The 57,671-nt window shown below is 64.8% G+C and carries 49 protein-coding genes and 2 pseudogenes (2 of these 51 only partly in view); 17 read left to right on the plus strand and 34 right to left on the minus strand.

Annotated elements, in window-relative coordinates:
• The 4 genes from ACG873_RS16255 to ACG873_RS16270 form a co-directional block, all read left to right on the plus strand.
• A protein-coding gene (locus tag ACG873_RS16255) for an NAD-dependent succinate-semialdehyde dehydrogenase (RefSeq protein WP_394893051.1) crosses the window boundary here: on the plus strand, positions 1-63 show its end. Its footprint begins 1,431 nt before the window's first position; only the last 63 of its 1,494 coding nucleotides appear in the window; its start codon lies beyond the left edge, outside the window; it ends in the stop codon at positions 61-63.
• 429 nt (positions 64-492) lie between these two features.
• A complete protein-coding gene (locus ACG873_RS16260; protein WP_394886544.1) occupies positions 493-1,422 on the plus strand; it encodes an IS110 family transposase in 930 nt (309 codons plus the stop codon).
• Between the two features lie 130 nt (positions 1,423-1,552).
• Positions 1,553-2,932: an aspartate aminotransferase family protein gene (locus ACG873_RS16265; protein ID WP_394893052.1), complete on the plus strand. Its 1,380-nt coding sequence runs from the start codon at positions 1,553-1,555 to the stop codon at positions 2,930-2,932.
• 101 nt (positions 2,933-3,033) lie between these two features.
• Positions 3,034-4,122 carry an alcohol dehydrogenase family protein gene (locus tag ACG873_RS16270; protein WP_394893053.1) on the plus strand — a complete coding sequence of 363 codons (1,089 nt, stop codon included), beginning with the start codon at positions 3,034-3,036 and terminating at the stop codon, positions 4,120-4,122.
• Between the two features lie 7 nt (positions 4,123-4,129).
• Here the strand turns inward: ACG873_RS16270 and ACG873_RS16275 are convergent, their stop codons facing one another.
• The 6 genes from ACG873_RS16275 to ACG873_RS16300 form a co-directional block, all read right to left on the minus strand.
• Complete coding sequence (locus ACG873_RS16275) at positions 4,130-5,107, minus strand: ABC transporter permease (protein ID WP_394893054.1); 978 nt, start codon at positions 5,105-5,107, stop codon at positions 4,130-4,132.
• On the minus strand, positions 5,104-6,084 hold the full coding sequence (locus ACG873_RS16280; RefSeq protein ID WP_394893056.1) for an ABC transporter permease: 981 nt from the start codon (positions 6,082-6,084) through the stop codon (positions 5,104-5,106). Before ACG873_RS16280 ends, ACG873_RS16275 begins: the two co-directional genes overlap by 4 nt.
• Positions 6,081-7,643, minus strand: coding sequence for a sugar ABC transporter ATP-binding protein (locus ACG873_RS16285; RefSeq protein WP_394893057.1), 1,563 nt, complete (start codon positions 7,641-7,643; stop codon positions 6,081-6,083). Before ACG873_RS16285 ends, ACG873_RS16280 begins: the two co-directional genes overlap by 4 nt.
• 177 nt (positions 7,644-7,820) lie before the next feature.
• The gene (locus ACG873_RS16290; RefSeq protein ID WP_394893058.1) at positions 7,821-8,945 is read right to left on the minus strand and encodes a sugar ABC transporter substrate-binding protein; all 1,125 of its coding nucleotides are present in this window, start codon (positions 8,943-8,945) and stop codon (positions 7,821-7,823) included.
• A gap of 186 nt (positions 8,946-9,131) precedes the next feature.
• A complete protein-coding gene (locus ACG873_RS16295; protein ID WP_394893060.1) occupies positions 9,132-10,130 on the minus strand; it encodes an ABC transporter permease in 999 nt (332 codons plus the stop codon).
• A gap of 37 nt (positions 10,131-10,167) precedes the next feature.
• Positions 10,168-10,956 (minus strand): ATP-binding cassette domain-containing protein, encoded by a 789-nt coding sequence (locus tag ACG873_RS16300; protein ID WP_394893549.1) that lies wholly within the window; start codon positions 10,954-10,956, stop codon positions 10,168-10,170.
• Positions 10,957-11,166: 210 nt separating this feature from the next.
• On the opposite strand from ACG873_RS16300, the gene ACG873_RS16305 reads away from it, so the two are divergent.
• The 5 genes from ACG873_RS16305 to ACG873_RS16325 all read left to right on the plus strand — a co-directional run bounded on the left by ACG873_RS16305 (position 11,167) and on the right by ACG873_RS16325 (position 16,233).
• Complete coding sequence (locus ACG873_RS16305; protein ID WP_394893062.1) at positions 11,167-12,147, plus strand: NAD-dependent epimerase/dehydratase family protein; 981 nt, start codon at positions 11,167-11,169, stop codon at positions 12,145-12,147.
• 50 nt (positions 12,148-12,197) lie between these two features.
• A complete protein-coding gene (locus ACG873_RS16310; protein ID WP_394893063.1) occupies positions 12,198-13,193 on the plus strand; it encodes a substrate-binding domain-containing protein in 996 nt (331 codons plus the stop codon).
• Between the two features lie 156 nt (positions 13,194-13,349).
• The gene (locus ACG873_RS16315) at positions 13,350-14,135 is read left to right on the plus strand and encodes a FadR/GntR family transcriptional regulator (protein ID WP_394893551.1); all 786 of its coding nucleotides are present in this window, start codon (positions 13,350-13,352) and stop codon (positions 14,133-14,135) included.
• A gap of 78 nt (positions 14,136-14,213) precedes the next feature.
• Positions 14,214-15,290: a tartrate dehydrogenase gene (locus ACG873_RS16320; protein WP_394893553.1), complete on the plus strand. Its 1,077-nt coding sequence runs from the start codon at positions 14,214-14,216 to the stop codon at positions 15,288-15,290.
• A gap of 46 nt (positions 15,291-15,336) precedes the next feature.
• Positions 15,337-16,233, plus strand: coding sequence for an NAD-dependent epimerase/dehydratase family protein (locus ACG873_RS16325; RefSeq protein ID WP_394893065.1), 897 nt, complete (start codon positions 15,337-15,339; stop codon positions 16,231-16,233).
• Positions 16,234-16,446: 213 nt separating this feature from the next.
• Here ACG873_RS16325 and ACG873_RS16330 read toward each other — a convergent pair whose 3' ends face one another.
• Positions 16,447-17,436, minus strand: coding sequence for a hypothetical protein (locus ACG873_RS16330; RefSeq protein ID WP_394893067.1), 990 nt, complete (start codon positions 17,434-17,436; stop codon positions 16,447-16,449).
• A gap of 227 nt (positions 17,437-17,663) precedes the next feature.
• Between ACG873_RS16330 and ACG873_RS16335 the strand changes: the two genes are divergently transcribed.
• Positions 17,664-20,690 (plus strand): hypothetical protein, encoded by a 3,027-nt coding sequence (locus tag ACG873_RS16335; RefSeq protein ID WP_394893068.1) that lies wholly within the window; start codon positions 17,664-17,666, stop codon positions 20,688-20,690.
• A 36-nt stretch (positions 20,691-20,726) separates the two neighbouring features.
• Here the strand turns inward: ACG873_RS16335 and ACG873_RS16340 are convergent, their stop codons facing one another.
• The 5 genes from ACG873_RS16340 to ACG873_RS16360 form a co-directional block, all read right to left on the minus strand.
• Positions 20,727-23,939: an efflux RND transporter permease subunit gene (locus tag ACG873_RS16340; protein ID WP_394893070.1), complete on the minus strand. Its 3,213-nt coding sequence runs from the start codon at positions 23,937-23,939 to the stop codon at positions 20,727-20,729.
• Positions 23,936-25,516 (minus strand): efflux RND transporter periplasmic adaptor subunit, encoded by a 1,581-nt coding sequence (locus tag ACG873_RS16345; protein ID WP_394893072.1) that lies wholly within the window; start codon positions 25,514-25,516, stop codon positions 23,936-23,938. The genes ACG873_RS16340 and ACG873_RS16345 overlap by 4 nt, the downstream gene beginning before the upstream one ends.
• A 36-nt stretch (positions 25,517-25,552) precedes the next feature.
• Positions 25,553-28,093 carry an NAD-dependent epimerase/dehydratase family protein gene (locus ACG873_RS16350; protein ID WP_394893073.1) on the minus strand — a complete coding sequence of 847 codons (2,541 nt, stop codon included), beginning with the start codon at positions 28,091-28,093 and terminating at the stop codon, positions 25,553-25,555.
• Between the two features lie 245 nt (positions 28,094-28,338).
• A complete protein-coding gene (locus ACG873_RS16355) occupies positions 28,339-28,776 on the minus strand; it encodes a CBS domain-containing protein (RefSeq protein WP_394893075.1) in 438 nt (145 codons plus the stop codon).
• Positions 28,777-28,876: 100 nt separating this feature from the next.
• Positions 28,877-29,554 (minus strand): superoxide dismutase, encoded by a 678-nt coding sequence (locus ACG873_RS16360; RefSeq protein ID WP_394893077.1) that lies wholly within the window; start codon positions 29,552-29,554, stop codon positions 28,877-28,879.
• Positions 29,555-30,001: 447 nt separating this feature from the next.
• On the opposite strand from ACG873_RS16360, the gene ACG873_RS16365 reads away from it, so the two are divergent.
• The gene (locus tag ACG873_RS16365) at positions 30,002-30,262 is read left to right on the plus strand and encodes a PepSY domain-containing protein (RefSeq protein ID WP_394893078.1); all 261 of its coding nucleotides are present in this window, start codon (positions 30,002-30,004) and stop codon (positions 30,260-30,262) included.
• Positions 30,263-30,469: 207 nt separating this feature from the next.
• Here ACG873_RS16365 and ACG873_RS16370 read toward each other — a convergent pair whose 3' ends face one another.
• The 6 genes and pseudogenes from ACG873_RS16370 to ACG873_RS16395 form a co-directional block, all read right to left on the minus strand.
• Entirely contained in the window at positions 30,470-30,994 is a 525-nt protein-coding gene (locus ACG873_RS16370) for a hypothetical protein (RefSeq protein ID WP_394893080.1), read from the minus strand.
• A 128-nt stretch (positions 30,995-31,122) separates the two neighbouring features.
• Positions 31,123-31,596 carry a DUF2269 family protein gene (locus tag ACG873_RS16375; protein WP_394893082.1) on the minus strand — a complete coding sequence of 158 codons (474 nt, stop codon included), beginning with the start codon at positions 31,594-31,596 and terminating at the stop codon, positions 31,123-31,125.
• Entirely contained in the window at positions 31,596-32,885 is a 1,290-nt protein-coding gene (locus ACG873_RS16380) for an SDR family oxidoreductase (RefSeq protein WP_394893083.1), read from the minus strand. The genes ACG873_RS16375 and ACG873_RS16380 overlap by 1 nt, the downstream gene beginning before the upstream one ends.
• A gap of 123 nt (positions 32,886-33,008) precedes the next feature.
• A complete protein-coding gene (locus tag ACG873_RS16385; RefSeq protein ID WP_394893084.1) occupies positions 33,009-33,974 on the minus strand; it encodes a substrate-binding domain-containing protein in 966 nt (321 codons plus the stop codon).
• A pseudogene (locus ACG873_RS16390) lies at positions 33,971-35,286 on the minus strand (ABC transporter permease). Before ACG873_RS16390 ends, ACG873_RS16385 begins: the two are co-directional and overlap by 4 nt.
• On the minus strand, positions 35,283-36,863 hold the full coding sequence (locus tag ACG873_RS16395; RefSeq protein ID WP_394893086.1) for a sugar ABC transporter ATP-binding protein: 1,581 nt from the start codon (positions 36,861-36,863) through the stop codon (positions 35,283-35,285). Before ACG873_RS16395 ends, ACG873_RS16390 begins: the two are co-directional and overlap by 4 nt.
• A gap of 228 nt (positions 36,864-37,091) precedes the next feature.
• Here ACG873_RS16395 and ACG873_RS16400 point away from each other — a divergent pair, with 228 nt between their 5' ends.
• The 6 genes from ACG873_RS16400 to ACG873_RS16425 all read left to right on the plus strand — a co-directional run bounded on the left by ACG873_RS16400 (position 37,092) and on the right by ACG873_RS16425 (position 42,298).
• Positions 37,092-38,111, plus strand: a complete 1,020-nt coding sequence (locus ACG873_RS16400; RefSeq protein WP_394893555.1) for a LacI family DNA-binding transcriptional regulator — start codon at positions 37,092-37,094, stop codon at positions 38,109-38,111.
• 81 nt (positions 38,112-38,192) lie between these two features.
• Positions 38,193-39,224: a hydroxyacid dehydrogenase gene (locus ACG873_RS16405; protein ID WP_394893088.1), complete on the plus strand. Its 1,032-nt coding sequence runs from the start codon at positions 38,193-38,195 to the stop codon at positions 39,222-39,224.
• Between the two features lie 225 nt (positions 39,225-39,449).
• Positions 39,450-40,244: a transporter substrate-binding domain-containing protein gene (locus ACG873_RS16410; RefSeq protein WP_394893557.1), complete on the plus strand. Its 795-nt coding sequence runs from the start codon at positions 39,450-39,452 to the stop codon at positions 40,242-40,244.
• Positions 40,245-40,267: 23 nt separating this feature from the next.
• A complete protein-coding gene (locus tag ACG873_RS16415; RefSeq protein ID WP_394893089.1) occupies positions 40,268-40,936 on the plus strand; it encodes an amino acid ABC transporter permease in 669 nt (222 codons plus the stop codon).
• Entirely contained in the window at positions 40,936-41,595 is a 660-nt protein-coding gene (locus ACG873_RS16420; protein ID WP_394893090.1) for an amino acid ABC transporter permease, read from the plus strand. The genes ACG873_RS16415 and ACG873_RS16420 overlap by 1 nt, the downstream gene beginning before the upstream one ends.
• Entirely contained in the window at positions 41,573-42,298 is a 726-nt protein-coding gene (locus ACG873_RS16425) for an amino acid ABC transporter ATP-binding protein (RefSeq protein WP_394893092.1), read from the plus strand. The genes ACG873_RS16420 and ACG873_RS16425 overlap by 23 nt, the downstream gene beginning before the upstream one ends.
• Before the next feature lie 55 nt (positions 42,299-42,353).
• Here ACG873_RS16425 and ACG873_RS16430 read toward each other — a convergent pair.
• The 16 genes and pseudogenes from ACG873_RS16430 to ACG873_RS16505 all read right to left on the minus strand — a co-directional run.
• Positions 42,354-43,296: pseudogene (locus ACG873_RS16430) on the minus strand (dihydrodipicolinate synthase family protein).
• A gap of 126 nt (positions 43,297-43,422) precedes the next feature.
• A complete protein-coding gene (gene arsK, locus ACG873_RS16435) occupies positions 43,423-44,712 on the minus strand; it encodes an arsenite efflux MFS transporter ArsK (protein ID WP_394893094.1) in 1,290 nt (429 codons plus the stop codon).
• A complete protein-coding gene (locus ACG873_RS16440; RefSeq protein WP_394893558.1) occupies positions 44,705-46,123 on the minus strand; it encodes an NAD(P)-binding domain-containing protein in 1,419 nt (472 codons plus the stop codon). The genes arsK and ACG873_RS16440 overlap by 8 nt, the downstream gene beginning before the upstream one ends.
• 54 nt (positions 46,124-46,177) lie before the next feature.
• Positions 46,178-46,498 (minus strand): ArsR/SmtB family transcription factor, encoded by a 321-nt coding sequence (locus ACG873_RS16445; RefSeq protein ID WP_394893096.1) that lies wholly within the window; start codon positions 46,496-46,498, stop codon positions 46,178-46,180.
• Between the two features lie 121 nt (positions 46,499-46,619).
• Positions 46,620-47,420: a 3-methyl-2-oxobutanoate hydroxymethyltransferase gene (locus ACG873_RS16450; RefSeq protein ID WP_394893098.1), complete on the minus strand. Its 801-nt coding sequence runs from the start codon at positions 47,418-47,420 to the stop codon at positions 46,620-46,622.
• Positions 47,421-47,432: 12 nt separating this feature from the next.
• The gene (locus ACG873_RS16455) at positions 47,433-48,665 is read right to left on the minus strand and encodes an NAD(P)/FAD-dependent oxidoreductase (protein WP_394893100.1); all 1,233 of its coding nucleotides are present in this window, start codon (positions 48,663-48,665) and stop codon (positions 47,433-47,435) included.
• Positions 48,658-48,984: a MocE family 2Fe-2S type ferredoxin gene (locus ACG873_RS16460; RefSeq protein ID WP_394893102.1), complete on the minus strand. Its 327-nt coding sequence runs from the start codon at positions 48,982-48,984 to the stop codon at positions 48,658-48,660. The genes ACG873_RS16455 and ACG873_RS16460 overlap by 8 nt, the downstream gene beginning before the upstream one ends.
• Positions 48,985-49,048: 64 nt before the next feature.
• Positions 49,049-50,143 (minus strand): fatty acid desaturase family protein, encoded by a 1,095-nt coding sequence (locus ACG873_RS16465; protein WP_394893103.1) that lies wholly within the window; start codon positions 50,141-50,143, stop codon positions 49,049-49,051.
• Between the two features lie 94 nt (positions 50,144-50,237).
• Positions 50,238-51,425, minus strand: a complete 1,188-nt coding sequence (locus ACG873_RS16470) for an aldose 1-epimerase family protein (RefSeq protein ID WP_394893104.1) — start codon at positions 51,423-51,425, stop codon at positions 50,238-50,240.
• A complete protein-coding gene (locus ACG873_RS16475; RefSeq protein WP_394893105.1) occupies positions 51,425-52,207 on the minus strand; it encodes an ATP-binding cassette domain-containing protein in 783 nt (260 codons plus the stop codon). Before ACG873_RS16475 ends, ACG873_RS16470 begins: the two co-directional genes overlap by 1 nt.
• Positions 52,204-53,208, minus strand: a complete 1,005-nt coding sequence (locus tag ACG873_RS16480; protein WP_394893106.1) for an ABC transporter permease — start codon at positions 53,206-53,208, stop codon at positions 52,204-52,206. Before ACG873_RS16480 ends, ACG873_RS16475 begins: the two co-directional genes overlap by 4 nt.
• Positions 53,209-53,250: 42 nt before the next feature.
• On the minus strand, positions 53,251-54,189 hold the full coding sequence (locus tag ACG873_RS16485; RefSeq protein ID WP_394893108.1) for a substrate-binding domain-containing protein: 939 nt from the start codon (positions 54,187-54,189) through the stop codon (positions 53,251-53,253).
• A gap of 27 nt (positions 54,190-54,216) precedes the next feature.
• Positions 54,217-55,131 (minus strand): sugar phosphate isomerase/epimerase family protein, encoded by a 915-nt coding sequence (locus tag ACG873_RS16490; RefSeq protein WP_394893110.1) that lies wholly within the window; start codon positions 55,129-55,131, stop codon positions 54,217-54,219.
• Between the two features lie 27 nt (positions 55,132-55,158).
• Positions 55,159-56,250 (minus strand): Gfo/Idh/MocA family protein, encoded by a 1,092-nt coding sequence (locus ACG873_RS16495; protein WP_394893112.1) that lies wholly within the window; start codon positions 56,248-56,250, stop codon positions 55,159-55,161.
• Between the two features lie 37 nt (positions 56,251-56,287).
• Positions 56,288-57,349: an ABC transporter ATP-binding protein gene (locus tag ACG873_RS16500; protein ID WP_394893113.1), complete on the minus strand. Its 1,062-nt coding sequence runs from the start codon at positions 57,347-57,349 to the stop codon at positions 56,288-56,290.
• Positions 57,342-57,671, minus strand: the final stretch of a protein-coding gene (locus ACG873_RS16505) for an ABC transporter ATP-binding protein (protein ID WP_394893115.1). Its footprint extends 771 nt past the window's final position; the window shows 330 of its 1,101 coding nt (coding positions 772-1,101); its start codon lies beyond the right edge, outside the window; its stop codon occupies positions 57,342-57,344. Before ACG873_RS16505 ends, ACG873_RS16500 begins: the two co-directional genes overlap by 8 nt.

The raw sequence follows: 57,671 nt of genomic DNA on the forward strand, positions 1-57,671 counted from the left end.
GGCTCGCGGCATGGCTTGGAGGCATTTACGGACTTGAAGTATTTGTGCCTGGACGTGGCATGATTCAGGTGGTCTCTACGGATTCATTCCTGCCAGGTCCGTACTGTAGCCGCCGTTCTGAGTGGACTTTGATGTCTTCTGCGTTCCGGCATGGATTCCCGACACTCTCCGCTCGTTCCTCGCTCACGAGGTCGGGAATGACGAATGCACTAATGGTTCCGCTAACCGTCGGCGGTGACGATTTGCGGAAACGCTTGTGAAGTCCGTCATTCCCGACCTCGTGAGCGAGGAACGAGCGGAGAGTGTCGGGAATCCTGTGTGTTTGTTTTGGCGTATGGTGAGCGCGGGAAGGAGGCCGTGGGAATCCTGGTCGTCGGGTTTTGCCCGACAGGCCGCGGCATGGCTCGGCTCCCCTCCCGCTTCGAAACCATCAACCTGAACAGTTGCACGAGGCTGCTGCACAGACCTCGCACCACAGGAAGAGGCACGGTGATGATACAGCATAACTACATCGGTTGCGACATCTGCAAGGACATGCTCGACGTGTTCGATCCGTCCAGCCGCAGCTTCCGGCGGCTCGCCAACCGGGCCGGGCCGATCGAGGCTTTCGCGGCCGGACTTGCGCCGGGGCGCGATTTCGTCGTCTTCGAGGCGACCGGCGTCCACGACCGGCTGTTGCGCCACGCCCTGGCCGAGGCCGGCATCGCCAGCACCAGGCGCAACCCCGTCCAGACCCGCCGCTTCGCCGAGGCCGGCGGGCTTCTGGCTAAGACCGACAAGCTCGACGCCCGCATGCTGTCCGACTACGGCCGCCGCTTCACCCCGGCGCCCGACCAGCCGCCGTGCCGCCAGCGCGAGCGCATCGCCGCCTTGGCGCGCCGCCGCGACCAGCTCGTCGAGGCCCGCGCCCGCGAGGCCAGGCATCTCGGCGAAGCCTTCGATCCCGACGTCATCGCCGACATCGAGGCGGCCGTCGCCTGCCTCGCCAAGCGCATCGCGACCATCGAGGCGGTCATCGCAAGCGCCATCGCCGAAGCCGACGCCGCCACCGCCGCCACGTTCGCCATCCTGCGCTCGGCCCCCGGCGTCGGACCCGTCACCGCGCTCACCCTCATCGCCCATTTGCCCGAGCTCGGAGGCCGTTCGCCCAAAACCATCGCCAGCCTGGCCGGGCTGGCGCCGCGCAACAACGATTCGGGAACGCGGCGCGGCCGGCGCCCCATCCGCGGCGGCCGGCCGCGCGTGCGCAAGGCGCTCTATATGGCGGCGCTCGGCGCCATCCGCGCTGCGCCGCGCTTCAAGGCCTTCTACAGCGCCATCGCCGCCCGCTCCGGCTCCAGGAAACTCGCCGTCATCGCCGCAGCCAGAAAGCTCCTCACCATCCTCAACGCCATGCAACGCGACCAGAAAGCATATGCCTGAAACACAGTTGCCATGCCTCAACGCAGAAGACAAGTGCGGGGAGGTGAAGAAGTTGCGCGCGCTCATCCGGACGCCATCCGCACAGCCCCTTAGCGACTGTCCGTCAAATCGATAATCGAAAGGAACCATCATGCTTGACCGCTCGAACGAACTTTCCGCCTGGGATCGCGACCACTTTTTCCATCCCTCGACCCATATGGGAACGCATGCGCGAGGCGAGTCTCCGACGCGGATTATTGCCGGCGGCGAAGGCGTCTATATCACCGACACCAACGGCCGCCGCAGCCTCGACGCCTTTGCCGGGCTCTATTGCGTCAATGTCGGGTACGGCCGCCAGAAGATCGCCGACGCTATCGCCGAGCAGGCGAAGAACCTCGCCTATTACCATGCCTATGTCGGGCACGGCACCGAGGCTTCGATCACGCTTTCCAAGATGATCATCGACCGCGCGCCGCAGGGCATGAGCCGCGTCTATTTCGGCTTGTCCGGCTCGGACGCCAACGAGACCAACATCAAGCTGATCTGGTACTACAACAACGTGCTCGGCCGGCCGGAGAAGAAAAAGATCATCTCGCGCTGGCGCGGCTATCATGGATCGGGCGTGATGACGGGGTCGCTCACCGGCCTCGACCTCTTCCACAACGCCTTCGACCTGCCGCGCGCGCCGATCCTGCACACGGAAGCGCCTTATTTTTTCCGCCGCGCCGACCGCTCCATGAGCGAGGAGCAGTTCTCGCAGCATTGCGCCGACAAGCTCGAAGAGATGATTTTGGCAGAAGGTCCCGAGACGGTCGCCGCCTTCATCGGCGAGCCGATCCTCGGCACCGGCGGCATCGTGCCGCCGCCCGCCGGCTACTGGGAAAAGATCCAGGCGGTGCTGAAGAAGTACGACGTGCTGCTGGTCGCCGACGAGGTCGTCACCGGTTTCGGCCGCCTCGGCACCATGTTCGGCTCCGACCATTACGGCATGAAACCGGACCTGATCACCATCGCCAAGGGCCTGACCTCGGCCTATGCGCCGCTGTCGGGTGTGATCGTCGCCGACAGGATGTGGCAGGTACTGGTGCAGGGTTCCGACAAGCTCGGCTCGCTTGGCCATGGCTGGACCTATTCGGCGCATCCGATCTGCGTGGCGGCAGGCGTCGCCAATCTGGAACTGATCGACGAGATGGACCTGGTGACGAACGCCGGCGAGACCGGCGCATATTTCCGCGCCGAACTGGCCAAGGCCGTCGGCGGCCACAAAAATGTCGGCGAGGTGCGCGGCGACGGGCTGATGGCGGCGGTAGAATTTGTTGCCGACCGCGACGACCGTGTGTTCTTCGATGCCTCGCAGAAGATCGGTCCGCAGGTGGCGGCGGCGCTCGCAGAGCGTGGCGTCATCGGCCGCGCCATGCCGCAGGGCGACATTCTGGGTTTCGCCCCGCCGCTGTGCCTGACGCGTGAGGAAGCGGATGTGGTGGTCGCCAAGACTGCGGACGCGGTGAAGACGGTGTTTGCCAGTATCTAATTCTGAATAGGTCGCGCTGCCCCTCACCCTTACCCTCTCCCCGTAAGGACGGGGAGAGGGTAAGGGTGAGGGGCAGCGCCAAGCTTGCAAGTGGAACATACATGACCTCCAATCCCCTCCCCTCCACCATGGCCGCCGTTCTCCTCACCGGGCATGGCGGGCTTGATAAGCTCGAATACCGCACTGATGTCCCCGTCCCCTCCCCAGCCCCCGGCGAGGTGCTGGTCGAGGTGACCGCCTGCGGTATGAACAACACCGATGTCTGGGTGCGCCAGGGCGCGTACGGCACGGAAGAGGACGCGGCGGCGGTCTCGACGTGGCGGCGGCAGGGCAACACGCTGACATTTCCGCGCATCCAGGGAACCGATACGGTCGGCCGGATCGTCGCGGTCGGCGAAGGCGTGCAGGAAAGCCGCATCGGCGAGCGGGTGATGGTCGATTTCTCGATCTACAATCGCGACGACGATTCGCTCGCCGACATCGATTATATGGGGCACGGCCGCGACGGCGGCTACGCCGAATACCAGACGCTCCCGGCCGAGAACGCGCATCTGGTCCGCGCCGATCTTTCCGATGTCGAGCTCGCCACTTTCTGCTGCGCCTATCTGACCGGCGAGCAGATGCTGGAGCGCGCCGGCCTGAAGGCCGGAGAGCGCGTTCTGGTGACCGGCGCTTCGGGCGGCGTCGGCTCGGGCATCGTGCAACTGGCGCGGGCGCGCGGCGCGATCCCCTATGCAATCGTCGGCCCCGGCAAGGAACAGGTGGTCAAGGACATCGGCGCTGAAGCCGTCATCACGCGCGGCGTTCCCGATCTGCTCGCGGCGGTGAACGAGGCGACGGGCGGAAAGCCCATCGACGTGGTCGCCGACCTGGTGGGCGGCGCGATGTTCAACGATCTGCTGCGCATCCTCAGGCCCGAGGGCCGCTACACGACGGCCGGCGCTATCGCCGGGCCGGTGGTGCAACTGGACCTCAGGACGATGTATCTGAAGCAGCTGCAACTGCACGGGTCGAGCCAGGGCACCCGCGCGGACTTCCGCCGCATCGTCCGCTACATCGAGGAAGGCAAGATCAGGCCCCTGGTCGGCGGCGTCTATAAGCTGTCGGACTTCCACCACGCTCAGACGGATTTCATGGCGAAGGATTTTGTTGGCAAGCTGGTCGTGGTTCCGGATAGCAAGCGGGGATAATCGGCACTCACCGGCTGGCCGGGGCGCGGCCGTAGAGCAGCAGCATGGCTATGATGACGACGCCGTAGATGATCTGGCGGCCGGCTTCGGGCATCTGCATGACCGACAGGATCGATTGCAGGAGCGTGATCAGGATGACGCCCGCCACGGTTCCGAGATAGGAGCCGCGCCCGCCGAGGATCGAGGTGCCGCCGAGCACGACGGCCGCGATCGAGGGCAGCAGGTAGGCGTCGCCCATGGATTGCGCGGCCTTCGACGCATAGCCGGCCAGCAGCACGCCGCCGAAGGCGGAAAGGCCGCCCGAAACGGCGAAGGCGATCATGACGATGCGGCGCGTGTCGACGCCGGAAAGGTAGGCGGCGCGCTCTCGATTGCCGATGGCATAGACCGCGCGGCCGAAGGTGGTGCGGGTGAGCGCGAACACCATGACCGCGCCGACGATCGCCCACACCACGACGGCGTTGGGCACGCCGGGCAAAAGGAAGCCGGTCGCGAGCCAGCGCATGCCGGCCGTGGCGGAATCCTGGGGCGAGAAGCCTCCCGTATAGACCACCATCAGCCCTTGCGCGACGGCGTTGGTGGCGAGCGTGATGATCATGGAGGGGATGCGCAGATAGGCGACGCCGATGCCGTTGACCAGGCCGATCAGGACGCCGCAGGCGACGCCGAAGGGGATTGCGAGGATCATGCCGGCCGTGCCGTGCGCGGCGGCCGCGCACGCCATCATCGCCCCGACCGCGACCACCCAGGGCACGGAAAGGTCGATCTGGCCGAGCAGGATGACCAGCATCATGCCTGTCGCGATGACGCCGAGGAACGAGGCAACCTTGAGCTGCTGCAGCAGGTATTCGGGCGACAGGAAGCTCGTCGAATAGAGGCTGCCGAAGACCAGCAGCAGGAAAATGCAGGCAAAGGCGGTCGCGACCGCAGGGTCGGCCCGGCGCAGGAAGCCGGGCATGCGGCTGGCGATGGTCGTGTCGCTCATCCGAACCACTCCAGCCGGTTCTTGACCCGGAACAGCGCGAATGCGCCGATGCTGACGGCCACCAGCAGCACCACGCCCTGGAACAACGGCTGCCAGAGCGGGTCGAAATCGAAGACGAACAAGAGGTCGCCGATGGTGCGGAAGGCGAAGGCGCCGAAGATCGCGCCGACGGCGCTGCCCTTGCCGCCGAACAGCGACACGCCGCCGAGCACGACGGCGGCGATGGAGAACAGCGTGTAGGCGTTGCCGCTCGCAAACGCCGCCTCGCCCGTATAGGTGAAGAAGGTGAGGAACAGGCCGCCGATCGAGGCGAGCAGCCCGGCGAGCGTGTAGGCGATGAATTTTGCACGCCTTATCGGGACGCCGGACATGTAGGCGGCGACCTCGGACGAGCCTGCGGCGTAGGCGGCGCGGCCGGCGACCGAGCGCCGGAACGGGATCCAGATAATCAGCACCACGGCGACCAGCGTGACCAGGCTCGCCGGCACCACGCCGAACAGGCGGCCGGTCAGCGCATCGGCCAGATCCTCGTTGACGGAGCCGCCGGGAAACGGCCGCAGCATCAGCGCGATGCCGAAATAGATGGCGCCCGTGGCGATGGTGGTGACGATCGGCTGCAGCCGTCCGTAGATCACGATCGCGCCGTTGATGGCTCCGCAGAGCACTCCGACGAGGAGCACCGCCGCGACGCCGAGGGCGGTCTCCATCGGCGTTCCGACGACGAGCCACGAGGCAAGGCAATTGGTGAGGATGAAGATCATCCCGACCGAAAGATCGATGCCGGCCGTGATGACCACAAGCGTCTGAGCCATCGCCACGAAGGCGAGCAGCACGCCCTTGTTGGAGGCGGTCTGCACCACATTGGCGGTCAGTCCGGCGGGATGGTTCGCGGTGTAGAGGATGAACATCGCGACGAAGATGCCGAATGCGAGCAGCGTGCCGCGCTGTTCGGCCGCCCAGTAGCGCCAGTCCTTCATGCGCCCGCTCCCACCGCCTTGGCCTCCGCGCCGCTCCTGATGTTGAGCGCGCTGGCGATCAGCGCCCGCTCGGTGATCTCATCGCCCGCCAGTTCGCGCTTGATCGCGCCGTCATAGAGCACCAGCACGCGGTCGCAGCAGCCGATCAGTTCGTCATAGTCGGTGGAATAGAAGATGATCGCGGCGCCGGCGTCCGCAAGTTGGCGCAGCAATTGATAAAGCTCCTGCTTGGTGCCGACATCGATGCCGCGCGTCGGGTCGTTGAGCAGGATGATGCGGGGCTTGCGCATCAGCCACTTGGCGATCACCACCTTCTGCTGGTTGCCGCCGGAGAGCGCGCCGACGGGAATATCGATCCCCGCCGTTCGGATGGCGAGCAGCCGGACCATCTCGTCGATCAGCCGCTGCTCGGCGGCGCGGTCGATGAAGCCGGCGCTGGAGACCTTGTCGAGCGCGGCGAAGGAGAGGTTCTCGCGCACCGTCATGGGCAGCATCAGGCCCTCGGTCTTGCGGTCCTCGGGTATCAGCGCCATGCCGATGCCTTTGGCGCGCGCCGCCGCTGGACTGGCGATCGACGCGGGCCGGCCGTCGACCAGTATTTCGCCCGAGACGCCGCGCAGCACGCCGAACAAAGCGAGCAGCAGCTCGCGCTGGCCCTGCCCGTCGAGCCCGCCAAGGCCGATCACCTCGCCCGCCCGGACCGACAGCGAGATGTCGCGCAGCCGGCCGTTCCAGCCGAGATTGCGGCATTCGAGAACCGGCGGACGGTTGCTGGCGACGGCCGGCGGTTTGGGCGGAAAGATGTGGCTGTATTCGCGGCCGATCATCAGTTCCACGACCTCGTTGTCGGACTTGCTGCCGGCCTTGTAGGTGGCGACGTTGCGGCCGTTGCGAAACACCGTGCACTCGTCGGCGAGTTCGGCGATCTCATGCATGCGGTGCGAGATGTAGAGAAGCGCGAGTCCCTCCGAGCGCAGGCGCTTCAGCACGGCGAACACCTTAGCCACGTCGGCCGCGGTGAGCGCCGAGGTGGCCTCGTCGAGGATCAGGATGCGCGGCTTGCGCGCCAGCGCCTTGGCGATTTCGACCATCTGTCGGCGCGAGAGCGGCAGATCCTTGACCAGCGCGCGCGGGTGGATATCGGCGGCACCCGCGCGGGCCAGCGCCTCTTCCGCGATCTTGCGCTGCGCCTTGCGGTCGATCATGCCGAATTTCTTCGGCGGGTCGGAGATGATGATGTTGTCGGCGACGCTGAGGTCGGGGATCAGCGACAGTTCCTGGAATATGCAGGCGATGCCGGCCTTGTTGGCCTCGGCCGGCGAGGCGAAGGAGACTTCGCCGCCGTCCATCGTCATGCGGCCTTCGTCGGGCGCCACGACGCCGGCCATGATCTTGATGAGCGTCGACTTGCCGGCGCCGTTCTCGCCCAGGATGGCGTGGATGCGGCCGGCATGGACGCGAAGCTCCGCCTGTTCCAGCGCCCGCACTCCGCCATAGCGTTTCGAAACGCCTTCCATCTGGAAGAGCAATGTTTCTTTCGCTGCCTTCTCAGGAAACATCGGCTCTCTCGCTCAGGTCCGAGCTAATACTGATAGGCCCGTTCCTGCCCCTCACCTGCCTGCCGGCATCCTCTCCCCGTAAGGACGGGGAGAGGAGATCTGGCCGCGACGCTGGCGACCCCCTCTCCCCGTTCTTCACGGGGAGAGGGTAAGGGTGAGGGGCAGCGCGAGCCTTGCCTACTGGTTCGCTTCCGACTGGCCCATGATCTCCTGCGCGGTAAAATTGATGCCGCAGGTCGGGAACGAGTTTCCGACGAAGAAATTATCGGACTGGTCGGGGAAGTAGTCCACGTTCTCCTTGAAGTCGGGATCCTCGACGATCGCCAGCGGCAGCTTGACCGACTGGGGAACGACATTGCCTTCCAAGGCCGCGATGGCCGTCTTGATGGCGACCGCGACCTGCGCCGGTCCGGTGCCGGCCGAGGAGCACTTCAAGCCTTCGGCAGAGAATTTGGCGCAGAACTTGCGGAAGCCGTTCTCGGTCTCGGCGCCGATCGGCACCCAGGGGTGCTTGGCGTCGATCATCGCCTGCACGACGCCGGTGTCGCCGCCCTGCGCGGTGATGCCGTCGAACGTCTTGTGCACGGCGATGGCGTCGGCGGTCGCCTTCTGGGCAGTCGGGTCGTCCCACTTGCCGAGAACCTCGACCACTTCCCACTTCTTGCCAGATGCCGCGAAGGTCTCGTGGATGCCGTTGTGGCGGTCGGTATCGACCGACGTGCCGGCGACGCCGCGCACTTCGAGCACCTTGCCGCCTTCCGGTAGATGCTTGATCAGCCAGTTGGCCCACAGCACGCCGAGGCCTTTCTGGTCGACGTTGACGTTGATCGCGTCTTCGGTGTCGAGAATGTTATCGAAGGCCACGAGGATGACGCCAGCATCTTTGGCGCGCTTGATGACTGGCGCGAAGGCTGTCGGGTTCTGCGCGTTGACGACGATCGCGTCATAGCCTGAATCGATGAAGTTGTTGATCGCCGAGATCTGCGCCGGCACGTCCTCGCCGGTGGAGACGACCTTGAACTCCTTGAGCTTCGCCGCGACCTCCGGCTGCGCGGCATAGGCCTTGGCGGTCTGGATCATCTGGATGCGCCAGGTGTTGGCGATGTAGCCGTTGGCAAGCGCGATCCGGAACGGACCTTCCTTCTTCGGGTATTTCAGGAATTTGGTGTCGGCCGACCACGGCGCGAAACATTCCGGCTCGGCGGATGGGCCGGCCACGATTTCCGGCTCGGCCATGGCCGTCGTATTCAACATGACGAGTGCAGTGGCGGCAACGATGCCGCCGATTACGGTCCTGATCATCGATATTCCTCCCGTTTGCAGATATTGGCTGTGCTTCTGTCCTTCTCCCATGCCCCGCGCCGGCAGCCGAAGCGCGCCGGATCGGAATCCGTATTCAACCGTTGACCGAAACTCCTCCTCAGGTAGCGATCGCCGGCAAGACCTGCTTTATCCTATGACATGCCCTTATCCGGCACTCCGTGCCCGTTATTCCGACTGGCGGAAGTTGCGCACCCGTTCGAACAGCACCGCGAAGATGATGGCGCCGCCGATGAAGGTGCCCTGCCAGAAGGCGTTGATGCCGAGCAGGCCGAGGCTGTTGCGGATGACCTCGATCAGCGCGGCCCCGACAAGCGCGCCGAATGCCGTGCCGACGCCGCCGGCGAGATTTGCGCCGCCGATGACTGCCGCTGCGATGACCTGCAGTTCCAAGCCGGTGCCTATGTTGGTGGTGATGGCGCCGAGCCAGCCGGTCTGGATGATGCCGGCAATGCCCGCCGAAAGCGCCGATATTACGTAGACCGCGACCTTGATCGGCTTGACCGGCACGCCGGTCAGCGTCGCTGCATGCTCATTTCCGCCGATGGCAAAGACGTGGCGGCCAAACTTGGTCCAGCGCAGCACGAAGCCGGTCAGCAGCGCCAGCACGATCATGTAAAGCACAGGGTTGGCGATGCCGAACAGCCACGCGCCGCCGCCAAGCGCCAGAAGCTTGTCGTGATCGGGACCGAATTCGAAAACCACCGTGTTTCCGGAGGCCACCATCGCCAGGCTGCGGGCGATCGACAGCATGCCGAGCGTCACCACGAAAGATGGAAAGCCGAGATAGGCGATCAGTATCCCGTTGAAGGCGCCGATGACCAGCGCCGTGCCGATTGCGGCGGCGATGCCGATTTCGATGCCGTAGCCCGCATGCATGGTGACGCCAAGCACCATCGAGCACAGGGCAAGCACCGAGCCGACGGACAGGTCGATGCCGCCGGTGATGATAACCATCGTCATGCCGAGCGCGATGATCGCAACGAAGGTGACATTGCGGGTGATGTTGTAGAGGTTCCTGGTTGTCGCGAAGGAGTCCGTCGCAAAAGACAGGAATATGCAGGCGAGGATGACGGCGACCAGGACCCAGAATGTCTGGCTGCCCAAAATTGCCGAAAGCCAGCTCTGCTGCTTTTGTTCGATAGTCTGGTCAAGAGTGATTGCCATCGTCGACCTTCGTTCCTCCCAATGCTGACGAGCAGCTCTACGATACCTGTTCGATGGCGCCGGTAATGAGCCCGGTGACTTCTTCCGGCGAACTTTTGGCAATCTGCTTGTCAGCGACTTTGCGGCCGCGCCGCATCACGATCACCCGGTCGGCCACGTCGAACACGTCGGGCATGCGATGGCTGATCAGCACGACCGCTATGTTCTGGTCGCGCAGGCGCCGGATAAGATTCAGCACCTCGGCCACCTGACGCACCGAGATCGCCGCCGTCGGCTCGTCCATCAGCACGATCTTGGCGTTCGACAGCCTGGTGCGGGCGATCGCCACCGCCTGGCGCTGGCCGCCGGACATCTTCTTGACGAGATCGCGCGGCCGTGTTTCCGACTTCAGTTCCTTGAAGATTTCGCCGGCGCGCCGGTACATCGTCGCATAATCGAGGACGCTGAGCGGCCAGATTCCCCTGCGAAGCTCGCGGCCGAGAAAGACGTTCGCCGCCGCGGTCAGGTTGTCGCACAGCGCCAGGTCCTGGTGGACGATCTCGATGCCGTGCCGGCGCGCGTCCACCGGCTTGTGAAGCACCAGGTCCGCGCCATCCATCTTCATCATGCCTTGGCTTGGCGCGAAATTACCGGCGATCATCTTGACCAGCGTCGACTTGCCGGCGCCATTGTCGCCCATCAGGCCGACAACCTCGCCGGGCTCAATGGCAAGCGACACGTCATTGACTGCCTGGATGGCGCCGAAATGTTTTGAAATATTGTTGAGTTCTAGAACCGCCACCCGATTTCCTGCCTTCCGTACCGCCGCCAGCAGTCCGGAACCGATCGATCGGTGAACGCGGACGCCATCGGCAAAATGCCGTTTGCCTTTCCCCTCCCAGGCGAAACGCTGCCGCAAATTATGCCCACCCCGGAGCGGGCGTCAATCGCGATTGTCGGACAAATCGACCGGGAGTTCGGAAAAATCCGTTTTATAGGACAAATACCCGTTGACGGGCGAAGTTCGCCGATATTAGTTGGCCGCGGGAGGAAGCGGATGCTTATCCTTGTCACCGGAGCCACGGGCAAGGTCGGGCGCAGCCTGATCGCTCGGCTTATATCCGATCCGCGGTTTTCCGGGGCTCGCATTCGCGCGCTCTGCCATAACCGCCTGCTCGACGAGACCGATCGCGTGGAAGTCGCGCGCGGCTCGATCGCCGACCGCGAGGTGGCTGCCGCGGCGCTGGATGGCGTGACCCATGTGGTTCATCTCGCCACCTGCAAGGAAACGCCCGACCAGGTCATGGACGTGACGGTCAAGGGCCTGTTCTGGCTGCTGGAGGAATTCCGCCTGAGCCCGGCGGCGCGCCAGTTCATCCTCATCGGCGGCGACGCGGGCGTGGGCCATTTCCATCACCGCCACGACGGGCCGATCACCGAGGACGCGCCCCACATGGCCTATCCGGGGTGCTACGCCCTTTCCAAAGTCCTGGAAGAGGTCTTGCTCGAGCAGTTCGGCATCCAGTACGATACCAATGGCTGCTGCCTGCGCGCGCCGTGGATCATGGAAAAGGACGACTTCAAGTACACCCTGTCGTTTGGCGACGACGTATTCGGCGGGCCGGACTGGAAGACGCTCGTGCCGGAGGCCGACGCCAGGCGCTATGCCGAGGACGGCACGGTGCCCCTGCTGCGCGACGCCGAAGGCCAGCCGCTGAAGCGCAACTTTGTGCATGTCGACGACCTGGTCTCTGCGATTCTGGCGGCGATCGACAACCCGCGCGCCAAGCGGCAGCTCTTCAACATTTGCATGGATCGCCCCGTCGACTATGGCGAGGTCGCCGCATATCTGGCCCGCACGCGCGGCCTGCGGTCCATCGACATTCCAAGCCGGTTCCACTCGAACTGGATGGATAACAGCAAGGCCAAGTATTTCTTGGACTGGCAACCCGACTACGATCTGGAAATGCTTGTCGATTCGGCCTGGCAGTACGAGCGTTCGCAGAACGATCCTCGCACTGTCTGGTATCCGGGTTGATTTTGTGTGGCGGGCACGTCGTGTCCGTCTGTTTTAAAAGGGAGGAATGAATGAGGAAATTGTTATTGCTCACCGCTACCGCCGCTTTGGCGCTCGGGGCGAGCCAGGCGCTCTCGCAAGAGAAGAAGCAGCTGGTCATCGTGGTGAAGGGTCTCGACAACCCCTTCTTCGAGGCGATCAACCAGGGCTGCCAAAAGTGGAATTCGGAAAACGCCAATTCCGAATATGAATGCTTCTATACCGGCCCGGCATCGACTTCGGACGAGGCCGGCGAAGCGCAGATCGTGCAGGATATGCTCGGTAAGCCCAGCACGGTGGCGATGGCAATCTCGCCGTCGAACGCCAAGCTGATCGCCCAGACCATCAAGACAGCCAATGCGACCGTGCCGATCATGACGCTCGACGCCGATCTCGCCAAGGAAGACGCAGCACTTCGCAAGACCTATCTCGGCACCGACAACTACCTGATGGGCAAGCGCATTGGCGACTACATGAAGGAAGCGAAGCCGGATGGCGGCAAGGTGTGCTCGATCCAGGGCAACCCCGGCGCCGACAACATCGCGCGGCGCGCGCAAGGCTGGCGCGATTCCCTGTCGGGCCAGGAGGGGCTGACGGAGCTCAAGGGCGAAGGCGGCTGGACCGAGGTTGCCGGATGCCCGGTCTTCACCAATGACGACGGCACCAAGGGCGTGCAGGCGATGACGGATATCCTCGCCGCCAACCCCGACCTCGCCGGCTTCGGCATCATGGGCGGCTGGCCGCTGTTCGGCGCGCCGCAGCCCTATCGCGACCTGTTCAAGCCGATGGCCGACAAGATCGCTAGCAACGAGTTCGTCATCGGCGCCGCCGACACCATCGGCGACGAAGTGGCGATCGCCAAGGAGGGCCTGGTGACCGCGCTCGTCGGCCAGCGGCCGTTCGAGATGGGCTACAAGGCTCCGTCGGTGATGATCGACCTGATCGAAGGCAAGCCGGTCGAGGATCCGGTGTTCACCGGCCTCGACGAGTGCACGAAGGATACGGTCGACACCTGCATCCAGAAATAACCGCGCTCGAAACGCGCCCGGCAACGGGCGCGTTTCCCGCCGGTTCACCTGCCGGATGCGAACAAGCCGCCTGCGGAAGCATTCGCCGGCGGCCTGGTTTGGCCGTTGCCGCCGCGTTCGATGCGGGCAAGGGCTCAGAAAGCTGAAATGACGAAGATGCGGGAAGCAAAAGCAAAGCGGCTTCGGGCACCGGCCGACCTGGCGGCAGCCGCCCCGCGCTCCCCGACCGCCTGGCGCTCCGACGCCGCTCGCATTCCGGGGACCAGCGTGCACGCCTCGCTGGCCAACGAGATCGGCCTTCGCATCGTGCGCGGCGATTATCCCCCCGGCAGCATCCTGCCGAACGAGGCCAAATGGTCGGAGACTTTCGAGATCAGCCGCTCGGCGGTGCGCGAGGCCATCAAGATGCTGATGGCGAAGAGCCTGCTCGCCTCGCGTCCGAAGGTGGGCAGTTGGGTGGAGCCCAGGGAGCGGTGGAACCTGCTCGATCGCGACGTTCTGGGCTGGTACGCCATGTCTCCCGACCGCGAGGCGTTCTTGCGGACCGTCCAGGAATTCCGCCATATCATCGAGCCGGAGGCGACTGCACTTGCCGCGGAACGCCGGTCGGAGGAGCAGATGGCCGAGATCAGCGCCGCCTGCCGCGAGATCGGCGAGGCGAATTCGCTCTCGGCCCGGACCCAGGCCGACACGCGTTTTCACTTGGCGATCCTGCGCGCGTCCGGCAACGACCTGCTCGTCCCGCTCGGCGTGCTGATCGAATCGGCACTGAGCCACCTGTTCGCCTTCACCACGCGCGAACTGAGCGACCTGCCCCAGGCGCAGAAGCTGCATGAAAACATCGAGAAGAACATCCGCCTGCAACGCCCGGACGCGGCGCGCAACTCGGTTCGCAAGCTCCTGGCCAACACCGACAAAATCATCTCGCCATCGCATCAATAGCCATCGGAACACTGGCGCGAGGCGCATCGGCGAGATGCGCGGGCGCGCCGCAACGGAATTGAAAGGCGAATGCCGATGATGCAGACATTTCGCGTAGCGGCGATCCCGGGCGACGGGATAGGCCAGGAAGTCATACCGGCCGGCATCGAGGTGCTGGAGGCCGTCGCGCGCCGGGACGGCGCGTTCCAGCTGCGCTTCGACGCGTTCGACTGGGGCTCGGACCACTACAAACGGCACGGCGTCATGATGCCCGCCGACGGCCTAAGCCGGATCAGGGAACACGACGCCATCCTGTTCGGCGCCGTCGGCGCTCCGGACGTGCCCGACGACGTGACGCTCTGGGGGCTTCGGCTGGCGATCTGCCAGTCCTTCGACCAGTACGCCAATGTCCGGCCGACGCGCGTGCTGCCCGGCATCGTCAGCCCGCTGCGCGGCGTTAACGGCGGCGAGCTTGACTGGGTGATCGTCCGCGAAAATTCCGAAGGGGAATACTCCGGCCAGGGCGGGCGGACGCATCGCGGCCTGGCGTCGGAAGTCGCGACGGAAGTTTCCGTCTTCACCCGCACCGGCGTCGAGCGGATCATGCGCTTCGCCTTCAAGCTTGCCCGCTCGCGCCCGCGAAAGCGCCTGACCGTCGTGACCAAATCGAACGCCCAGCGCCACGGGATGGTGCTGTGGGACGAGATCGCCGCGGAAGTGGCCGGCGAATTTCCGGATGTCGCCTGCGACAAGATGCTGGTCGACGCCATGACCGTGCGCATGACGCTGCAGCCGCAGTCGCTGGACACGATCGTGGCGACCAACCTCCACGCCGATATCCTTTCCGATCTCGCCGCCGCACTTGCCGGATCGATCGGCATCGCGCCCACGTCCAACCTCAATCCGGAGCGAAACTTCCCGTCCATGTTCGAGCCGATCCACGGCTCGGCCTACGACATCGCCGGCAAAGGCATCGCAAATCCGGTTGCGACGTTCTGGACGGCGAGCCTGATGCTCGGCCATCTCGGCCAGCACGCCGCCGCGGCCCGGCTGATGCGTGCCGTCGAGCGGGTCACGCGCGACGCCTCGCTCCACACCCCGGACCTGGGCGGGAGGGCGACGACGCGCATGGTGACCGACGCCGTGATCGGCGCGATCGACGGCGAAAACGAATAGGCAAAACGGGGCCCCTGCCCCGAGACAACAAAAGCGGAGATTTACGATGTCCAAGCGGATCATGTTCACCGGCGGAAGCGGCAAGGCGGGAAAGCACGTCGTCCAGTATCTCGTCGAGCAGGGCCACCAAGTGCTCAACATCGACACGAAGCCGCTCGACAACCCGAAGGTCCGGACGCTGATCGCCGACATCACCGACAGCGGCCAGGTCTTTAACGCGCTGTCGAGCTATATGGGCCTGCACGAATTCGATCCGTCGCTCCGGCCGCAGCCGGTGGACGCGGTCGTGCATTTCGCCGCCATCCCCCGCATCATGATTACGACCGACAACGAGGTGTTCCGCATCAACGCGCTCGGCACCTATAACGTGATCGAGGCCGCGGTGAAGCTCGGCATCAGGAAGGTGGTGATCGCGTCGAGCGAGACGACCTACGGCCTGGTCTTCGCCAACGAGCCGCGCGAGCCGGCCTACTTTCCGCTCGACGAGGAATACGATGTCGACCCGATGGACAGCTACGCGCTGTCGAAAATCGTCAACGAGCAGACGGCGCGCGCCTTCGCGCTGCGCAGCGGCTTCGACATCTATGCGCTGCGCATCGGCAATGTGATCGAGCCGCACGAATACAGCCTGTTCCCGAAATGGTTCGCCGACCCCGGATTCCGCAAGAGGATCGCCTGGAGCTACATCGATGCGCGCGACCTGGGGCAGATCACCGACCTTGCCGTCAAAAAGGACGGGCTCGGCTACCAGGTGTTCAACGCGGCGAACGACGACACCTCGTCCGACCTGCCGACGAAGGAACTGCTCGAACGCTTCTACCCGGGGGTGCCCGTCAGGCGCGAACTCGGCGAATATGAAACGTTGCTCTCCAATCGAAAGATCAAGGAAGTTCTCGGCTTCCGCAGTGCCCACAGCTGGCGTAAGTATGTAGCGAAAGGCTAGCTTCGCGCGAGCCGGACTAAGGAAGGCGCGGACGGCGCAGGACGGCAACGACCGCATCGTCTACGAGACCAACGCCGGGGCGGCTGATCTGCGACAGCAATGGCAGCACCGCTGACGGCCGCTACCTCTTCGCACGCTGCACGCCGGGCTGGCGCTCATCAACGCTGATTTCTTCATTGTGTGAGAACAAAACCTGTCCCGGGTCGTTTCCCGTCAGGGCGGCGAAGCGGGTGCAGGGGCTGCGGACGCCCCAGCCACCGGTTCGAAACTTCGCGGATTGGCGTTCTTCGGAACTTCCAGCCATGCCCGGTCGAGCGATTCGACCAGCGGCTGATAATCGCTGGCCGGGATCTGGTCGAGACCGTTTCCCGCTGCCAGAAATACGGCAAGATGCCGGTCGACGGCGGCGGGATCGACGATCGCCAGGCCCAGCGCGACGAGGTCCTCGGCGATCGAGTCCTGCGGCGGCAGATATGCCTCGGCCGCGCCGAGCCGGGGGCTGGGGGCGGGAAGCTTGACCATCGCGATACGTGTCACGGAAGGCTGGGCCGCGGGACCGATGATCGTGGCGCCGCACATGAGCCCCGCCAGGATGCTGACAGGCGGCGTGGGTGGGACCAGAAAATAGACGAAATGCGCATCGCCTCCCGGCTCGCGCAGGTCGAGATGGACAGTTCGCTTTTCGACCGAAACCGATCCTTCGAGACGGAGCAGGCCGGTCGGTAGGACCTCCGCGTAGCTTGCCCGCAGCCGGTTGGGAGTTGGTCCCGGCGCGATCGACAGTTCTCCCCGGATGATCCGGGCGCGAAAATAAGGCGACCAGGCGTGGGAATAGCACGCGTAGGTGCCTGCGAGCATGAGCCCGCGCTCTGGCTGAGCGGCAAAGCCGTTCGAAACCTCGATGTGCCGCTTCAGCGTTTCGCGGTCGCGATTGTGCCGAACGCAGATCGCGTCGAGGAAAGCCTCGGCGTCCGATTCGGCGATCCAGCCGCTGGGCTGGTCGAGATCGAGCAGCCTGGCCCAGTCCTCGTAAAGTTGAAGCTGGCGCGGACTGGCGCGGCCCTGCATCCATTTGTGAGCGCGATCGATGTCGAAAGGCGTCGCAGGGTTGATGCGCCGGAAGGCCGCCGCGAGATCCTTGATCGTGATCGTGCCCAGCACGGCGGCCGTAACCCGCAGCTTGCGGTCGATATCTCTCGCCACCGTTGTTCCTCTCGCGGAATTTCCATGGCCCTTTTCCAGGAAAAGACACTGAATTCCAAGTCCTTTCCGCACGCAAGCGGTTTTCAAGGCGACCTTTTTAAAGCAGAGGTTGTGCGCACAACGAACGACCTCCGTTACACGCACCAACATACGGGCAAATCGAGCCGATTCGGCCCGGGGGAGGTTGTTTTGACAGTTGCAGCAGACTCGTGACAGAGGCGGGATACATGGCGATCATTTGCAGCACAGAGACAAGGGTCAACAGCCACACGGTCGATCATCAATTTGGCCCGCAGATCACGGCGCTTGCCGGCGGCGGCTGGGTGGTGGTGTGGGAATCCCGCGACTACGACACTTCTCGCTATGACGTCTTTCAGCAGGCCTATAATGCCGACGGTTCGGTCCGGGGCGGCGAGGTCCGGGTCAACAGCTATGTGCCAGGTGATCAGTACGATCCGCAGATCACGGCGCTTGCCGACGGCGGCTGGGTGGTGACGTGGCAGTCCGACTTCGACGACGGTTCTTTCGAGGAAGTCTTTCAGCAGGCTTACAATGCCGACGGTTCGGCCTGGGGCTTCGAGGTCCTGGTCAACAGCCATACGGACTTAGACCAACACGCACACCAGATCACGGCGCTTTCCGGCGGCGGCTGGGTGGTGACGTGGCAGTCCGCCGGCCAGGACAGTTTGGGGTACGGCGTCTATCAGCAGGCCTACAAGACCAACGGTTCGGCCTGGGGCCGCGAGGTCCGGGTCAACAGCTATGAGAACTCTGACCAGGACTCACCACAGATCGCGGCGCTTGCCGACGGCGGCTGGGTGGTGACGTGGGGGTCCTATGGCCAGGACGGTTCGAGCTACGGCATCTACCAGCAGGCCTACAATGCCGACAGTTCGGCCCGGGGCGGCGAGGTCCGGGTCAACAGCCATGTGAACTCTAACCAGGACTTAGCACAGATCGCGGCGCTTGCCGACGGCGGCTGGGTGGTGACGTGGCAGTCCGACGGCCAGGACAGTTTGGGGTACGGCGTCTATCAGCAGGCGTACAATGCCGACGGTTCGTCCCGGGGCGGCGAGGTCCGCGTCAACAGCCATGTGACAAGTAACCAGGAAGGTCAGCAGATCGCGGCGCTTGCCGACGGCGGCTGGGTGGTGACGTGGCAGTCCGACGGCCAGGACAGTTTGGGGTACGGCGTCTATCAGCAGGCGTACAATGCCGACGGTTCGTCCCGGGGCGGCGAGGTCCGCGTCAACAGCCATGTGACAAGTAACCAGGAAGATCAGCAGATCACGGCGCTTGCCGACGGCGGCTGGGTAGTGACGTGGCACTCCGACGGCCAGGACAGTTTGGGGTACGGCGTCTATCAGCAGGCCTACAATGCCGACGGTTCGGCCCTGGGCCGCGAGACCCAGGTCAACAGCTATGTGATACATGACCAGGTCAATCCGCAGATCACGGCGCTTGCCGACGGCGGCTGGGTGGTGACGTGGCAGTCTGCCGGCCAGGACGGTTCCGGCTGGGGCGTCTATCAGCGCGTCTTCCATGCCGGAAACTCCGGGACGGCGGGCGACGACTACCTGATCGGCTTTGATGTCCCGGAGACACTCTCCGGTCTTGCAGGCAACGACACGTTGGCCGGCAACGGCGGCAACGACGTGCTGAACGGGGGCGCCGGCAGCGACACGCTCATCGGCGGGCTCGGCGCGGATGCGCTCGACGGCGACAATGGTATCGATTATGCCAGCTATGCCGGCGCGACCGCCGGCCTGACGGCGCGGCTCGATAACCCCGGTCTCAACACCGGCGAGGCCGCCGGCGACAGCTATGTCGGCGTCGAAGGTCTGATCGGCAGCGCCTTCAATGACGTTCTCGTCGGCAACGGGCTTGCCAACACACTTCGTGGCGGCGATGGCGACGACACGCTCATCGGCGGGCTCGGCGCGGATGCGCTCGACGGCGGCAATGGTGCCGATTATGCCAGCTATGCCGGCGCGACCGCCGGCCTGACGGCGCGGCTCGACTTCCCAGGTCTCAACACCGGCGACGCGGCAGGCGACACATACAACAGCATCGAAGGGCTTATCGGCAGCGCCTTCAATGACACGCTCGGCGGCAATGGCTTGGCCAACACGCTGAATGGCGGGGCCGGCAACGACACGCTCAACGGCGGCACGGGCAACGATACCTACATTGTCGACAGCATAGGCGACAAGGTATTCGAGGCGAACGGTGCGGGCACCGGCACGGATACCGTGCAGACCAGCGTCAGCTTCTCGGTGGCGTCGCAGTTCGTCGAGAACATGGTGCTGCTGGGCGCCGGCTCGATCAACACCGTCGGAAACAACCTCAACAACACCATCACCGGCAATAGCGGCAACAATGCCCTCGATGGCCGCGGCGGCGCAGACACGATGAGCGGTGGCACCGGCAACGACACCTATTATGTCGACAATGTGCTCGACCGCACAATCGAGGCCAATGGCGCCGGCACGGACACCGTGCAGACCAGCGTCAGCTTCTCGGTGGTGTCGCAGTTCGTCGAAAACATGGTGCTTTTGGGCACCGACTCGATCAACGCCATCGGCAACAACCTCAACAACACCATCACCGGCAATGCCGGCAACAACGCCATCGACGGGCGCGGCGGCATTGATGTCATGCAAGGCGGCTTGGGCAACGACACCTACTATGTCGACAATGTGCTCGACAAAACGATCGAAGCCAATGTCGCCGGCACCGACACCGTCTACACCACCGTGTCCAAGGCTTTTGTCGACCAGTTCGTCGAGGTGATCCGGCTCTCCGGCTCGGGCAACATCAACACGACAGGCAACAGCCTCGCCAACACCATCGTCGGCAACGGCGCCAACAACGGGATGAATGGCCGGGAAGGCGCCGACACCCTGACGGGCGGCTACGGCAATGACAGCTTCGTCTTCAACACGGCGCTCGGTGCAACAAACATCGACACGATCACCGACTTCAAGCCCGTCGACGACACGATCCAGCTGGACGATTTTATCTTCACGCAAGCCAGTGGTAGCGGCGGTGGCGGCCTCGGCACCTTGTTGGCCGGCCAGTTCAGGATCAACAACACAGGCGCCGCACAGGACGCCGACGACCGTATCATCTACGACAGCGAATCTGGCAGGCTTTGGTACGACAGCAACGGCAACGCCGCTGGCGGCAACTACCTGTTCGCCGAGCTCTATGGCGGACACGCGCTCACCAACGCCGATTTCTTCATCGTGTGAGGAGCGTCCGCCCAAAACATCGGGGAGGCCGCGTGATCACTCCAGTTTGGCCGGAGAAGCCTGCTCGGCCGCGGCCACCGTCTTGCCGCCACGCCGTTTCTCCAGCCAGCGGCTGTAGCGGCGCGTCAGGGCCTGGTGCACCCGTTCGCCGAGAACCAGCATGCACGGCGTGAGCATCAGCGTCAGGAAGGCGGAAAAGGCGAGCCCGCCCGCGACGGTGGTCGACAGTTCCGTCCAGTACTGAGTCGACGGCGCGCCGTATTGGATCTCGCGGGCGATGAGGTTGACGTTGAGGCCGAGTATCAGCGGCATCAGGCCCAGCACGTCGTTGATCGAGGTGAGAAAGACCGGCCGGAGGCGCTGCGCGCCGGTGCGCAGCGCGGCATCCTCGGAATCGCGGCCCTTTCGCCGCATTTCGTTGTAGGTGTCGATCAGGACGATGTTGTTGTTGACGACGATCCCTCCGAGCGAAATGACGCCAAGCCCGCCCATGACGATGCCGAAGGGCCGGTCGGTCAGCAAGAGGCCGATCAGGACGCCGATAATGGAAAAGACGATGGCGCTCATCACCACCAGCGCCTGGTAGATATTGTTGAGCTGCGTCACCAGCACGAGGAAGACGAGCAGCACCGCGGACACGAAGGCGATCAGGAGGAAGTTCGATGCCTCGTCGATATCCTCCTGCTGGCCGACGAAGCTCGCCTCGACGCCCGGCGGCAGCCCTTCTTGCTCCAGCGCCTGCCGCATCTCTTCCACCTTTTCCGCCGGCAGCTCATCTTCCGCGACATCGCTCTCGACCGTGACGACGCGGCGCGTATCCACCCGCCGGATGATCCCGGTCTTTTCGGCCGGTTCGATGGTGACGAAATTCGTGATCGGCGTCTGGCCGCGCGCCGTGGCGATGGTCAGGCGCGACAGCCCGTCGAGCGTGCGTTCGTGGGCGGGGAACCGCACCACGATATCGACAGCCTCCTCGCTGTCTTCCGGGCGGTATTCGGCGAGCTTCAGCCCCTGCGTCAGGAGCTGCACGGCCTGGCCGAGGGTTGCAACGTCGACGCCGAACCGGGCGGCACTTTCCCGGTCGACCGCAATGCGCCACTCGACGCCGGGGACGTCGGTGGTATCTTCCACGTCGGTGAAGCCGCCGATCCGGCTCATCAGCGCGCGCGCCTGGCCGGCGGCTTCTTCAAGCGTCGCGACATCCTCGCCGAACAGGCGCAGTTGGATCGGCTTGCCCTGGGTCGGGCCCTGCTCCTGTTCCGTTGCCGTGATGCTGACGCCGGCGATGCCAGCGGTCCGCCGGCGCACTTCCTCGATGATCCTGGCGGCGCGGGGCCGCTGGTCCCATTCGAGCAGGTCGAGCTGCAGAATGCCGACGGTATCGGCCGATATCTGCTCCGCCTGCAATCCTTCCGCCCCTTGCGCGCCCTGGTCGATGGTGCGCGAATAGATGTGCCGGATGCCGCCGACGCCGAGGATGGCGTCGCCCACCTCGCGCACCATGCGGTCCTTCTCGTAGACGGACAGGTTGTCGCGCGCCTTGACAGTGACCTGCACGAAACGCGGCTCGATCTCGGGAAAGAACTCGACGCCTCTGCCGAAAAACAGATAGGCCGCGATCGCCACGGCAAGCAGCGCGAAGGTCGCGACGAGCGTCGTCGCCGGCCAGCGCAGCAACCGCCTCAGGACGCCGACATAGAGGCCCGTGACGCGGTCCAGATCTTCCAGATTGCCGGATTCGGCCGCCGACAGCGCGGTCTCCTCCTTCTGCGGTCGCGGATTTCGGCGCCCGATTAAGCTGCCGAGGACCGGAATGAAGATCAGGCCCATAGCGAGCGACGCGATCATGATCACAATGACCGTTATCGGCAGGAACTTCATGAATTCGCCGACGACGCCTTCCCAGAACAACAGCGGAATGAACACGCAGAGCGTGATCGCCGTCGAGGCGAGGATCGGCCCCGACATGCGCTTGGAGGCTTCCTTGTAGGCCTCGGCCGGCGGCTTTCCGCCGGCCATCCAGCGGTCGGCGAGTTCCGTCGTAACCACCGCCGAATCCACCAGCATGCCGAGCACCAGGATGAGGCTGAACAGCACGATGATGTTGAGCGTGTAGCCCATCCACCAGATGGCGATGATGCCGGCGAGAAACGACGCGGGGATCGACAGTCCCACCAGCAGCGCGTTTCGCCAGCCGAGCATGGCGACCGTCACGATCATGACGAGCAGGACCGCGGCGATGACGTTGTTCTGCAGGTCGCCGAGCGTCTCGCGCACCTCCAGCGACTGATCCTGCAGGAAGGTCACCGAGACGCTGTCCGGGATCAGCGGACCGCTCTGTTCCAGCAGCGCCTTCACGGCCTCGATCGTCTCGATGATGTTGGCGCCGATCCGCTTCTTGACCTCCAGCGCCACCGCCGGCTGTCCGTCGATGCGCGCGAACCCTGGGGGATCCTTGAAGCCGCGCCGTACGGCGGCGACGTCGCCCAGCCTGACGACCGTATCTCCCGAAACCTTGACCGGGATCGCACGCACGTCCTCGACATCCTCGATGACGCCCGGAACCTTGAGCGCGAGCTTGCCCGCGCCGGTATCGATCGACCCTGCGGCGACGAGCTGATTGTTGCGCTGGACGCGTGCCAGCAATTCCTCGAACGGAACGCCGTAGCTTTCGAGCGTGCTGGGATCGACGAGAATCTCGAGAGCCTGCTCCCGCGCGCCGCCTATATCGACCTCCAGCACGGTCGGAAGCGTCTCAATGCGATCCTTGAAATCCTCGGCAAGATCGATGAGCGCGCGCTCGGCGACCGGTCCCGACAGGACGACCGTGAGCACCGGGAACAGCGCGACATTCACCTCCTGCACGACGGGCTCCTCGGCCGCGAGCGGCAGTTCCGCCTGGGCGGTCTCGACCGCCTGCCGCACGTCCAGCTCGGCCTGGTCGGGATCGAATCCCGCCGTGAACTCTAGCGTCACCGACGCAAAACCCTGCGCAGCCACGGCGCGCATCTCGTCGACGCCTTCGATCGACTGCAGCTCGCGTTCGAGCGGACGCACCAGGAGCCGCTCCGCGTCCTCTGGCGAAATGCCCTCATAGACGACCGAAACGTAGATGATCGGGATAGGCACGTCCGGCGCCGATTCCTTGGCTATGCGCAAATATGCGAAGGCGCCGGTGACCAGGATCAGCACGAACAGGATCGTCACCAGGCGGTTGCGGCCGAAGGCGCTTTCGATCAGCCGCTTCATTGCGGAGCCCCCTGCCCCGCGCCCTCACCTGCGGCTCCGCCGGTGGGGGACCCGGAATCCGCCGGCGCGCCGGGACCGCCGGCGCCCGGCGTGGACGCCCCTGCCCCGCCTTGCGGCGCAGCCGGGGCGGGAGCCGGCGGCTGGGCGACCGGTGGAGACGGTATGGTGGGCGGCGTCACGCTGGTGGAAGGCGCGGGAACGGGTTCAATCGGCGGGGCGCCCGTGTCGCCGGTTGCACCCGGCTGCGCACTTCCCCCTGTCTGCGGAACGGCCTGGCCGGCCGCACCGCCCGCCGCCTGCCCCGCGGAAGGAGCGATGCCCGCCGCACCGCCTGCCGCCTGTCCGGCGGAGGGTGCGACGCCGGCGGAGACGGCGTCGGCGCCGATCTTTTCGCAGAGTTCTTCGGCCGGCGGGGGATCGGCGAGCTCTTCGGCGGCATCCAGCGGATCGGAACGCACCGTGGAGGTCGGCGACGGAGCGCCCTGCGGAGCATTGGCGGCGGCGCCGGCGGCGGCCGGCCTGTTGCTTTCCTCGTTCGCCACGCGGACGCTTTCGCCTTGCCGGACGAATCCCTGGCCGGTCGAAATCAGTTGCAGCCTGTCCGGCAGTCCGCCTATCCAGACCCCGTCTGTCTCCGCATGCAAGATCTCGACCCGGTGGAAGGCGGCCTTGCCGTTCTCGTCCACGGATTTGACGCCGAGTTCGCCGGCTTCGTCGAGAGCGAGAATCGCCGGCGAAACGAAATGCGCCTTGACCTCGCCGGTCTTCAACCGCAGTTCGGCACTAACGCGGGAGGGAATGCGCCGGTCTTCGTTCGGCACGCGGACCTCCACCCGGAAGGTTCGGGTCTCGGGATCGGCCGCTGGGGCTATGAAGCAGACCCTGCCCTTGGCCAGCCCTCCGGTGGCCAAACTCACCAGCGCCACGCTGCCGCGATCGACCTTCCCGACGTCGCGCTGGGAGACATTCAGCATGACACGCAGCGGCGAGTTGTCCACGACTCTGATGATCGGCCCTCCCGCCGCGGCGAACTGGCCGGCGTTCACGAAAACGTCGCTGACGATGCCGGGTATCGATGCCTCGACCTCCGTATCCTCGATTTCCTCCCGAACGTTGGCGAGTTCGGCGCGGGCGCTCTCCAACTGGGCTTCGAGTTCGCGCACCCGGCTCTCCGCCGCGAAGCCGTCCTTCGCCAGCTGGCGCATGCCTTCCAGGTCCGCCTCGAGCGTCTTTACCAGCGCCTGCGCGCTTTCGCGCCGGCTCGATCTGGCGTCGAGCCGGATGCGCGCCACGACGGCGCCCGCGCGCACCTGATCGCCTTCCTGAACGATGATCTCGTCGATGGTGCCGGCCGCCTGCGCGACGACATCGGCCGTGCGGAATGGCTGCGCGCCGCCTTGCGCGAAGATGTACTGCGGAACCGTCCGCGCCTCGGACGTGCGCACTTCGACCAGCGTCGGCTGTGCCGTTGCCGCCCTATCCTCCACGTCCTCGTCGCCGCCGATGATGTACCCGCTGGCGAGCCACGCCGCGGTGGCGACGAAAAGGCCGATGGCTATCCAGGAGGAGGTCTTCAATGCGAGGATCCTGTGCTGTTCCTATTTCCGATCCCCTCAGACGATCACCCGGTCCCAGCCGCCATAACGTTCCTTGCTGCGCTTGCCGCGCGGCAGGCTCAGCCCGATCAGCAGCAGGCCGGCCGCCACATCAGCCCAAATCCCGAGGCCCGTCGCGCCGTCGAGCATGAACGGCGATGCCGCGATCCAGGCGCCCAGCGCGATGTTCAGGAAGCGGACCGGGCGGGCGACCTCGCCCATCGCGGTAACCGCGACCATGATCACCAGGCAGCCGGCGATATGATCGCTGTAATAGAGCGGCGGCTCGGTCCCAAAGAGCAACGGCGTCGTCATCAGGAGCGCCCCGAGCGCGGTGCTGGCGACGAGGGTCCAGGGGAAATTGACGCCGCCGGTGACGAATTCGCGCAGGATCTCCCCCACCGGACGGTCGAGATCGGGTCCCGGCGTCTGATCCTCCGACAGGGACGGGCCGCCGCGCCAGAAGGTGCGCCAGAACGGCTCCCCTGCGCGGCTCGCGCCATAGAGATATTGGCAGCCCGCCAGCACCTCGTCGACCGAATAGGGGATCAGCACAACGGTGACCGCGGCCTGCACAATGCACAGCGTGCAAAGGGCTCCGATCAGCGGCGGCTGGATGATGATGAAACTGACGCTGACGACGCCGAGCGGGACGATCAACAGCCCGAACAGCAGCACCATCCAGGGCATGGTGCGCCAGCGGCGGCGGTCGCCTATGGCGCCTGCCAGGATGTCGAGCGCATAGGTGAACGCGCCCAGCCCAGCGTCGGCGATCGGGAATCCCTTCGACACCCAGGATGTCACGACGGCCTCGCTGCCATTGCCGAACGGCGATGCGCCCGGCCCGAAGAATGGGTCCCACAGGCCGTCGATATGGCCGAGCTGGAAAGCGGCGAGGTAGCGCGACACGAACAGGCCGACGAAGGCCAGCGCGATGATTGGAATGCGCTGGGTGAAGCTGGATGGCGAATAGCTCCATCCGAGCGGCCTGTCGTCGTCAGCCGCAAGCGAGCGGCGGCTGATTGCTGGCGTCGGCGGGATCATGACCGCGAAAGCCACAACCAGCATGCCGATCAGCGTGTCGACGGCGTACGCGGCGGCGCTGGTCGTCCAGAACGCCAGCGGCGCAAACAGCACCCACAACCCGACGGCGGCCGTGGCCCACTGGATCCACATCCGCTGCCTGGACATGCCGGCAAACGCGAAGACAATGATCAGCAGGCCCGAGACGATTTCGCTGATCCCCATCCACACGTTGCGGATTTCGGGCGCAGCAATCTCATGCCCGAGCGCCGGCGGAACCGGCGCAACGACGGGGTCGAACAGGCCGTATGCGAACGGCGAGGCGATCAGCCAGAGGCCGAGCGCGGCGTTGGTCAGCGGCGCCCAGAGAGTGAAGCCGCGATGCCGTTCGAGCGACGCCTCGACCTCCTCCTCGCTGCGCTCCAGCGGGCCGCGCAGCCGTTCTCTCGCCTGCTCGATCTCGGGCCCGGAGGCTGCGACCGTCGAGGCGTCGAGCTTGTTCCTCGCGTACCAGTCGGTGGGGTCGGCCTTCAGCCGCGCGATCATTTCGGGCAGGGTTTCGGTCAGACTGCGCCGCGGCGTCCAGCCGAGCAGCGTGCGGGCGCGCGAAATGTCGAGTTCATAATGGTCGTCCGAGTTCTCGACCATCCAGGGACGAATGTCCGTGTCTTCGTCCAGCACTTCGGTCTGGACCCAGGAACCGAGCTTCACGACGCCCTTGGGGAGTGAAAGCGTGCGCCAGCGCTCGCCATGGATGAGGCGGCCGATGCGTTCCTGCATCTCCTGGTATGAAGGCGTTTCCTCCTCGCCGATGAGCAGGGTCGTCTCGTCGGGGAGTTCGGCGCGGCGGTCGACGGTGCGCACGACGGCGTCGACGAGGTCGTCCTTGTGCAGGTAGGGCTGGCCGTGGGTGATGTCGCCGGTGAACAGATAGGCGGTCGGCAGGCGCTCGAAGATGCGGGCGATCTGCTGGGCGATGAAGGCGGCGCGGCAGTCCTGGTCGTAGACCCCGGCGAAGCGGAGAATGACCGCCTTGATAGGCCCGCGCCGCTCCCGGATGAGCCGCTCGGTCTCGGCCTTCGAGCGCGGATAGGCCCAGGGCGGGTCGAGCGGCGAGTCCTCGTTGATCTTCGCGCCTTTCTCGGGGCTGGGCGCATGCACCAGCATGGTGCTGGAGAAGACGAACTGTTCGGTTTCGAGTTTCTTCAGGGCATCGAGAAGCCGGCCTGTGCCCTGGACGGTGACCGCCTCGTATTTGGGGTTGTCCTCCCCGGTCGTGTCGTAATACGCGGCGAGATGGATGACCGACGCGATGTGGTTGCCGGCGCGCTCGCGGATCTCCGCCATCGCCTTGCCGACGCTCTCGTCCGACGTCAGGTCGATCTCAAGCGTTTCCATGCCTTCGATCGGGCTCTTTGGCTGCATGACGTCGAGCCCGATCACGCGATAGCGGCCGATAAGACCCTTGGCTATCGCCTGCCCGAGAAAACCGCTGCTGCCGGTGATGAGGACGGTGGGAAGCGTGGCTTTCGGCATACTGGCCTCTTCAAGCTCGTCATCCCCCGGGCCGACGATCCCCTCACCCGCACCGCGGCCGGGTCAGGCGCGCCGCGGTGCGGAACCGCGCCCTTCCCGAGGCCAATCCGCGAGAAAGCGCCTCAAGGAAGATTCTCGGCCTGTTCGGCTTCGAGACCGGCTACCGCGACATCGCCGAACGGTCATTATTCCTCGCTCGGCCTGCGCTGACGAAGGCGCTGCAGCGCGTCCACGCCGCGCAGACTTCAATGCGCTGTTTGCGAGTGCTCGCCGCCGGGCCGCGAGATGTCGCCCAGCGCTTCGCCGGCCTCCGCCGTCTCTGCATTGGTCGCGAGATCGCCAAGCGAAACGATGCCGACCAGCCGCTTGTCGCGGCTGAGCACCGGCATCCGCCGTACCTTGAGTTCGCCCATATTGTGAAGGACGTCGTCGATCTCTTCGTCTTCGAAGCAATATTTGACGTCCCTGCTCATCACGTCCCGTATCTTGGCGTCGGGGCCCTTGCCCTCGGCCACGCCGCGGATCGCGATGTCGCGGTCTGTGATCATGCCGACCAGCCGGTCGTTCTCGCCTACAGGCAGAACGCCGGCATCGAGCCGCCCCATGGCCAGCGCGGCGTCGCGTATCGTCTGGTCCGGATCGGCTATCTTGACGTTCTTTGTCATGCAGTTGCTGACCTTCATGGCAGCCTCCCTAGAGTTGCGCCCCCGCACTCAATGATGACGAATGAAGGAATGAACGCAGGTCGGAAACGTTCCATCCGCCCCCGACCTGTAGGCCGCTCTAAGCTCGCATCTGCTGGCCGACGAACTGCCAGTTGACGAGACTGTCCAGCACCGCCCGAACATGTTCCGCCCGGCGGTTCTCGTAGTCGAGATAGTAGGCGTGTTCCCAGACGTCGATCCCGAGGAGCGCGGTCTTGCCCTCGGCGACGGGATTGCCGGCATCCTGGAGCCCGAGGATCGTCGGCTTGCCGTTTTCGCTCGCCAGCCAGACCCATCCGGTGCCGAACACCTTCTCCGAGGCCTCGACCATCTTCTCCTTCAGCCCGTCCAGGCCGCCGAATTCCTGCTCGACGGTTTGCGCGAATTCGCCCTCCGGAGCTACCGGGCCGCCTTTGAACTGCTGCCAGTAGAAATTGTGGTTCCAGGCCTGCCCGGCATTGTTGAAAATATCCTGATCGCCCTTCGCCTTGGCTTCGGAGATCACCTTGTCCAGCGAAAGTTCGGCGTAGGGCGTGCCTTTCGCGAGCGTGTTCAGCTTGTCGAAATAGCCCTTGTGGTGCTTGCCGTAGTGAAGGCCAACCGTCCTCGCCGAAATGGTGGGGGCGAGTGCGTCCTCGTCGAACGGCAAAGCGGGCTGTTCGAACATCGCCTGGGCGAAAGCGCGATTGGAGGGCAAGACCGTCGCAGCAATTGCGACTCCGGTCAGACCAAGCATTGTCCTGCGATCCAGCATCATCTTACGGTTCCTTTCGGTCGAGGTTGGGAGAAGAAAATCCAGCCGATGCAACCGGCAGTCCCGCGCTGGTGGCGGCGGCGCGTCCGGAGCGACGGTCCCGCGGATCGCGTCAGATCACCGGCTGCGGCGGCGTCGGTCTCGGCGGTATCGGGCCCGGTGGCACCGGAGGCACCGGGTCGGGCAACGGGTTGGGATCGGGTCCGGGACCGGGAAAAGGCTCGGGAACCGGTTTCGGCGGCGTAGCTGTCGTCATGACGGGCTCCTTTCGGGCGCAACGCGTCTCGGCGACGCCGGTTCCCGCCGGGAGAGTTCGATCACGGGAATGCATCGCGCCGATGCGCCGGGCTGCGCGGCGACCGTCTTGAGCTTCGTCCGCTTCGCGCCCGGAACTTCGGCGGGCCAATCCCGTTCTCGTTGCAAGCGGAGCGCTCATCCTGGAGGATCGTCATGCATCGCACCGTCCTGGCCGTAACAGCCGCGATTCTCTGCTGTAGTCCCGCTCTCGCGCAGGAGACGCCGGTGCCGGCTCCTCCCCAGAACGCGATGAAGCTTTCCGCAATCCTGGCCAAGGTCGAGCAACGTGACGATTTTCGTTACGTCGACGACGTCGAATGGAACGAAGAAGGCTATTATGACGTGACCTACTTCACCACCGACAAGGCGAAGGTCGAAATGAAATTCAATCCGGTGACGGGCGAGCCGCAGTGACCGTTCCTATCGCCACACCGCCTAAGCCAATCCCCGACCCGGAGCCTTCCCCACCGGTCCCGGAACCCGATCCTGCGCCGTTCCCAGGCCCGAAGCCGACGAGGGAGCATTGCGATTCAGATGATGCCGGCCTGCTCGGCTTGACCTGAATCTCGACACAACTGAGGCGGGAGGGACGCTCCCGCCTCAGTTTCCGGGCCGTAAAAACTAAGCCGTCGGTCCTTCGAACCCGGCTCTCTCGTGAGATTTCCACAGCCACAGGCCGAGCACCGCGCCGAAGAAGAACGTATGGGCGATGAACTGCACCACCGGGTTCGCATCCAGGAACCACGGGAACGTCGTCGGCGCGATCACGTAGAAATTCACGAGCCAGAGCGCGAGTCCGAACAGGCTTCCAAGCCCGATGAACGCGCCTGGACCCTGCAGCATCGTGGCAATCGCTCCGAATATGAGCCCGTAGATGACGGCGAGGATCACGTGGACGACCACGCCGGCAACACCTGCCGTCAGAAGCGAATAGCCGGGCTCGAGGGCCTCCGGCCCGAGCGCGATAGCGCCTATCATGCGCAGCGGCATGAAGAACGCTTCAGGTCCCATCATGAATGCGCTCGCAAGCATTTCGAACGCTGCAAAGACGATACCTGCAACGACACCCGCGACGGCGCCCTGCTGGAGACCCCATTTCATGTCGCTCTGTGTCACGGGCGTGTGGATATATCCGCGATAGGCCATGACGCACCTCCTTCTGTTGGAGCGCAAACCTTCAGCTGAGTCATGAACGCGGCAGCGCGTTCGCCGTTCCGGGCGGGCCTCCGTCTCACGGTGATTTGAACGCGATGAAGGCGCATGCGCCGGGCGCCTCACCACTCCAGGCTCGGCCGGGCGATCATCAGCCAGAAGATCGCAAGAACGGCTGCGAACGCCGGAAAGCCGAAAAGAAACCACAGCCGGAACAGGCGATGGTAGCGGGGCGGCAGCGGCTTTCCGGCAGCGGTCGATTGCTCCGCCAGCCTTCTCATCTCCATCTGCATCCAGACGACCGGAAGCCAGAACGCGCCGGTGACCAGATAGAGCAGGATCGACAGGGCTATCCATCCGTCCCAGAGCGAATAGCCGACATGCCAGGCCAGCGCGACGCCGGTTATGGGCTGCAGGACGACGGCAGTGGCGGTGAAGACGAAGTCGGCAACGACGACCATCCTTGCGACGGCGGCCACAGTGCGCACATCGCCCGTGCGGTGGGCGAGCAGCATGAAGAAGGCGATGCCGGCTCCGGTGCCGAGCAGCACCGACGCGCCGATGACGTGCAGGAATTTGAGCGTGAAGTACAGCATCAGCGCTCTTCCAGAATGGCCAGAGCGACAAGGTTCAGCGCCAGGATCGGCCAGATCTTGACCAGAGCGCCCAGCGGATCGCCCCACAGGCCGGGAGATAGAACGGTGGCCGCAGCCAGATAGAACAGGGAAAGCGCCAGTGCGCCGTAGAGGCCGTGCCTGGCCGTCGGACGCCAGGCGATGGCAACGCCGATGAGGACGTCCGCGAACGCGCCGGCCACGACCGCCGGCGCGGCCAGCGCTCCCGCGCCGACGCGCCGCATGAGTTCCACGCCTGCCTCGTATCCCGTCGTGAGCGACACAATGCCGGTAACCAGCCAGAAAGCGGAAAATACGGTGAACACGACCGGCTTCAGGAAGAAGAGCTTCGCAAACCAGCGTTCCTGCACGGACACCGGCTCGGCCCGCAATGCCGCCGCGAGCGGCCGCGGTTCTATGCCGGTCATCGCCGTCCAAGGCCGTGGGTCGCCCACCGCGCCGCGCGCGATCTCCTTGCGGATTGTCGTCCTCATCGCCGGCCGCCAGCCGAGCGAGCCGGCGAAATCCCCCATGCCGTAGAGGATCGTGGCCGCCCATTCGGGAACCGTAACTATTCGCGCGGGCCGCCAGCCCATCCATGCGCGGTAGCGGGCAACCACGTCCTCCATCGCCAGCCGCTCCGGACCGGCCAGTTCGAGCGTGCAGCGCGCCGGGGCGGCGGGATCGAGGAAGAAGGAGACCGTGCGCAGCACGTCGTCGAGTCGCACAACCTGAAGAGACCCGGCGTCTGGCATGACGGGCAGCCACGGCAGTGCCGCCAGACCTCGGAAGAGCGCGCTCGCGCCGAAGACGCCGCGGCCGAGCACCACGGACGGGCGCAGAATGACCCAGTCGAGGTCGCGAGCTATCAGCGCCTCGTCTCCGGCGAGCTTGGTTCGCGAAAAATCCGAAACGGCGCCCCTGTCGACTCCGATCGCCGAAAAATGGATGACGCGGCGAACGCCGGCCTCCTCGCAGGCGGCAAACAGCGTGCCGACCCCTTCGACATGGACCCCCGTCGTGGATTCGCGCGGGCTGTCCTGCAGCACGCCCGCGCAGTTCACCACGGCGTCGACGCCCGCGAGATGCGGCCGCCAGTCCTGCGCCCGCGTCGCGGCCGAAAGATCGACGGCGACTGTGCGGTCCGCCGCCGCGATGGCGGGAGCGTTCTCGCTACGGACGATGGCGACGACCGCATGGCCCTCGGCGTAAAGCCTGGCACAGACCGCCGAGCCGATGAAGCCCGTCGCCCCGGTGACCATTACCCGCATGCCGCATCTCCGGTTTCGTCCTGGAGGCGCATCATGCGTCGGCAGCAGCCGGGTGTCGATCTCGGCCGAAGTCGAAGTCGGCATGCTGCCGGGCGGCGGAAACCGCCGCCCGGCAGTCGGGGACTACATGCCCTTTTCTTTGAGGATCGCCTCGGCGTTCTCGGCGGTCACTTTTTCGGTCGGCAAGGTGATCGCCTTTTCCACCTTCTCGCCATTGAGATGCTTGATGGCCTGGCGCAGGCCTTCCGCGCCCGGCGTGGCGTAGAGGAAGGTTGCGGTCAGTTCGCCATTCTTCACCCAAGTCACGCCTTCGCCAGGCAGTGCGTCGATGCCGATGAACTTGATCTCCTTCTCGCGGCCGGCGTCCTTGGCGGCGAGATAGGCGCCGTAGGCCATCGGATCGTTGTGGCCGTAGACGACGTCGATCTTCTCGTTGCTGCGCAGCGCGGTCGCCATGATGTCGTAGGCCTGGTCCTGCTTCCAGTCGCCCGACTGCTGGTCGAGCAGGTTCTTGATGCCCGGCTCCTTGTCGGTGAATTCATGGAAGCCGTCATGGCGGTCATGCGCCGGCTGCGTGCCCATGCCGCCCCAGATCTCGACGATGTTGCCCTGCGCCTTGCCGGGGCCGCCGAGCAGCTCGACTGCGTATTCGCCGGCCGCGCGGCCGATCAGCTTGTTGTCGCCGCCGACGAACTGCGTGTGCTGATCGGTCTCGACATTGCGGTCGAGCACGAAGACCGGGATCTTGGCGTCGATCGCCTGCTGGACGACGCCGGTGAGGCCAGCCGATTCCTTCGGCGAAACCAGCAGTGCATCGACTTCCTGGCGGATCAGGTTCTCGACATCGGCAACCTGCTTCTCGGTCTTGTCCTCGCCATCGGTGATGATGAGCTCGACCTCGGGGTGCTTCGCAGCCTCGGCGATGATGTCCTTGTTGAACTGCGCGCGCCACGGCTCGATGGTCGTGGCCTGGCTGAACCCGATGGTCCATTTCTTCTCCTGGGCCTCGGCGCTGCCGCCCAGCAGGACGGTGCTCGAGGCGAATGCAAGGGTGAGGACTGTGAGCCCCACGAAATCACGGCGTTTCATTCGACGTTTCCTCCACGGTTATGAACTGTTGCTTCTTGCTGCGGCCGCCGTTCGGCGGACGCGTCCTTTGCGCGGACCGGAAAGCTGGCAGGCGCAGAAAGCTCAGGAGGTCGGCAGCGTTGCGTTCCTGGACCAGCACGGTGCCGACGATGATCAGGCCTTTCAGCACGAGCTGAAGGTTCGAATTGATGTTGTGAAGCTGCAGGATGTTCGACAGCAGCCCGAAGATGAGAACGCCACAGAACGTGCCCGCCATCGAGCCGCGGCCGCCCATCAGGCTGGTGCCGCCGATGACGACAGCCGCGATGGCGTCGAGCTCGAGACCCGCGCCGGCGTCGGGCTTGCCCTGCCGGTACTGCGCCACGTAGAGTACGGCCGCGACGCCGGCGAGCAGGCCCGACACCGCATAGGTCGCGATCTTCACCTTGCCGGAATCGATGCCGGAAAGCCGCGCCGCCTCCTCGTTGCCGCCGATCGCGTAGACATAACGGCCGAACGGCGTAAAGCGCAGCACCGCGGCATAGATCGCGATAGCGGCAATGAAGAAGATGCCCGGCATCGGAATGACGCCGAACACCAGCGAGCGGAGATTGTCGAATTCCGCAACGGCGTTGGAGCCGGTGTAGACCGGCAGCACAGCATTGTTCTGCCCAGCCGTCAGCCGCGCGATGCCGAGCGCCGTCACCATCATCGCAAGCGTCACGATGAAGGGCTGCAGCCGCCCGCCGACGATGAGGAAGCCATTGATGGCGCCGAAGCACAGCCCAACGCACGGCGCGACGATCAGCACGCCGAGCACGCCGAACTTCGTCGAGACTTGCGGCATGAGATACCAGAGCAGCAGCGCCGCAAGTGCGGCTCCGGCTGCAAGCGGGATGAGCAGGCCGCGCGTCCTGTCGAGCGCCTGCTCGCGGCCGGCAGCGCCCCCGGACTGCGCCTTCTGGACGTTGGCGAAGACAAACCGCACGACCGCAAAGCCGATGACGAGCGCCACTATGCCGGCCATGGGCAGGCCCATCGCCGCGGCGGGAGTGCCGCCCTCCACCGTCAGCAGCATCGCACACACAACCGAGGCGATCGCCATCAGCGAGCCGACGGAGAGATCGATGCCGCCGGTGATGATCACGGCTGTCATGCCGGTTGCGATCAGCCCGGTGATCGAAACCTGGCGCAGCACGTCGAGGAGATTGCCGTAGGACAGGAAAATGTTATTGCCCTTGGAACTGACCGGCGAACTCAGCACCCCGAGCAGGAAGATCGCGATCAGCCCCCAGTAGAGCTTGGTGCGCGAGATGAGGTGCAGGACGCTCATGCGGCCGCCTTTCCGCCGTACGGCGCGGCAAGCTGCATGATCCGCTCCTCGGTTGCGTCGGCGCGCTCGACGTTGCCCCGCTGGCGGCCTTCCGACATCACGAGGATCCGGTCGGACAAAAGCAGCAGCTCCGGTAGTTCGGAGCTGACGACGATGATCGCCAGGCCCTCGTCGCGGGCAAGCCGGAAGATCAGGTCGTAGATCTCGCGTTTGGCGCCGACATCGATGCCGCGGGTCGGCTCGTCGAGCAGCAGCACGCGCGGCCGCGTGCCGAGCCATTTGCCGATCACCACTTTCTGCTGGTTGCCGCCCGAAAGCGTTCCGGCGGCCTGCTCCACGCTGCCGCAACGAATGCCGAGGGATTTGACGGCGTCGCGCGCCAGAGCTGTCTCTCGGGCGAAGGACCGGACGCCGAACCGCGCAAGCCGCCCGACCAGCGGCAGCGCGACATTGTCGGTGATCGAGGCTTGCAGGTGCAGCCCCTGCGTCTTGCGATCCTCGGTGACGAGCGCCAGGCCGAGCCGCCGCGCGTCCCGCGGCGAACGGATGCTGACAGCCTCGCCGCGCAGGATTATCTGGCCGTCCGCCTGCCCGACCGACGAGCCGAAAAGCGCTTCGAGTATCTCGGTTCGGCCCGAGCCGAGCAGGCCGCCTATGCCGAGCACCTCACCGGCGTGAAGATCGAAGCTCACCGGATGCAGAACCTGGCGCCAGCCGCTGCGATACGGCTTGCGCAAGGTGAGATCGCGGACCGAAAGCACGACCTCGCCGCGCGTGCCGCCCTCGGCATGGTGCGCGGCCAGCAAGGCGCGACCGACCATGGCCGAGATGATCCTGTCCTGGTCGAGTTCGCCGATGTCCTTCGTCAGCACGTGCCGGCCATCCCGAAAGACGGTGACGCGGTCGGCGAGATGCATCACCTCGTCGAGGCGGTGCGAGATGTAGACGATCGCCACGCCGTCGCGCGCGAGCTGCCCGACTATCCTGAAAAGCCGCTCGCACTCCGCCGGAGAGAGCGCCGATGTCGGCTCGTCCATGATCAGGATACGCGCCGAGAGCGACAGCGCCTTGGCGATCTCGACGAGCTGCTGCTCGCCCACGCGCAGCCTGCCCACCCGCGCATCCGGGTCGAGATCGATGCCGAGCCGTTTCAGGAGTTCGCGCGCCGCGGCCCGTCCGGCCTTCCTGTCGACGATCAGTCCGGCGATGCGCTTTTCGCGGCCGAGGAAGATGTTGTCGGAAACGGTGAGCTCGGGAACCAGGTTAAGCTCCTGGTGGATGATGGCGATGCCCTCCGCCTCCGCCTGCCGGACGCTGGCAAATTCGACCGTCCTGCCGTGGAGTTCGACGCGCCCTGCATAGTCGGAATAGACGCCGGAGAGGATCTTCATCAGCGTCGACTTGCCGGCGCCGTTCTCGCCCATGAGGGCGTGGATTTCTCCCGGCCGCAGATCGAAATGGACGTCGGTCAGCGCCGCGATGCCGCCGAAATGCTTGCTGATGCCGGCAGCGACGAGCAGCGGGCCGCCTTGCGGGCGACCGCTGCCGGTTCCGGACGCGCCAATGAGATCCATCATCACAACAATGGCCTCCCATCCACGTTGCCAACGAGGCTCCAACGCTAATCTAAACGTTTCGGCGTTGTCAACGCGGACAGCGAAAGTCACGTGCGGCTTTTGATGATCCAGATAGAAAAGCTTGCGTTTCGGCTATATTCTTCCTAGTCCTGTCATCGACGGGTTGGCAAAACGTTTCGAAAAATGAGCGAAAACAGGCGACAGGAAGGCAGATCGAGCGCACCGACGATGATCGATGTGGCGCGGTCCGCCGGCGTTTCCATCGCCACCGTTTCGGCCTTCATCAATGACACCTCCAACGTCAGCGCCGAGCTGACGCGGCGCATCGAAGCGGCGATCAGCGAGATCGGCTACGAGCGCAATGCGATCGCCCGCAGCCTGAAGACCGGCGCAACGCGCACCGTCGGGCTGATGGTCGCGGACATCCGCAACCCGTTCTTCATGGATGTCGTCGCGTCGATCCAGAAGGTGCTGAACAAGGCCGGCTATGCGGTCATGCTGTGCAGCAACGAAGAAGACACCGCCATGCAGGACGAGCAGATCAAGCTGATGCTCGACCGCATGGTCGACGGCCTGATCATTGCGCCGGCAGGCGAGGACGAGATCATGAAGCGCCTCGTCAAATCGACCCGCAAGCCGGTGGTGCTGCTCGACCGCACGTGCGACGAACTCGACATAGACGCCGTCGTGCTGGACAATGCGCAGGCAGTGTCCGACGCGACGAACTATCTGCTCGGGCTCGGCCATCGCCGCATCGGCTATCTTTCAGGCTCCTCAGGCAAATCGACCGGCCGCGACCGCCTCGTCGGATACCGGAACGCGCTCGCAGCGGCTGGCATTCCCTATGAGCCGGGCCTGGTGCGCGAGGGCAATTTCCGCGAAGCCGACGGGTATCGGGCCGCCATGGAACTGCTGACCGCGCCCGAACGGCCGACGGCGCTGTTTTCGGCCAACAATCTGATGGTGATCGGCGCGATGCGCGCCATCCGCGACATGGGTCTTGAATGTCCGGCCGACATTTCGGTCGCATCGATGGACGACTTTCCGTGGGCCGATGTGTTCAGCCCGCGGCTGACCACCGTGGCGCAGCCGGTCGAAGCGATCGGCGAGCAGGCGGCACGATTGCTGCTGGAGCGATTGAACGGAACGGCGCCCGCAGCGCCGCGGCTGCTGACGTTGCATGGCAGGCTGGTGGTTCGAAACTCCTGCGCACCCATTGCAGTGGCGCCGGTTTCGAGATCGGCATGACATTGCCGCGCGACCGGCGCACTGCCATAACGCCCCCGAATATTTGACACAGGGTCCGGCAAGGCCCATCGGGAGCAGAAGATGTCACATGCAACGCAGCCGCTGGCCATCAGCGCGCCCGAGCCACGCACGCTCCACCTCATTTTCACCGCCGACGCGCTGGCGACCTTCCGATCGAGATACCGCATCGTGGAGACGACGCCCGAAGGCGTCGCGGCTCTCCCGGCCGATATGCTGGCCGAGGCCCGGTACATTGTCGGCCAGCCGCCTATCGCGCCGGAGGCGCTCGAGCGGATGAAGGCTTTGCGCTGCGTGTTCAACGTCGAGAGCAATCTGATCGACAACATGCCCTATGAGACGCTGTTTCAGCGTGGCATCCATGTCGTGACCACCGGCGCGGTGTTCGCCGAGCCCGTGGCGGAGCTTGGCCTCGCCATGGCCCTCAATCTGGCCCGCGGCATTGTCGATGCCGACCTAGCCTTCCGGCAGGGCAAGGAATTGTGGGGCGGCGACGGCAACCGAACCGCACGGCTATTGGCCGGCGCGGATGTGGGCATTGTCGGCTTCGGCGATCTGGGCAAGGCGTTGAACCGTCTTCTATCCGGCTTTCGTACACGCACGAAAGCCTTCGACCCCTGGTTGCCGCCCTCGGTCCTGATCGAGCACGGCGTCCAGCCCGCTTCGCTCGACGAGGTGCTTTCGACAAGCGACTTTGTTTTCGTCGTCGCCTCGGTCACCAGCGAAAACGAGGGGTTCCTGGGCGCGACGTCGTTCGCGAAAATGCGCAAGGGCGCAGCCTTCATTCTGCTGAGCCGGGCGGGCGTCGTGGACTTCGACGCGTTGATGGAAAGCGTGAGGAATGGCCACATCGTCGCGGCCAGCGATGTCTTTCCGGACGAGCCGCTGGCGCAGGATCATCCCGTGCGCGCGCTGCCCGGCTTTCTCCGCTCCGCCCACCGGGCCGGCGCGCTCGACATCGCCTTCAAGCGCATGGGCGACATGGTGCTGGAAGACATGGACCTGATCGATCGCGGCCTGCCGCCGATGCGCTGCAAGCGCGCCGAGCGCGAAACGGTTTCGCGCATGCGGTCGAAGCCGGTGGACAAGAATTAAGCTGCCGATGCGAGTAGCGGGTGGATCGGCGGAAACTGTTGAAAGCCTGAGACTGTCCAGCCGACCGAGCGCGGTTCTTTCCGGCACTGCACTGCACGTTATTTAGGCAAACGCTCGATTTCGATGAAAAAGGCAGGCGCGCATAAGCCGGTTCCGCCCGCGAATCCCGGCTGCGCGCCTTTGGCATGCCTGTTGCTTCCCTACGCGGACCAGCAAAGGGAAATCATCATGAACCGCAGAATCTTCATCGCGATCCTGGGCGCGGCCGTCGTCGGGCTGACCCTGCCTGACGCCACCGTCGCACGTGCCGACGCCCTGGCCGACATTGCCGCACGCGGCACCGTCCGCATCGCCGTGCCGCAGGACTTTCCGCCCTTCGGCAGCGTCGGCACCGACATGGCCCCGCGCGGCTATGACATCGACATGGCCAATCTGATCGGCGAAAAGCTTGGCGCCAAGGTCGAGATCGTGCCGGTCACCAGCGCCAACCGCATTCCCTACCTCCAGACCAGCAAGGTCGATCTTGTCATCTCCAGCCTCGGCAAGAACGCCGAGCGCGAGGCGGTGATCGATTTCTCCAACGCCTATGCGCCCTTCTTCAACGGCGTGTTCGCACCCGCCGACGTCGCAGTCGCAAAGGCCGAGGATCTCAGCGGCAAGACGGTCGGCGTCACCCGCGGCGCGATCGAGGATCTGGAGCTGACCAAGATCGCGCCCGCCGACGCCAACATCAAGCGGTATGAGGACAATAACGGCACCATCTCCGCCTTCCTTTCGGGCCAGGTCGACGTCGTCGCGACGGGCAATGTCGTCGCCGCCGCAATCCTCGAGAAGAACCCGCCCAAGCGCCCGGAGATGAAGTTCCTGATCAAGAACTCGCCCTGCTACATCGGCATGAACAAGAACGAGCCGGCGCTGATGGCCAAAGTCAACGAGATCATTGCCGCCGCCAAGGCCGACGGCAGCCTCAACGCCATCTCGCAGGCATGGCTGAAGCTCGACCTTCCGGCCGAAATGTAAGGACAGGCGGCAGGAATCGCGCGGTGACCTACCAGTTCGATTTCGGCTGGCTTCTGCCTTACATGCCGGTGCTCCTGAAGGGCATCGGCATCACACTGCAGCTCATCCTTGTCGGCGCGGTGCTGGGCGTTGCGCTCGGCACGGCCTGCGCCTGGGTCAGGGCGCTCGGTCCCGGCTGGCTGAAACCGGTTGTGGCGGGCTACGTCGAGCTGATCCGCAACACGCCCTTCCTGATCCAGCTCTTCTTCATCTTCTTCGGCCTGCCCTCGCTCGGCGTCCAGATGTCGGAACTCACCGCCGCCAGCCTCGCCATGATCGTCAATCTCGGCGCCTATAGCTGCGAGATCGTCCGCGCCGGCATCCAGGCCACCCCGCGCGGCCAGTTCGAGGCCGGCGCCAGCCTCGCCATGACGCCCTTTGAGACTTTCTGGCATGTGGTGCTGATCCCGGCGCTGCAGCGCATCTGGCCGGCGCTCTCCTCGCAGATCGTCATCGTCATGCTGGGCTCAGCGGTCGTGTCGCAGATCGCGGCGGAAGATTTGACGTTCGCCGCCAATTTCATCCAGTCGCGCAATTTCCGCGCCTTCGAGACCTATTTCGTCTCGACGCTGATCTATCTCGCCCTTGCCATCCTGCTGCGCCAGGCGCTGTCCGGCCTCGGCTGGGCGCTGTTCCCGAAGAAGAGGGCCTAATGGTCGAGTTCACGCTCTGGGACATATTGCGCAACCTGCTTCTGGCCACTCGCTGGACGATCGCGCTGTCGCTGGTCTCCTTCGTCGGCGGCGGCATCGTCGGGGCGCTGCTCCTGTTCCTCAGGATCGGCGCCAGCCGTATCGCCTGCCTGTTCGCCAAGGGCTATATCGAGCTGTTCCAGGGCACGCCGCTTTTGATGCAGCTTTTCCTCGCCTTCTTCGGCCTCGGTCTGTTCGGCATAGACGTTCCCGCCTGGCTCGCCGCCGGCGTGGCGCTGGTGCTCTGGACCGCGGCCTTTCTCGCCGAGATATGGCGCGGTTGCGTCGAATCGATCGCCAAGGGGCAGTGGGAGGCCTCGTCATCGCTCGGCATGGGCTATGTCCAGCAGATGCGCTGGGTGATCCTGCCGCAGGCGCTCCAGGTTGCCGTGCCGCCGACCGTCGGCTTCTCGGTCCAGGTCGTGAAGGGCACCGCGCTAACCTCCATCATCGGCTTCGTCGAACTCTCCAAGGCAGGCACCGTCGTCACCAACGCCACGTTCCAGCCATTCATAGTCTACGGCTTCGTCGCGCTGATCTATTTCGCGCTGTGCTGGCCTTTATCGAAGTCGAGCCAGATGCTGGAAAGGAAGCTCAATGTCGCTCATCGCAATCACTGAGGTGAAGAAGCGTTTCGGCGACAACGAGGTGCTGAAGGGCATCTCGATCGACGTTCAGCCGGGCGAGGTTATCGCCATCATCGGCAAGTCGGGCTCCGGCAAGTCGACCTTGCTGCGCTGCATCAACGGGCTGGAGACCATCGACGACGGCTCGATCGTCGTCGCCGGCGCGCAGCTCCTGCCAGACGAGGTCCACCTGAAGGCGCTGCGGCTCAAGGTCGGCATGATCTTCCAGCAGTTCAATCTGTTCCCGCATCTGACCGCCGGCGGCAATGTCATACTTTCGCAGATGGTTGTGAAGAAGACGCCGAAGCCCGAAGCCGAGGCCATGGCAAGGAGGATGCTGGAGCGCGTCGGGCTCGCCCACAAGTTCGACGCCTTTCCCGAGCAGCTCTCCGGCGGCCAGCAGCAGCGCGTTGCGATCGCGCGCGCACTCGCCATGCAGCCGATCGCGCTCCTGTGCGACGAGATCACCTCGGCGCTCGACCCCGAACTCGTCGCCGAGGTGCTGGCCGTGGTCAAGGAACTCGCTGCCGACGGCATGACGCTGCTGATGGTCACCCACGAGATGCGCTTTGCCCACGACGTCTGCTCGCGCGTCGTCTTCATGCATCAGGGCCGCGTCCACGAGATCGGCGCGCCGCAGGACGTCTTCACCGCGCCGAAGACGCCGGAGCTGCGCCAGTTCATGGGCATGCAGTAGTTTCGGAGCGTTAGCAGCCAGACCTGGACGGGCCGCCAGCCTTACTCGTGGTCGATCAAGCAGATGGCGCGCCCGGAATTGCCGCGCGCGCATCTTTTCTCGCGATGCGGGCAAGCAGGTAGTCGATCTCCGCGCGGGCCTTCTCCGTCAAGGCGCTGCCGGGCTTGCGTTGCGTTGCTGGCGATCGCGCCGCGCTTCATCATGACGTATTTCCGCGCGGCGAGCCCCACCCCCTGCTGCTGTTCGTAGCGGATATACGGCAGATGGGCGTCGAACAAATCATGCGCCTCGTCGCGCTTGCCCGCAGCCGACAGCCGCACGACATCGGCCAGCATGTCGGGAAAGGGATAGCCCGTCATGGCGCCGTCGGCGCCGCGCTCCATCTCGAAGTCGAGAAAAAGCCCGCCATTGCCGGTGAGGATGGAGAGCGGCCGCAGCGATCCGTCTTTCTGGTAGGCCCGCAGCGTCGAAATCTTCTCCAACGCGGGCCAATCCTCGTGCTTGAGCATCACGCAGGCCGGATTGTCGGTAACGATGCGGCGGATGACCGATGGCGTCATCACGACGGTCAGCGTCAGGGGATAGTCCTGGAGCACGAAGGGAACGTCGCCGCCCACCGCTTCCGAGGCCTGGCGGAAATAGGCGACGATCTGGTCGTCGGTCCGCAGTGACGGCGGCGGCGCGATCATCACGGCTGCCGCGCCGGCCTCCATCGACGAACGCGCAAGGCTGCGCATGGCCGCAAAACCCGGTGCGGACACGCCGACGATGACCGGAACCCTGGTGCGCCTGACGACGCGTTCGACGAAATTCAGCGCCTCCGAGGCGTCGAGCTGCGGAGCCTCGCCCATGATGCCGAGGATGGTCATGCCGTCGACGCCGCATTCCTCGTAGAAATCGACCATGCGATCGACGGAACTCCAGTCGATGCGGCCGTCGGGCTCGAACGGCGTCGGCGCTATTGTGAAGACGCCTCGGGTTTCGCTCGTTACCGGCACTCTTTCCTCTCGGCAGTTCGATAGTCGGCTTTTGGCCGTTGCTGGCCAGGGTCAGTCTCTATCGCAGCGCCCTGCCCAGCACTAGCCGGATCTGATCGACCCTGCCGGCCAAACGGTCCAGGTTTCTCATTCGGGGCTCGGCGCGTATTTTACCGTCGCAGGTTCCTCCGCAAACGCAAAGGCTTCCCTGTTCTTGCCGACGCTGGCTACGCGACTGTCATGCCGATTAACCAGCACGATTGCGAGGAAGGCGACAACGCCGCTCGCGCTCGTCGCTGCCAGGACCCAAAGGGCGCCGGTCACGGAGACCCGTGCCATCATCAACGCGAATACGAACGGCGCGAAGGCCGATGTGAACTGACGGGCGGCGCTGACCCATCCGAGGCGGGCGCCGTAGCCATTTCGCCCGAACAGCTCAAGCGGCAAGGTGCCGCCGACTATGCTGGTCAGGCCGGAACCCAGGCCGAACAGAATTACGAACAGGAAGGCGCCCGGCGCCCATGGCGTGGTCACCAGAAGCATGCACAGCCCGGCCATGAGCAGCGACGCAGCGACCACAGCAAGGTAGGTCTGCGAGAGCCGCCCTCCGAAGAGCATGTTGATCAGGCGGCTGGCGACCTGCGCGGGACCGAACGAGGCCGAGACGGCGAGGCCTGTCGCTCCAAGCCCAAGTGCTGCGGTCAACGGCACCATGTGGATCAGGATCGCCGAGAGAACGAAGCCCTCGATCGCGAATCCCGCCAGCATCAGCAGAAACACGGCTTGGCGGTGCCGCGGGTCAAGTTTCGCGACCGCTTCGACGGCCGGGGAGAATTCGTCGGCCCGGGGCGGTTCTGCCCCGTTCCGGCGAGACAGCCACATAAGCCAGGCATGGATCGGAAGGCAAAGTCCCAGATTGAGCGCCGCGAAGACGAGGTAGACCTCGCGCCACGTCAGATAATCGTGCAGCGCCGAGGTAAGCGGCCAGAACAAGGTCGAGGCGAATCCGGCGATGAGCGTCAGGTGCGTGATGCTGCGCTGGGGGCGCGGCGCGGCGATCTGCACGATCGCCACGAAGGCCGCGCTGTAGAGGACGAAACTGGAGGAAAGCTCCATCGCCAGCAGCGCGAGGACGAACGTCGTTCGTCCCGGAGCAAGGGCGCATAGCGCCAGCGCGAGCGCTGCCGCAACAGAGCCGACCGTCATGATGCGTCCCGCCCCGAACCGGTCTGCCCAGCGTCCGGCGATGGGCGCAAAGAGGCTGCCTGCGAAAAGCGAGGCGGACAGAGCGGCGAAGACCCAGCCTTCCGAGAGTCCGAATTCCCTGGCCATCGCCGGCGCGAGGATCGAGAAGCTGTAGTAGAGCGTGCCGTAGCCGATGATCTGGGTCAGCCCGAGCGCCCAGATCGCACTTGCGGGAACAGGCCGCTCAGGCATGGGAGCCTTCCGCTATTAGTTCTCTCGCTTCAATCTTGTTCGCGGTTCCACACCCGCAGCCGGCCGCGCCCTTTGCCTTGGCGTCTGCGTCCTTCACGCAGCAGGCGTCAACCTCCACGGGGGCGGGCCCGCCGCAGCAGCCGGAAGCACCGGTGATGCCCTCCGCGCTGCACACTCCGGTTTCGGGTAAGGCAAGCCGCACCTCGCGGGCTGCCCGATGATCCCCGGCAATCTCGGCGACGACCGAGCGAACCTGCTCGTATCCCGTCGCCATCAGGAATGTAGGCGCGCGGCCGTAGGACTTCGACCCGACGATCACGAAACCGGGTTCCGGGTGCGCGAGTTCCTCGATGCCGTGCGGCGGCACCGTGCCGCATGAATGGAAGTTCGGGTCGATCAGGGGAGCCAGTGCCGGCGGCGCTTCCACGACGGGGTCGAGCGCGACGCGAAGTTCGCCGAGGAACGACAGGTCCGGGCGGAAGCCCGTCGCGACGACGATACGGTCGACCGAAAGGCTGAACGGCTCGCCTGCCAGCGTGGCTTCGACCGCGAGGCTGTCACCCGTCGTCTCGACGCGGTCGACGGCGAACGGCGCGAGCATGTTCAGCCGACCGCGATCTATCGCCTGCTTGGCGGCCAGGCCAAGCGCGCCACGCTCGGGCAATTGGTCGTTCAACCCGCCGCCGAGGAGCTTTTCCACGCCGTTCCTGCGAAGCGCCCAGAATATCTCGGTGTCCGGCGCCTCGCCTTGCAGTTCCATCAGCGCCAACGCCACGTTGATAGCCGAATGCCCGCCGCCGATGACGAGCACACGCTTGCCCGCGTAGTCGCTCCTCAGGACGCCAGTGACGTCGGGAATGCCGTAGGCAATGCGCCCTGCCCCCATCTGCTCGCCGGGAACGGCCAAGCCGTCGACGCCGATCGGATTGGGCCGCGACCACGTTCCCGAAGCATCGATCACAGCCCGCGCCAGGACACGGTGTTCGCCGGCGGCGTCTTCGTACTGGACGACAAATGGCGATTCCTGGCGGTTCCGGTTCGAAATCTTATCATGTCCCAGCCGCGTAACGGCGGTGACGGAAGTTCCGAGCTTCAGGTTCGGAGCGATCTCAGGAAGGGCCGCCAGCGGCGCAAGGTAGTCCCGCACGATCTCGCCGCCCGTAGGCAAGCCGTCGCGGTCGGGCGCTCTCCAACCCGAACGCTCGAGCAGCGCGCGCGCAGCCATGTCAACGTTGTAGGTCCACGGCGAAAAGACCCGGACATGGCTCCATTCGAGGAGTGCCGCCCCAACGCCCGCACCGCGTTCGAAGATGAGCGGGCGGATGCCGCGTTCGACGAGATGCGCGGCCGCGGCAAGGCCGACAGGACCGGCTCCGATGACGGCGACGGGAAGATCGGCAGAAACCATCATGTTCATAGATTCGATCCTTCTAGCATTTTCGAATTAGTGGGCCAAAAAAGGGCGTCATGCGACCACTTCCCTCGCCACCGGGGGGCACGTGCCGTCGGCGCAGCACTCGTCGGCGAGATAGCCGATCAGGGCCTGCATGCCGGGATAATGGGCGCGGCAGATCAGCGTGGTCGCCTGCCGCTCCTGCGTGACAAGGCCGGTGTCCACCAGCCGCTTGAGGTGATGCGAGAGCGTCGACGCCGCGATGTCGAGCTTCTCCTGGATACGGCCGACGGGGAGGCCCTCGTCGCCCGCCCGGACCAGAATGCGGTAGAGCTGGAGCCGCGTCGGATTGCCCAGTGCTTCGAGCTGGATGGCTACTTTTTCGAGTTTCATGGAAATAGGAATACACGGGCCAGTACGGGCAGTCAAGATAATTTCGAACAATGCGGAAATAAGGATTGGTGGCGTCACTTAGTTTGATGTCTGGCCAATGGCTTAACGGTACCGGGGGCGCTCAGCGCTTGTCGATCTTGTCCATGAAGACGCGCAACTGGGTGGGGTCCATGTGGACGACGTGGCTGGCTTCCGGAAAGGCCTTGCTCTCGACATCGGCCACGAATTCCCGGAAGGCCGCGACGCGCTCCGCCTGCAGCCGATCGAGTTCGGCTGCGAAGTTGCGGTAGACCTTGGAGTGGCGCGGCATGTGTCCGCGGTTCTGGCCGAGCACGTCCTCGGCGAAGAGATACTGCGCGTCGCAGCCCGTGCCCGCCCCCATGGAGATCATGAACAGCGATGTGCGCTCCGAGATGGCGGCGGCGACTTCCACGGGCACCACCTCGATCTCCGCTCCGAAGGCGCCCGCCTCCTCCAGATGCCGGACCGCGGCCAAGATTTCGAGCGCGCTTTCGGCGGTCTTGCCAACCGCCTTCCAGCCGCCGGTCCAGGTCCGGCGCGACGGTATCAGGCCGACATGGCCGATCACCGGGATGGCTTCATCCGCCATCCGCTTGATCGTTGCGTAGCTCGCGCTGCAATAGACGGCGTCGGCGCTCGCCTTATACATTTTGAACGCCCAGCGCAGGAAATCGTCAGCGGTGCCGATTTCGTAGAAATTGTCCCCAGGCATCGAGAAGAGGCTTGGAGCGGCGTCGCGGTACCGGGGGTCGAGCAGGAGGTCGGGCGGGATCGAGACGATATCGATTCCGGCCCGCTCGGCGGCCTCGGCTTCTTCAAGCGTCATGACGCGCAGCATGGTGAGCTGGCGCTTGCCCTTCATTGCGCGCAGGTCGGCGATGGTCGGTCTGGTGCGGCTCATATTCGTTCCCCTTTACGCGGCGAGCAGTGTCTTCAGCTTGGTCTCGGCAGCCGCCAGCTTGTCGCGCGGCGGCCTCGCCTTTTTGGCGATAAGCATTTCGGCCAGCCGTATGTCACGGGCGACCGCATTCCCCTGTCCGATGCCGCTTGCTGCGACGAGCCTGCCGTCGGCTGCGAGGTGGAACAGGATGAACGCGCCCTCTCCGATCTCCCGGCGGACGGTTTCGACGCCCTCGTCGACGAGCCCTGCGATCTGGATCGATAGATCGAACTGATCCGACCAGAACCACGGAATTGCCGCGAAATCTTCCTGCCTGCCCAGCATGTTGCGGGCGGCCAAATTCCCCTGGTCCTGGGCATTGCGCCAGGCTTCAAGACGGACCCGCCTACCGGCATAGACGCCAAGCGGAAAGGAACAGCAGTCGCCCGCGGCGAAGATGTGCGGATCCGATGTCGCCATCCGCTCATCGACGCGGACGCCGTTTTCGACCGCCAGCCCTGCACATTCGGCGAGCTCGGTGTTGGGGATCGCGCCGATGCCGATAATGCAGGCGTCGGCGTCGACCGAAACGCCGTCGGCCAGTGCGATGGAGACGCCGTCACCATGGTCGCCGATGGCGGTGATCGCCGCGCCGCATCGTATGTCGACGCCGCTTTTTGTGTGGGCCTCATGCAGGACCGCCGCGACTTCGGCAGGCACGGCGCGCGTGAGGAGACGCTTCTCAGCCTCGATCACCGTGACTGCGCAGCCCCGCATCCGCGCCGCCGCAGCCAGCTCCAGGCCGATGAAGCCTCCGCCAATCACCGCGATGCGGGCATCAGGGCGCAGGTGCGCGCGAATGGCCTCGGCATCATCGTGGGTCCGGAGATAGACGCATTGGCGCGAGTTTTCCGCCATCGCCAGCCTGCGGGGACGAGCGCCCGTCGCCAGCAGCAGCCTGTCATATGAAAGGGAAGTACCGCTTTCCAGCAGGACCTTATGGGCCGCGCGGTCGATGGAGATTGCGGCAGCGGAGAGCACGAGCCGTATGCCCGCTTCCTCGAAGCGCCCGGCATCCACGATAGCTTTCATGCTTGCGCCGGTCAGAGCCATTGCATCCTTGGAGAGAGGCGGGCGTTCGTAGGGCAAATGGCGCTCGGCGCCGATCAGGCTGACAGGTCCTGTATAGCCCTCCTCGCGCAGCGCGAAGGCGGCCCGTGTGCCGGCTTCGCCGGCGCCAACGATGACCATTCCCGCGTCAGCCATCGCGGCCGCCGATCTCGATCATGACCTTTCCGGCTTCCACCTTCACCGGATAGGTCTGGAGGTTGACGCAGACCGGCGCGCCCCTGGCGGCCCCGGTCTTGTAATTGAAGCGGCCATTGTGCTTCGGGCATTCGATGATGTCGTCCATCACCAGCCCGTCCGCCAGATGCACCTTCTCGTGCGTGCAAAGACCATCGGTCGCAAAGAACTCATCATCGGGCGAGCGGTAGATGGCAAACGTCCGGCCGTTATGGTCGAAGCGGATCACATCCTCCTCGTCCACGTCGTCCACGGCACACGCCACGATCCATTCAGGCATATTCTCATTCCATCGGTCTCGGGAGACGCTTCATGGTCGGGCGTCGGGATTGTTGGTCGGGGGACTACTCGGCGGCGGCCGATACCGTCACGTCATGGAATTCGCCGCGATAAGGCCGCGCCGTCGGCGGCAGGTCGCGCTTGAGGAAAAAATCCTCGTATTTCAGTTGCTTGAGAAGCACCGGCCAGACTTCGCGATAGGCGTGCCATATCGAGGGATTCGCCTCGGGCAAATCGTGCTTGATCAGTTCGTGCAGCCGGGGCAGCGCGTGATAGGGGACCATCGGGAACATGTGGTGCTCCACATGGTAGTTCATGTTCCAGTAGATGAACCGGCTGATCGGGTTCATATAGACTGTGCGCGTGTTCAGCCGGTGGTCGACGACATTGTCGGCCAGGCCGATATGCTGAAGCAGGCCGGTCATGACCATATGCCAGGTGCCGTAGAGGCGCGGCAGGCCAACCAGCATCAGCGGCAGCCACGACCCAACGGCGATGGCAAGCGCCACCGTCGCGACGTAAATCGCTACGTGCCAGCGGGCGGCGACGATTGCCTTAGGCCACTCCATCTCCGGAATGTAGCTCTTCTCGTCGGCCGAAAGATTGCCGAACGCGTTGCGGAAGAGCGTCGGCAGCGAATAGCGGAAATCCAGGAGGCCGGTGAACGTCAGCGCCGCCTTCAGGAGGTCCGGCGGCCGCATGACGGCGATCTCGGCGTCGCGGCCGACGATGATCGTATCGGTGTGGTGTCGCGCATGGCTCCAGCGCCAGGTCACCGGATTGCGCATCAGCATGAACGAGGCGATCTGATAGACGACATCGTTCATCCAGCGCGTGCGAAACGCCGTGCCGTGGCCACATTCATGCCAGCGCGAGTCGCTCGCCGAGGCGTAGAAGACGCCGTAAACGAGGAAAAACGGCACGCACCACCACGTGCCCCAGAAGGCGATCGCGCCAGCCGCCGAGACGAGAAGGACGCCAAGCCAGACGATCGTGTCGCGGATGGCGGGCCCGTCCGAACGCTGCATCAGTTCTTTCATCACCTTGCGCGACACCTCGGTGTGATACCACTCGGCCGAGGCAAGACCGGTTTCGATCGCCATACGCGTGCTTTCGCCGACGAGGCTGTAATCGCGCTTCTTCTTTTCCACGGTGGTCATTGTCTTCTCCAAGATCCGCCTTCCGTCCTGTCCTTGCCGGTCCTCCTCCCGCTTCTCTCCCTAATGCCCGCTCTCCTGCCGGTCTCTTTTCGGTTCATGACCGCGGTCCTTCGGCAAGCTTGGGGAACCTGCCCGACGGCGCCGGAAAATCCTCCTCCGGCTGTTTGGCGATCGACGCGATCCGGCGCTCGGCCTCGTCGATCTCGGCCTGCCCGTCGAGAACCCTGAACGTCGCCTCGTAGGACCGGGACTCGTCGTGTTCGAGCCAGATCATCTCGCGGCGATCGCGTGCAGCAGTGTTGCCAAGGGCATGATGCGTCGACGGTTCGATCCCCATGGCATATTGGCCGGCCTGGAAATTCTGCCACTGGTACATGCAGGGAAGCTGATTTTTCTGGGTCACGATCTCGAAGCCGAGGCCGATCCGGTCGTTGGCCACTGCGACCGGAACCAGGCCGTCGGCGTCGGCGGCAAGCTCGTGCTGCCAGACCTGCTCGCGAAAATTCATGCGCGGCGCGGGCAGCGTGCGGTAGCCCACGCCCTGCGCGCTATAGGCCTCGCCAGCATGGGCCGCCCAGACCACATCCGTGACCGGCGCCAGATAGCGCGAGCCTTCGTCGACCAGAGGATGGCTCACATTCACATGGTAGAAATACATGTGCGGCGTGCGCGCGAAGCCGTGATTGACGACGCGGTCGGAGATGCGGATCTCGTTGCCGCCGACCTCCGCCTCGATCCGGCGATGGAGATGAAGGTCCTCGCCGAACACCGCCGATTGCTGCACGACGCCTTCCGCCCAAAGTACGCAACGGTCGCCGTCCCAGCGCTCGCCATAGCCGGTGAGCCGCGCCGGAATCGTGCTGACCCGCCCGTGAAGCGAATGGCGCACGCTCTTCCTGCCGGGATAGTTGTAATTGTCGGCGGGCACTTCCTCGGGGCCGAGGATGTGGTCCAGGCCGCATGTCAGGAGCAGACCTGAAAACGACCGTGCCCAGGAGAAGCCGCCCTCGCCTTCATACTCATGCAGCGCCGGGTGGCGAAACCCGCTCGGCGAATGCCAGCCGATCGCCTGGCCCTTGTAGTCACAGTCGGCGATGTCGAGCGCCCGGTCGACCAGCGCGGTGAACCGAAGTCCGCTGCCGGTCCGGAACTCAAGCATGCGTATGCCGCGCTCGACCCCGTCGCCGAGCGTCATCACGCGCACGCCGGCAAATTGCGAGAGCATTCCGGACCGTTCCGAAACCTGCCTGCGCGTCAGCGTCTGTCCGTAGAGCTGAACCATCAGTGCGCCTTCGCTTCCTTGACGAGTGTCGATACGTCGACGCCCATGATGAGGCTCTCGACCGTCAAGAGGTCGGTGTCCTCGACGGCGCGTTCCGCGACGATTTCGCCGCGGCGCATGACGACGATGCGATCCGCCACCTGGAAGACGTGATGGATGTTGTGCGTGATGAAGAGCACCGTATGGCCGGCGTCGCGCACTTCCTTGACGAACCGCAACACGCCGTGGGTCTCCTCGACGCCGAGATTGTTGGTCGGCTCGTCGAGGATGATTACCTTGGCGGCGAATTGCATCGCCCGCGAAATGGCGATCGATTGCCGCTCGCCGCCCGAGAGCGTGTCGACCGGCGCATCGGCGTCGAGCTTCTTGGAGATGCCGACCCGCCGCAGCAAGGCCGATGCGGCGCGCCGCAGTTCCGGAAAATCGAGCGGCGCAAAGACGCCCAGGAAAGGCAGTTTCACCGGCTCGCGGCCGAGGAACAGGTTGCGCGCGATCGAAAGGTCGGGCGCAAGCGACGTGTCCTGGTGGATCGTCTCGATGCCGAGATCGATCGCATCGCGCGCCGAGCGGATCGACGCTTTTTCACCCCGGACGTAGATGTCGCCGCCATCGACCGGATGCACGCCGGAGATCGCCTTGATCAGGGTCGACTTGCCGGCGCCGTTGTCTCCCAGAAGCGCGACGACTTCGCCTTCGCGAAGCGTCAGCGACGCGCTTCGCAGAGCGTTGACGCTGCCGAACGATTTGCGCACGTGCTCCAGGCGCAGGACTTCAGCCGTCATCGCCGCACACTCCGTCTCTGGATCATCGCGTGCAGGATCAGCATTACGAGGATGATCGCGCCGACGAAGATGTTGAAGGCGAGGCCCGGCACGCCGATCAGAACGATCCCGTTGCGGATCGCGCGCAGCATGAAGGCGCCGACGACGGTGCCCAGAATGGTGCCGCGCCCGCCGGTAAGCGCGGTGCCGCCGACCACCACCATGGCGATCACTTCCAGCTCGTAGCCCGTGCCGGCAACGGGCGACGCGGCGGAAATCCGGAAAGCGCTGATCATGCCGGCGAGGCCTGAAAGCACCGAAGCGGTGATGAACAGCCAGATCTTGACGGCGTCGGCCGGCACGCCGCGCGCCACCGCCGCACTGCGGTTCGAGCCGATGGCGCTGATCCAGTTGCCGACCTTGGACCGGTTCAGGACGTAGGCGCAGACGAGCGTCAGCCCGATGAACCAGAACAGCGACGTGTAGAGCCGGAACGGGCCGACATCGAAGCTGCCCGCGAGGAGCGTAACGAAGATGCCGGGCTCGTTCCACGATTTGAGGGGGAAACCCTGGGTGATGTAGAGCGCCACTCCGCGCACGATCAGAAGCATCGACAGCGTCACCAGGAAGGACGAGATGCCGATCTTGGTGACGATGATGCCGTTGATCGCGCCGATGGCGATGCACACCACGAGCCCGACGAGCAGGGCAAGGCCGATGTCCACGCCGGCAGTCTGTGCCAGCAGCATGACAAGCACCGGTCCGAGCGCGAAGACGGCGCCGACGGAGAGATCGAACTCGCCGGCCGTGAGCAGGAGCGTCATGGCGAGCGCCATGATCCCCAGCTCCGGCAGGAAAGCCATCATGTTGGAGATATTGAGCGGCGACAGGAAGTTGGGATTGGCGATCGAAAATCCCGCCAGCACGATTGCAAGGATGATCAGCGAGGCAACCTGTGGCGTCGCCATCAGGCGACGCCACCTGTCTCCCCGCCCTTCCATTCTTTCCGTTACCGCCGTCATGACCGTATCCATATTCGTCCTCTGTCGGAGCCGCTGTCAGGCTCACTCGCCATAGAGCTTGAGTATCGGCTCGTAGCTCGACTTATCGTAGAGGCTGAACGTCTGGATGTCGTAGCCGATCGGCTCGCCGGAGGCGGCAAGGTTGAGCAGCGCTACAGGCATGAAGCCTTGCGCGGAGGGGAACTGCCACGCCGCGGCATTGAAGTAGCCGTCCCGCACTGCTTCGGCGACATCCTTGGAATTGCCCCAGCCGACCACCGGGATAGAGCTGGCCTTGATCCCGCCATTGTCGAACACCTTGCGGACGGCCGCGGCAACCGAGTCGCCGAGCGCGATGATCGCCGGCGGATTGTTGGCGAGCATGTAGTCGCTCATCTTGGCGATGATGCCGGCCGGGTCGGTCCCCGCGTCGACCACGTCGTACTTGACGCCGAGCGGATCGAAGATGCTGGCGATGCCCTCCGTCTCGAGCTGCTGATAACTGGCGCCCGGCACCTCGACGGGCAGGAACACCGTGTCGCCTTGCTTCACCAGCTTGTTGTCGACCAGGTACTTCGCCCAGGTCACGCCGGCCTGGCGGAGATCCGCGCCGACATAGGCCTGACGGCCGGTCGCCGTGTCGTCGGTGTTGAAGAAGACGACCGGAATGCCCGCATCCTTGGCCGCCTTGACCTCGGCGTTCCAGAGACCCGGCTGCGCCGAGGTGGTGCCGATGCCGTCAGGCTTGGCGGCGATGGCCGAGTTGAACGCCTCCTTCTGGGCCGCCATGTCGCCGCCCGAGAAGGAAATGTTGCAGGTGACGTTCAACTGTTCGCAGGCCTTGGTCGCGCCCGCATTCCAGTCAAGCCAGAAGGCGTCAGACGGCCCGCCATGCGACAGCAGGTAGAACGTCTTTTTCTCTTCCTGCGCGTGGCCCGGCGTTGCAAAGGCGGCGCAGGCCAGAAGCGCAGCAGCCGCGAATTTCAGTGTTGATTTCAACATCACGTCATTCCTCCCTTTCACTTGGTTTCAGAGGCCGTTCTGGCGGAACTTGCCGTCGAGGAACTTCTTTGCGCGCGGCACGTCGTCTTCCGACAGGTGCTCGATGATCACCGGGATGTTCGGGTGCTTTTCGGCGAGCCGCTGCAGATAGAGATCGTAGTTCAGCGAACCGAGGCCGGGGGCCGGCAGCTCGATCTCGCCCACGCCGCGGAACGTGTGGCTCTCCAGCGCGTCGGCGTCGCCGATGTCGGCATGCTTCTCGGTCTTGTCGTCGCCGGAGCGCTTCACGTCCTTGGCATGCGCGATCCTGATCTTGTCGGTCAGCGTGTCGAAGACCTGGTTCAGGATCTGGTCCATCCTGTCGATGTTGTGGGTCTCGAAATAGTTGGTCGGGTCCATCAGCAGGCCAAGACCCGGGTGATCGACCTGCGCGAACATTTTTACCGTCTCCTCGACCGAGCCGACGACGTTGTTGACATAGGTTTCGAGCAGGAACACCGCGCCGTGGTCGTAGGCGGTCTGGGCCAGATCGGCGACGACCTTCCGGCACTCCTCAAAACCTTCCTCGGTCTTGTTCTTCGGGTGGTGAACCCAGTCGGACTCGGTGTTGTAGGTGCCGGTCTCGGAGATCACGTAGGGCGAGCCGAACAAGCGGGCGTTCCTGATGATCTCCTTGAGATAGCCGACGCGCCTGTCGCGCTCGCCCCTGTCCGGGTGGATGATGTTCGTGTAGCCGGAGATGCAGCAGATCGGCAGGTTGTGGTCGCGGAACACGTCGCGGACCTGCTTCGCCTTCTCCCTGGTGATCTGGCCGGCCGAAAGATCGACGTCCTTGAAGTGCAGGTCGAGCTGGACGGTGTTGAAGTCCAGCGCGCGGATCTTCCTGGCGGTCTCCTCCAGGCTGTAGGGAAAGTATCCCGTAAAAATACCGGCTTGCATCATGATGTGAAACTCCTCCCGAATGTGGCTTCAGTTGATCGCGATTTCTGAAAGTCTGACCGTACGGGCCTCGGCGATGGACCGGTAGCCGGCTTCGACGAGCGCCATGGTCTTGACGTTGTCGGCGACGGAGAGCGCCGGCGGCGTTCCTGTGGCGACCGCATGCTGCAGTTGCTCCATCACGCCGATGAAGGCGTGCGGGAACCACATCGTATCCCAGGCAGGCGTCACCCACTCGCCGCCGGTCGTGCGCGCGGAAGCGTAGCTCAGCGTCGAAGCCGCGCCGGTCGGCCAGCCGATCGTGCCGCGGGCTACGCCCTCGGTGCCCTCGACGCGAAAAGTGATGTGCTGGTCGTCCTTGTATCCATCCTGGCGCGGCCCGGACCAGACATCCTCCAGCGACACGGCCATGACGCCCGACGGGAATTTCATGGTGGAAATGGTGATGCCGTCCGAATGGTCGAACCGGGTGCGCGGATCCTTGCGCGTCAGCGTCGTGATCTCGTCAGGGTCGCCGAAAAGGAAGCGCAGCGCGTCGAGATGATGGACGCTCATATTGGCGAGCGTCAGCCTGTCGTAATCCTCGAGGAAGGTCTGCCAGTGCGGGATCGCATGCATGTCGATCTGCGCGAAGATAATGTCGCCGAGCGCGCCCTGCCCGATGATCTGCTTCAAAACGCGCATCGACTGGTCGTAGCGCATGTTCTGGTTGACCGAGAGGATCTTGCCGGCGGCCTTCGCCTCGTCCCGGAGCTTGATCGCCTCGCCGAGCGACAGGGCCAACGGCTTCTGGGCAAGGATCGCCTTGACATGCGTCTGCTTCAACGCATGCCGGATGAGCGCCGGCTGCTGGTCGGGCGGAAAGGCCAGGTCGATGATCTCGACCTGGCTGTCCTCGATCAGCCTTTCGGGCGTGTCGTGGACGGTCGCAATGCCCCAGCGCTCGGCGACCTTTCGCGCATTGGCTTCGGTACGGGAGGCGATCGCGACGACCGGAAACCCGGCTTCCTTGTAGGCCGCCAGATGGCACTCAGCCATGATCATGCCGGCGCCGATGCAGCCGATCTTGTATTCCCTGTTGCGGACTTTCACGTCCGGCTCGAACTCGGCGATTTCAGCCATCAGATCCTCTCTGTCATTCCTTGTGCGGCGGCGCGGCTCATCGCGAAAGCGCGGTCCCGTTCCGCGAAAAGAGATGGACGGCGGCCGCGTCACAGCTCAGCGCGACCATCGCTTCCGGCCTGATGTCGGGCTGGCCGCGCATCAGCGCCCTCACCCGCGATGGCCCGGCATCGACCGTCACTACCGTGTAGCCGCCGAGCGGCTCGACCTCATAGACCCGCGACGGCGTTCCGGACTGGCCCTGCGCCCACGTCGACACCCTAATATCCTCCGGCCGCACGCCGACTTCGGCGATTTCGGCGGCGCCGGCCAGGCCTTCGACGGCGATCGCCCCGTCCGCCACGCGAATGTCGTTGCCGCTGGCCGTCGAGGGTAGGATGTTCATCATCGGCGAGCCGAGCAGGCGCGCCACATAGGTGCTGGCCGGATGGTCGTAGATCTCGAGCGGCGTGCCGACCTGCCGGATCACGCCTGCTTCGAGGATCGCCATGCGGTCGGCCACCGACATCGCCTCTTCCTGGTCGTGGGTCACATAGATCAGCGTCTTGCCAAGTTCGCGCTGGATACGCTTGAGTTCGACGCGCGTTTCCTCGCGCAGGCGGGCGTCGAGCGCGGAGATCGGATCGTCCATGAGATAGGCGACGGGATCGCGCACCAGCGCCCGGGCGATGGCCACGCGCTGCCGTTCGCCGCCGGAAAGCTGGGCGGGCTGCTTGTGGAGGATGTGGCCGATGTGGAGTTTGGCGGCGACGTCGGCGAGCTTCCGCTCGATCTCCGCCTGCGGGATCTTTCGCTCGGCGAGAGGGAAGCGGATATTGTCGCGCGCGTTCATGTGCGGAAACAGCGCTAGGTTCTGGAATACCATCGCCACGTTGCGCTCGGCCGGCGAAACCGCATTGACCGGCTTGCCGCCGATCAGGATCTCGCCGTGGTCTGGCATTTCCAGACCGAGGATCAGCCGCAGGATTGTCGACTTGCCGGACAGCGGCGGGCCGAAGAAGCAGAAGAATTCGTTGTCATGGATCGTGAAAGATGCATCCGACAGCGCGACCGTGCCGCCGTAGCGCTTGCCGACGTTCCGGAAGGCGATCTCAGCCATTGCCCGCGCCTCCGATTGCCTGGCCGGTCGTGCGATCGAAGATCCGTACCGCATCCATGTTGGGCGTCACGATCGCCGAAGCGCCGAAGGCGGCTTGCTGATCGTTGTCGAGAACCACCTTGATCGCCGAAGCGCCCTCGCCGAGATGGACGATCGTGCGCGCGCCGATGCGCTCGACCGCAGTGACCGACGCGGCGATCCCGCGGCCTTCTCCCGCAAGCATCGCCTGCTCGGGCCGAAAGCCGAAGAGAACCTCGCCCGAATGGCTCCGCATCGCCGCCGCCAGCCGCTCCGGAAGCGGAGCGGTCGCGCCAAGCGGGCC

The sequence above is a fragment of the Allomesorhizobium aridi genome (assembly GCF_043769475.1).
Lineage (GTDB): Bacteria > Pseudomonadota > Alphaproteobacteria > Rhizobiales > Rhizobiaceae > Allomesorhizobium.

What these genes read in the sequence shown, in the direction of transcription:
- ACG873_RS16340 (WP_394893070.1), bottom strand. Translation starts at nt 23,939, where the DNA reads ATGAAGCGGCTGATCGAAAGCGCCTTCGGCCGCAACCGCCTGGTGACG.
- ACG873_RS16470 (WP_394893104.1), bottom strand. Translation starts at nt 51,425, where the DNA reads ATGGTTCAGCTCTACGGACAGACGCTGACGCGCAGGCAGGTTTCGGAA.
- ACG873_RS16325 (WP_394893065.1), top strand. Translation starts at nt 15,337, where the DNA reads ATGTCCAAGCGGATCATGTTCACCGGCGGAAGCGGCAAGGCGGGAAAG.
- ACG873_RS16265 (WP_394893052.1), top strand. Translation starts at nt 1,553, where the DNA reads ATGCTTGACCGCTCGAACGAACTTTCCGCCTGGGATCGCGACCACTTT.
- ACG873_RS16310 (WP_394893063.1), top strand. Translation starts at nt 12,198, where the DNA reads ATGAGGAAATTGTTATTGCTCACCGCTACCGCCGCTTTGGCGCTCGGG.
- ACG873_RS16355 (WP_394893075.1), bottom strand. Translation starts at nt 28,776, where the DNA reads ATGAAGGTCAGCAACTGCATGACAAAGAACGTCAAGATAGCCGATCCG.
- ACG873_RS16365 (WP_394893078.1), top strand. Translation starts at nt 30,002, where the DNA reads ATGCATCGCACCGTCCTGGCCGTAACAGCCGCGATTCTCTGCTGTAGT.
- ACG873_RS16400 (WP_394893555.1), top strand. Translation starts at nt 37,092, where the DNA reads ATGATCGATGTGGCGCGGTCCGCCGGCGTTTCCATCGCCACCGTTTCG.
- ACG873_RS16495 (WP_394893112.1), bottom strand. Translation starts at nt 56,250, where the DNA reads ATGGCTGAAATCGCCGAGTTCGAGCCGGACGTGAAAGTCCGCAACAGG.
- ACG873_RS16425 (WP_394893092.1), top strand. Translation starts at nt 41,573, where the DNA reads ATGTCGCTCATCGCAATCACTGAGGTGAAGAAGCGTTTCGGCGACAAC.
- ACG873_RS16445 (WP_394893096.1), bottom strand. Translation starts at nt 46,498, where the DNA reads ATGAAACTCGAAAAAGTAGCCATCCAGCTCGAAGCACTGGGCAATCCG.
- ACG873_RS16260 (WP_394886544.1), top strand. Translation starts at nt 493, where the DNA reads ATGATACAGCATAACTACATCGGTTGCGACATCTGCAAGGACATGCTC.
- ACG873_RS16360 (WP_394893077.1), bottom strand. Translation starts at nt 29,554, where the DNA reads ATGATGCTGGATCGCAGGACAATGCTTGGTCTGACCGGAGTCGCAATT.
- ACG873_RS16465 (WP_394893103.1), bottom strand. Translation starts at nt 50,143, where the DNA reads ATGACCACCGTGGAAAAGAAGAAGCGCGATTACAGCCTCGTCGGCGAA.
- ACG873_RS16290 (WP_394893058.1), bottom strand. Translation starts at nt 8,945, where the DNA reads ATGATCAGGACCGTAATCGGCGGCATCGTTGCCGCCACTGCACTCGTC.
- ACG873_RS16280 (WP_394893056.1), bottom strand. Translation starts at nt 6,084, where the DNA reads ATGAAGGACTGGCGCTACTGGGCGGCCGAACAGCGCGGCACGCTGCTC.
- ACG873_RS16475 (WP_394893105.1), bottom strand. Translation starts at nt 52,207, where the DNA reads ATGACGGCTGAAGTCCTGCGCCTGGAGCACGTGCGCAAATCGTTCGGC.
- ACG873_RS16420 (WP_394893090.1), top strand. Translation starts at nt 40,936, where the DNA reads ATGGTCGAGTTCACGCTCTGGGACATATTGCGCAACCTGCTTCTGGCC.
- ACG873_RS16460 (WP_394893102.1), bottom strand. Translation starts at nt 48,984, where the DNA reads ATGCCTGAATGGATCGTGGCGTGTGCCGTGGACGACGTGGACGAGGAG.
- ACG873_RS16275 (WP_394893054.1), bottom strand. Translation starts at nt 5,107, where the DNA reads ATGAGCGACACGACCATCGCCAGCCGCATGCCCGGCTTCCTGCGCCGG.
- ACG873_RS16500 (WP_394893113.1), bottom strand. Translation starts at nt 57,349, where the DNA reads ATGGCTGAGATCGCCTTCCGGAACGTCGGCAAGCGCTACGGCGGCACG.
- ACG873_RS16480 (WP_394893106.1), bottom strand. Translation starts at nt 53,208, where the DNA reads ATGACGGCGGTAACGGAAAGAATGGAAGGGCGGGGAGACAGGTGGCGT.
- ACG873_RS16375 (WP_394893082.1), bottom strand. Translation starts at nt 31,596, where the DNA reads ATGCTGTACTTCACGCTCAAATTCCTGCACGTCATCGGCGCGTCGGTG.
- ACG873_RS16320 (WP_394893553.1), top strand. Translation starts at nt 14,214, where the DNA reads ATGCAGACATTTCGCGTAGCGGCGATCCCGGGCGACGGGATAGGCCAG.
- ACG873_RS16370 (WP_394893080.1), bottom strand. Translation starts at nt 30,994, where the DNA reads ATGGCCTATCGCGGATATATCCACACGCCCGTGACACAGAGCGACATG.
- arsK (WP_394893094.1), bottom strand. Translation starts at nt 44,712, where the DNA reads ATGCCTGAGCGGCCTGTTCCCGCAAGTGCGATCTGGGCGCTCGGGCTG.
- ACG873_RS16450 (WP_394893098.1), bottom strand. Translation starts at nt 47,420, where the DNA reads ATGAGCCGCACCAGACCGACCATCGCCGACCTGCGCGCAATGAAGGGC.
- ACG873_RS16270 (WP_394893053.1), top strand. Translation starts at nt 3,034, where the DNA reads ATGACCTCCAATCCCCTCCCCTCCACCATGGCCGCCGTTCTCCTCACC.
- ACG873_RS16380 (WP_394893083.1), bottom strand. Translation starts at nt 32,885, where the DNA reads ATGCGGGTAATGGTCACCGGGGCGACGGGCTTCATCGGCTCGGCGGTC.
- ACG873_RS16395 (WP_394893086.1), bottom strand. Translation starts at nt 36,863, where the DNA reads ATGATGGATCTCATTGGCGCGTCCGGAACCGGCAGCGGTCGCCCGCAA.
- ACG873_RS16385 (WP_394893084.1), bottom strand. Translation starts at nt 33,974, where the DNA reads ATGAAACGCCGTGATTTCGTGGGGCTCACAGTCCTCACCCTTGCATTC.
- ACG873_RS16455 (WP_394893100.1), bottom strand. Translation starts at nt 48,665, where the DNA reads ATGGCTGACGCGGGAATGGTCATCGTTGGCGCCGGCGAAGCCGGCACA.
- ACG873_RS16305 (WP_394893062.1), top strand. Translation starts at nt 11,167, where the DNA reads ATGCTTATCCTTGTCACCGGAGCCACGGGCAAGGTCGGGCGCAGCCTG.
- ACG873_RS16405 (WP_394893088.1), top strand. Translation starts at nt 38,193, where the DNA reads ATGTCACATGCAACGCAGCCGCTGGCCATCAGCGCGCCCGAGCCACGC.
- ACG873_RS16350 (WP_394893073.1), bottom strand. Translation starts at nt 28,093, where the DNA reads ATGCCGAAAGCCACGCTTCCCACCGTCCTCATCACCGGCAGCAGCGGT.
- ACG873_RS16335 (WP_394893068.1), top strand. Translation starts at nt 17,664, where the DNA reads ATGGCGATCATTTGCAGCACAGAGACAAGGGTCAACAGCCACACGGTC.
- ACG873_RS16285 (WP_394893057.1), bottom strand. Translation starts at nt 7,643, where the DNA reads ATGTTTCCTGAGAAGGCAGCGAAAGAAACATTGCTCTTCCAGATGGAA.
- ACG873_RS16295 (WP_394893060.1), bottom strand. Translation starts at nt 10,130, where the DNA reads ATGGCAATCACTCTTGACCAGACTATCGAACAAAAGCAGCAGAGCTGG.
- ACG873_RS16315 (WP_394893551.1), top strand. Translation starts at nt 13,350, where the DNA reads ATGCGGGAAGCAAAAGCAAAGCGGCTTCGGGCACCGGCCGACCTGGCG.
- ACG873_RS16490 (WP_394893110.1), bottom strand. Translation starts at nt 55,131, where the DNA reads ATGATGCAAGCCGGTATTTTTACGGGATACTTTCCCTACAGCCTGGAG.
- ACG873_RS16485 (WP_394893108.1), bottom strand. Translation starts at nt 54,189, where the DNA reads ATGTTGAAATCAACACTGAAATTCGCGGCTGCTGCGCTTCTGGCCTGC.
- ACG873_RS16440 (WP_394893558.1), bottom strand. Translation starts at nt 46,123, where the DNA reads ATGATGGTTTCTGCCGATCTTCCCGTCGCCGTCATCGGAGCCGGTCCT.